General features: G+C 72.1%; 48 protein-coding genes (1 of these 48 running past the window's edge). 21 read left to right on the forward strand and 27 right to left on the reverse strand.

Annotated elements, in window-relative coordinates; genetic code table 11:
- Nucleotides 1-116: 116 nt before the first annotated feature.
- Complete coding sequence (locus ASG04_RS00005) at nt 117-2,606, reverse strand: glycosyltransferase (protein ID WP_056118487.1); 2,490 nt, start codon at nt 2,604-2,606, stop codon at nt 117-119.
- A 149-nt stretch (nt 2,607-2,755) separates the two neighbouring features.
- On the opposite strand from ASG04_RS00005, the gene ASG04_RS00010 reads away from it, so the two are divergent.
- Nucleotides 2,756-4,036, forward strand: a complete 1,281-nt coding sequence (locus tag ASG04_RS00010) for a glycosyltransferase (RefSeq protein WP_056118489.1) — start codon at nt 2,756-2,758, stop codon at nt 4,034-4,036.
- A gap of 68 nt (nt 4,037-4,104) precedes the next feature.
- Here ASG04_RS00010 and ASG04_RS00015 read toward each other — a convergent pair whose 3' ends face one another.
- Together ASG04_RS00015 and ASG04_RS00020 are read right to left on the reverse strand one after the other, a co-directional pair.
- On the reverse strand, nt 4,105-6,555 hold the full coding sequence (locus tag ASG04_RS00015) for a hypothetical protein (protein ID WP_056118491.1): 2,451 nt from the start codon (nt 6,553-6,555) through the stop codon (nt 4,105-4,107).
- Nucleotides 6,552-7,130, reverse strand: a complete 579-nt coding sequence (locus tag ASG04_RS00020; protein ID WP_156463454.1) for a hypothetical protein — start codon at nt 7,128-7,130, stop codon at nt 6,552-6,554. Before ASG04_RS00020 ends, ASG04_RS00015 begins: the two co-directional genes overlap by 4 nt.
- A gap of 186 nt (nt 7,131-7,316) precedes the next feature.
- On the opposite strand from ASG04_RS00020, the gene ASG04_RS00025 reads away from it, so the two are divergent.
- The 5 genes from ASG04_RS00025 to ASG04_RS00045 are packed head-to-tail and all read left to right on the forward strand — an operon-like array spanning nt 7,317 to nt 12,533.
- Nucleotides 7,317-8,219 (forward strand): ABC transporter permease, encoded by a 903-nt coding sequence (locus ASG04_RS00025; protein ID WP_056118498.1) that lies wholly within the window; start codon nt 7,317-7,319, stop codon nt 8,217-8,219.
- A gap of 3 nt (nt 8,220-8,222) precedes the next feature.
- The gene (locus tag ASG04_RS00030) at nt 8,223-9,452 is read left to right on the forward strand and encodes an ABC transporter ATP-binding protein (protein ID WP_056118503.1); all 1,230 of its coding nucleotides are present in this window, start codon (nt 8,223-8,225) and stop codon (nt 9,450-9,452) included.
- A complete protein-coding gene (locus tag ASG04_RS00035; protein ID WP_056118506.1) occupies nt 9,371-10,468 on the forward strand; it encodes a glycosyltransferase family 2 protein in 1,098 nt (365 codons plus the stop codon). The genes ASG04_RS00030 and ASG04_RS00035 overlap by 82 nt, the downstream gene beginning before the upstream one ends.
- A gap of 59 nt (nt 10,469-10,527) precedes the next feature.
- Nucleotides 10,528-11,676, forward strand: coding sequence for a glycosyltransferase family 4 protein (locus ASG04_RS00040; protein WP_056118509.1), 1,149 nt, complete (start codon nt 10,528-10,530; stop codon nt 11,674-11,676).
- On the forward strand, nt 11,673-12,533 hold the full coding sequence (locus ASG04_RS00045; RefSeq protein ID WP_056118512.1) for a glycosyltransferase family 2 protein: 861 nt from the start codon (nt 11,673-11,675) through the stop codon (nt 12,531-12,533). The genes ASG04_RS00040 and ASG04_RS00045 overlap by 4 nt, the downstream gene beginning before the upstream one ends.
- Before the next feature lie 18 nt (nt 12,534-12,551).
- Here the strand turns inward: ASG04_RS00045 and ASG04_RS00050 are convergent, their stop codons facing one another.
- The 3 genes from ASG04_RS00050 to ASG04_RS00060 are packed head-to-tail and all read right to left on the reverse strand — an operon-like array spanning nt 12,552 to nt 15,889.
- Nucleotides 12,552-14,399, reverse strand: coding sequence for a glycosyltransferase family protein (locus ASG04_RS00050; RefSeq protein ID WP_056118515.1), 1,848 nt, complete (start codon nt 14,397-14,399; stop codon nt 12,552-12,554).
- 7 nt (nt 14,400-14,406) lie between these two features.
- Nucleotides 14,407-15,270: a glucose-1-phosphate thymidylyltransferase RfbA gene (gene rfbA / locus ASG04_RS00055; protein ID WP_056118518.1), complete on the reverse strand. Its 864-nt coding sequence runs from the start codon at nt 15,268-15,270 to the stop codon at nt 14,407-14,409.
- 10 nt (nt 15,271-15,280) lie between these two features.
- Nucleotides 15,281-15,889, reverse strand: a complete 609-nt coding sequence (locus tag ASG04_RS00060) for a dTDP-4-dehydrorhamnose 3,5-epimerase family protein (protein ID WP_056118521.1) — start codon at nt 15,887-15,889, stop codon at nt 15,281-15,283.
- 70 nt (nt 15,890-15,959) lie between these two features.
- Here ASG04_RS00060 and ASG04_RS00065 point away from each other — a divergent pair, with 70 nt between their 5' ends.
- Nucleotides 15,960-17,408 carry a DUF2142 domain-containing protein gene (locus ASG04_RS00065; RefSeq protein ID WP_056118523.1) on the forward strand — a complete coding sequence of 483 codons (1,449 nt, stop codon included), beginning with the start codon at nt 15,960-15,962 and terminating at the stop codon, nt 17,406-17,408.
- A gap of 43 nt (nt 17,409-17,451) precedes the next feature.
- On the opposite strand, the gene ASG04_RS00070 is transcribed toward ASG04_RS00065, so the two are convergent.
- Nucleotides 17,452-18,609: a hypothetical protein gene (locus ASG04_RS00070; protein ID WP_056118526.1), complete on the reverse strand. Its 1,158-nt coding sequence runs from the start codon at nt 18,607-18,609 to the stop codon at nt 17,452-17,454.
- 80 nt (nt 18,610-18,689) lie between these two features.
- On the opposite strand from ASG04_RS00070, the gene ASG04_RS00075 reads away from it, so the two are divergent.
- The 4 genes from ASG04_RS00075 (at nt 18,690) to rfbD (ending at nt 23,080) form a co-directional block, all read left to right on the forward strand.
- Nucleotides 18,690-19,631: a glycosyltransferase family 2 protein gene (locus ASG04_RS00075; protein WP_056118530.1), complete on the forward strand. Its 942-nt coding sequence runs from the start codon at nt 18,690-18,692 to the stop codon at nt 19,629-19,631.
- Between the two features lies 1 nt (nt 19,632).
- Complete coding sequence (locus tag ASG04_RS00080; protein WP_056118532.1) at nt 19,633-21,162, forward strand: glycosyltransferase family 39 protein; 1,530 nt, start codon at nt 19,633-19,635, stop codon at nt 21,160-21,162.
- An 86-nt stretch (nt 21,163-21,248) separates the two neighbouring features.
- On the forward strand, nt 21,249-22,235 hold the full coding sequence (gene rfbB / locus ASG04_RS00085) for a dTDP-glucose 4,6-dehydratase (RefSeq protein WP_056118536.1): 987 nt from the start codon (nt 21,249-21,251) through the stop codon (nt 22,233-22,235).
- Complete coding sequence (rfbD, locus tag ASG04_RS00090) at nt 22,232-23,080, forward strand: dTDP-4-dehydrorhamnose reductase (RefSeq protein ID WP_056118539.1); 849 nt, start codon at nt 22,232-22,234, stop codon at nt 23,078-23,080. The genes rfbB and rfbD overlap by 4 nt, the downstream gene beginning before the upstream one ends.
- A 131-nt stretch (nt 23,081-23,211) precedes the next feature.
- Here rfbD and ASG04_RS00095 read toward each other — a convergent pair whose 3' ends face one another.
- Nucleotides 23,212-25,119 (reverse strand): hypothetical protein, encoded by a 1,908-nt coding sequence (locus tag ASG04_RS00095; RefSeq protein WP_056118543.1) that lies wholly within the window; start codon nt 25,117-25,119, stop codon nt 23,212-23,214.
- Nucleotides 25,120-25,204: 85 nt separating this feature from the next.
- On the opposite strand from ASG04_RS00095, the gene ASG04_RS00100 reads away from it, so the two are divergent.
- The 3 genes from ASG04_RS00100 (at nt 25,205) to ASG04_RS00110 (ending at nt 29,052) form a co-directional block, all read left to right on the forward strand.
- Complete coding sequence (locus tag ASG04_RS00100) at nt 25,205-26,737, forward strand: ArnT family glycosyltransferase (protein ID WP_056118546.1); 1,533 nt, start codon at nt 25,205-25,207, stop codon at nt 26,735-26,737.
- Nucleotides 26,738-26,836: 99 nt separating this feature from the next.
- Nucleotides 26,837-27,979, forward strand: coding sequence for a glycosyltransferase family 4 protein (locus ASG04_RS00105; protein WP_056118549.1), 1,143 nt, complete (start codon nt 26,837-26,839; stop codon nt 27,977-27,979).
- A gap of 158 nt (nt 27,980-28,137) precedes the next feature.
- Nucleotides 28,138-29,052, forward strand: a complete 915-nt coding sequence (locus tag ASG04_RS00110) for a GH25 family lysozyme (protein WP_056118552.1) — start codon at nt 28,138-28,140, stop codon at nt 29,050-29,052.
- Between the two features lie 56 nt (nt 29,053-29,108).
- Here ASG04_RS00110 and purE read toward each other — a convergent pair whose 3' ends face one another.
- From purE to ASG04_RS00125, 3 genes are all read right to left on the reverse strand, one after another.
- Nucleotides 29,109-29,621 carry a 5-(carboxyamino)imidazole ribonucleotide mutase gene (purE, locus tag ASG04_RS00115; protein WP_235515376.1) on the reverse strand — a complete coding sequence of 171 codons (513 nt, stop codon included), beginning with the start codon at nt 29,619-29,621 and terminating at the stop codon, nt 29,109-29,111.
- A gap of 47 nt (nt 29,622-29,668) precedes the next feature.
- On the reverse strand, nt 29,669-31,645 hold the full coding sequence (locus ASG04_RS00120; RefSeq protein ID WP_056118556.1) for a glycoside hydrolase family 6 protein: 1,977 nt from the start codon (nt 31,643-31,645) through the stop codon (nt 29,669-29,671).
- A 213-nt stretch (nt 31,646-31,858) separates the two neighbouring features.
- On the reverse strand, nt 31,859-32,995 hold the full coding sequence (locus ASG04_RS00125) for a 5-(carboxyamino)imidazole ribonucleotide synthase (protein ID WP_056118559.1): 1,137 nt from the start codon (nt 32,993-32,995) through the stop codon (nt 31,859-31,861).
- A gap of 133 nt (nt 32,996-33,128) precedes the next feature.
- Here ASG04_RS00125 and ASG04_RS00130 point away from each other — a divergent pair, with 133 nt between their 5' ends.
- A complete protein-coding gene (locus ASG04_RS00130; RefSeq protein ID WP_056118563.1) occupies nt 33,129-33,650 on the forward strand; it encodes a GtrA family protein in 522 nt (173 codons plus the stop codon).
- 9 nt (nt 33,651-33,659) lie between these two features.
- Nucleotides 33,660-35,261 carry an ArnT family glycosyltransferase gene (locus ASG04_RS00135; RefSeq protein WP_056118564.1) on the forward strand — a complete coding sequence of 534 codons (1,602 nt, stop codon included), beginning with the start codon at nt 33,660-33,662 and terminating at the stop codon, nt 35,259-35,261.
- 56 nt (nt 35,262-35,317) lie between these two features.
- On the opposite strand, the gene ASG04_RS00140 is transcribed toward ASG04_RS00135, so the two are convergent.
- Together ASG04_RS00140 and ASG04_RS00145 are read right to left on the reverse strand one after the other, a co-directional pair.
- Complete coding sequence (locus ASG04_RS00140; protein WP_056118567.1) at nt 35,318-36,292, reverse strand: lysylphosphatidylglycerol synthase domain-containing protein; 975 nt, start codon at nt 36,290-36,292, stop codon at nt 35,318-35,320.
- Nucleotides 36,289-37,512 (reverse strand): polysaccharide pyruvyl transferase family protein, encoded by a 1,224-nt coding sequence (locus ASG04_RS00145; RefSeq protein ID WP_056118570.1) that lies wholly within the window; start codon nt 37,510-37,512, stop codon nt 36,289-36,291. The genes ASG04_RS00140 and ASG04_RS00145 overlap by 4 nt, the downstream gene beginning before the upstream one ends.
- A 121-nt stretch (nt 37,513-37,633) precedes the next feature.
- Here ASG04_RS00145 and ASG04_RS00150 point away from each other — a divergent pair, with 121 nt between their 5' ends.
- Nucleotides 37,634-38,812 carry a glycosyltransferase gene (locus tag ASG04_RS00150; protein WP_056118573.1) on the forward strand — a complete coding sequence of 393 codons (1,179 nt, stop codon included), beginning with the start codon at nt 37,634-37,636 and terminating at the stop codon, nt 38,810-38,812.
- Here ASG04_RS00150 and ASG04_RS00155 read toward each other — a convergent pair.
- The 4 genes from ASG04_RS00155 to ASG04_RS00170 are packed head-to-tail and all read right to left on the reverse strand — an operon-like array spanning nt 38,779 to nt 42,977.
- The gene (locus tag ASG04_RS00155; RefSeq protein ID WP_056118576.1) at nt 38,779-40,224 is read right to left on the reverse strand and encodes a hypothetical protein; all 1,446 of its coding nucleotides are present in this window, start codon (nt 40,222-40,224) and stop codon (nt 38,779-38,781) included. The genes ASG04_RS00150 and ASG04_RS00155 overlap by 34 nt on opposite strands.
- A gap of 8 nt (nt 40,225-40,232) precedes the next feature.
- Entirely contained in the window at nt 40,233-41,540 is a 1,308-nt protein-coding gene (locus tag ASG04_RS00160) for a UDP-glucose dehydrogenase family protein (protein ID WP_056118579.1), read from the reverse strand.
- A 47-nt stretch (nt 41,541-41,587) separates the two neighbouring features.
- Nucleotides 41,588-42,142 (reverse strand): PH domain-containing protein, encoded by a 555-nt coding sequence (locus tag ASG04_RS00165; RefSeq protein WP_056118580.1) that lies wholly within the window; start codon nt 42,140-42,142, stop codon nt 41,588-41,590.
- 4 nt (nt 42,143-42,146) lie between these two features.
- A complete protein-coding gene (locus tag ASG04_RS00170) occupies nt 42,147-42,977 on the reverse strand; it encodes a biotin--[acetyl-CoA-carboxylase] ligase (protein WP_056118582.1) in 831 nt (276 codons plus the stop codon).
- A gap of 74 nt (nt 42,978-43,051) precedes the next feature.
- Here ASG04_RS00170 and ASG04_RS00175 point away from each other — a divergent pair, with 74 nt between their 5' ends.
- Nucleotides 43,052-44,647 carry an acyl-CoA carboxylase subunit beta gene (locus tag ASG04_RS00175; protein WP_056118584.1) on the forward strand — a complete coding sequence of 532 codons (1,596 nt, stop codon included), beginning with the start codon at nt 43,052-43,054 and terminating at the stop codon, nt 44,645-44,647.
- Between the two features lie 10 nt (nt 44,648-44,657).
- The gene (locus ASG04_RS00180; protein ID WP_056118585.1) at nt 44,658-44,912 is read left to right on the forward strand and encodes an acyl-CoA carboxylase subunit epsilon; all 255 of its coding nucleotides are present in this window, start codon (nt 44,658-44,660) and stop codon (nt 44,910-44,912) included.
- Between the two features lie 765 nt (nt 44,913-45,677).
- On the opposite strand, the gene ASG04_RS00185 is transcribed toward ASG04_RS00180, so the two are convergent.
- Genes ASG04_RS00185 through ASG04_RS00200 form a run of 4 tightly spaced genes read right to left on the reverse strand, consistent with a single transcriptional unit; the run spans nt 45,678 to nt 50,090 of the window.
- Complete coding sequence (locus tag ASG04_RS00185) at nt 45,678-46,733, reverse strand: hypothetical protein (protein ID WP_056118587.1); 1,056 nt, start codon at nt 46,731-46,733, stop codon at nt 45,678-45,680.
- Nucleotides 46,730-47,947 carry a sensor histidine kinase gene (locus ASG04_RS00190; protein WP_056118589.1) on the reverse strand — a complete coding sequence of 406 codons (1,218 nt, stop codon included), beginning with the start codon at nt 47,945-47,947 and terminating at the stop codon, nt 46,730-46,732. Before ASG04_RS00190 ends, ASG04_RS00185 begins: the two co-directional genes overlap by 4 nt.
- A 59-nt stretch (nt 47,948-48,006) precedes the next feature.
- Entirely contained in the window at nt 48,007-48,771 is a 765-nt protein-coding gene (locus tag ASG04_RS00195; RefSeq protein WP_235515378.1) for a response regulator transcription factor, read from the reverse strand.
- 59 nt (nt 48,772-48,830) lie between these two features.
- Complete coding sequence (locus ASG04_RS00200) at nt 48,831-50,090, reverse strand: class I SAM-dependent RNA methyltransferase (RefSeq protein ID WP_056118594.1); 1,260 nt, start codon at nt 50,088-50,090, stop codon at nt 48,831-48,833.
- A 14-nt stretch (nt 50,091-50,104) separates the two neighbouring features.
- Here ASG04_RS00200 and ASG04_RS00205 point away from each other — a divergent pair, with 14 nt between their 5' ends.
- Both ASG04_RS00205 and ASG04_RS00210 read left to right on the forward strand, forming a co-directional pair.
- The gene (locus tag ASG04_RS00205) at nt 50,105-50,884 is read left to right on the forward strand and encodes a Maf family protein (protein WP_056118596.1); all 780 of its coding nucleotides are present in this window, start codon (nt 50,105-50,107) and stop codon (nt 50,882-50,884) included.
- Nucleotides 50,885-50,963: 79 nt separating this feature from the next.
- On the forward strand, nt 50,964-52,745 hold the full coding sequence (locus ASG04_RS00210) for an acetyl/propionyl/methylcrotonyl-CoA carboxylase subunit alpha (protein WP_056118599.1): 1,782 nt from the start codon (nt 50,964-50,966) through the stop codon (nt 52,743-52,745).
- Nucleotides 52,746-52,873: 128 nt separating this feature from the next.
- On the opposite strand, the gene ASG04_RS00215 is transcribed toward ASG04_RS00210, so the two are convergent.
- The 6 genes from ASG04_RS00215 to ASG04_RS00240 all read right to left on the reverse strand — a co-directional run.
- Entirely contained in the window at nt 52,874-53,443 is a 570-nt protein-coding gene (locus ASG04_RS00215) for a hypothetical protein (RefSeq protein WP_156463459.1), read from the reverse strand.
- Between the two features lie 585 nt (nt 53,444-54,028).
- The gene (locus ASG04_RS00220; RefSeq protein WP_082517758.1) at nt 54,029-55,690 is read right to left on the reverse strand and encodes a phospho-sugar mutase; all 1,662 of its coding nucleotides are present in this window, start codon (nt 55,688-55,690) and stop codon (nt 54,029-54,031) included.
- Nucleotides 55,691-55,734: 44 nt separating this feature from the next.
- Entirely contained in the window at nt 55,735-56,562 is an 828-nt protein-coding gene (locus ASG04_RS00225) for a purine-nucleoside phosphorylase (RefSeq protein ID WP_056118606.1), read from the reverse strand.
- Nucleotides 56,563-56,638: 76 nt separating this feature from the next.
- Nucleotides 56,639-56,926 carry a PTS sugar transporter subunit IIB gene (locus ASG04_RS00230; RefSeq protein WP_056118609.1) on the reverse strand — a complete coding sequence of 96 codons (288 nt, stop codon included), beginning with the start codon at nt 56,924-56,926 and terminating at the stop codon, nt 56,639-56,641.
- Nucleotides 56,923-57,369, reverse strand: a complete 447-nt coding sequence (locus tag ASG04_RS00235; RefSeq protein ID WP_056118610.1) for a PTS sugar transporter subunit IIA — start codon at nt 57,367-57,369, stop codon at nt 56,923-56,925. The genes ASG04_RS00230 and ASG04_RS00235 overlap by 4 nt, the downstream gene beginning before the upstream one ends.
- A gap of 4 nt (nt 57,370-57,373) precedes the next feature.
- On the reverse strand, nt 57,374-57,671 hold the final stretch of the coding sequence (locus ASG04_RS00240; RefSeq protein WP_056118613.1) for an adenosine deaminase. Its footprint extends 818 nt past the window's final position; 298 of the gene's 1,116 nt are visible here — the last part of the coding sequence; the start codon falls outside the window, past its right edge; the stop codon is at nt 57,374-57,376.

The raw sequence follows: 57,671 nt of genomic DNA on the forward strand, positions 1-57,671 counted from the left end.
CCACACCACCACCCACACCCGCGGCAACCCCGACACCCGCGGCACCACCAACGCCGACACCCGCCGCCGCACCGGGGCGAGCCGGGCGGGGCGGGTGGCGGGGTCGTGCACCGATGTCATCGGTTCGTGAGCCGGCGCTTCACCTTGGCGGCGACGCTCCGTGGGCCTTCGGTGCGCAGGTAGTGCACCGCGCGTCCGAGGTCGTACCGGACCCCGTAGAGCTTCTGGCGCTCCGGCACGCGCACGCGCATCTCGTGAGCGGTCGGCAGCCCGGCCTGGGCACGGACCGTCTTGTCGGCGGCGCGGATCGGGTTGCGGCAGAACTCGACGAGCGGCTCGAGCACGTTCTGCCAGGTGAAGTCCTGCCGCACGCGGGTGACGTTCTCGAGGTAGGTCGCGCGGGCGTCGTCGTCGAACAGCACCTTCTCGAGCGCGTCGGCGAGGGCCGTCGTGTCGCGCTCGTGCACGACCTCGCCCAGGCGCTCCTCGGCGACGAGCTCGGCGAACGAGTCGCCGCCCGTCGTCACGATCGGCAGACTGGCCCACAGGTAGTCGAGGATGCGCGTGCGGAACGAGAACGTCGTCTCGAGGTGCTCGTAGTGCGTCGAGACACCGGCATCAGCCTCGGCCAGGTAGGCGCCGCGCTCCTCGTACGGGATCCACGACTCGTTGAAGAAGACGTTCTTGCCGGTGAGCCCGAGCTCGGCCGACGCCTGGCGCACCTTCGCGACGATGTCCATCTCGGGCACGTCGGGGTTCGGGTGCTGGACGCCCATGAAGAACAGGCGCACGTCGGGCCGACGCTCGGCGAGTTCGCCCATCGCACGGACCAGTGTGATCGGGTCGAACCAGTCGTAGATGCCGCCGCCCCAGACGACCAGCTTGTCGTCCACACCGATGCCGGGCACGACGCCCTTGACGACGTTCGTGGTGTGCACGGGCGGGTTCGCCGACAGCCCGAAGGGCACGACGCCGATCAGGCTGCGCAGCTCCGGGTCGCGCGAGTAGGTGCGCGCGTTGATGCGGCCCGACCCGGCGAGCTGCCCGAGCCAGAACAGGCGCTGCCGCTCGGAGGCGCAGATGAAGTAGTCGCCGAGCTCGAGCTGGTGGTTCAGCGTGTCCGAGGCGTCGAGGATCTGCCGGTCCCACTGCTCGACGTCGTCGCTGCGCCCCTGTTCGAGCTGCTCGAGGTGCAGTGGGTCGTAGACGTCGACGACCAGGATCTTCGCCGTCGACTCGAGCACGGGGAACAGCCGGAGTGCGTGACCCTGCACGATGATGACGTCGGCCCAGGCCTCGTGCTCGACCATCTGCCGCGGGTGGCGGTGCGGGACGGTGACGACGTCGTAGTCCGGGTCGATCTGCGTCGACCGGGTCAGGCTCACGACGCGGACGTCGTGCTCGCCGGAGAGCTCCTTCGCCATGTTCGTGGCACGGATCGCGGGGCCGGCCATCTTCTCGCCGATCGCGTCGCCGGTGACGATGAGGATGCGGCGACGCGCGCCGACCTCGAGCACACCGAGCGAGTGCACGATCTTGTCGTAGCCGGCCAGGTAGGACTCGATCGGGTACGCGGGCTCGTCCCGGTTGCCGAACAGGCGCAGCAGCTCGCGGTCGCTCCGGACGCGGGACGCCTGGATCTGGCGGCGCGACTCGGTCATCGAGGGGAGTTCCTCGACGAAGCGGTCGATGCCGAACACGCCGGCCATCGAGGTCTTCGGCACCGGCATCGTCGGCTCGTGGTCGCCACCGGGGCGCCGGATGTCGAGCGCCTCGGAGTCCATGTCGCCACGGCCCACCGCACGACGGACAGCCAGGGCGAGGGCGCCGGGGAGCGCCGTGCGGAGCTGCTCCTCGCCGAGGTTCTTGTAGAGCGTGAACAGCGCGTTGCGTTCGAGCAGGTAGGTCTCGCGGAAGTCGCCGAGCTTGTTCATCGAGGCGTGGTGCTTGTGGAACGCCACGGACTTGGGCTGGTACCGGAAGCGCCACCCGAGCAGGTTGAGCCGCCACCCGAGGTCGACGTCCTCGTAGAACATGAAGTAGCGGTCGTCAAAGCCGTCGAGCTGCTCGAACAGGTCGGCGCGGATGAACATGGCCGCACCGGTGCCGAACAGCACGTCGGTCTCGGTCTCCCAGCGACCCGTGTCCGGGGACCCGGCGAAGGGCTTGTAGCCCATGCCGTACCAGGTCATCGCGGCCTCGGTGAAGTCGACGTTGACGCCCTCCCAGTCGAGGACCTTGCTGGCGACGGCGCCGATGTCGCGCCCGGAGGCGAAGGTGGCCATCGCCTCGCGGATCCAGCCCGGGTCGGGACGCGCGTCGTTGTTGAGGAAGGCGACGTACTCGCCGGTGGTGTTCGCGACGCCGAGGTTGCACCCACCGGTGAACCCGAGGTTGCCGCCGGACTCGACGAGGGTGAAGGGGAGGTCGGACGCCTTGAGCCGGCCGACGTGCTCCGGCCCGGAGTCGTTGTCGACGACGATGATCTCGAGCTTGTCCGCGGGCCAGTCCTGTTCGGTCAGCCCGACGATGCTCGTGAGGGTGTCGTCGGTGCCCTTGTAGTTCACGAGGACGACCGAGACGACCCCCGTCCTGCGCTCGCTCACTCGAACCCTTTCGTCTGCGTGATCCGGCCCTGCAGGCCGTCACGACCCGCGCCGTGCGGTGAACACCCTACAAGGCCGACACCGGACGCCAGCGCCGCCCCACCGCACGGTGCCGACGTCGGGGACGGACGCTGCGGCATGATGGGGCGATGCCCGATCCTCTCTCCCCCGCGGACGACCAGGCCGCCCTCTACCGATCCATCGCCGCCGGCGACCACCGACACGGCGAACTGGGCACCGTCGCCTTCGCCGTCTCGACCGACGACGTCGACGCCGGCGCCGGTGACGTCTACGTCGCCCTCGGACTCGCCAAGTACCTCGAACGGCTCGGCTGGGGGGTGCAGCTGTGGCCGATCGACCGGTGGGACACCCACGTCCCGGACGACGTCGACGTCGTCGTGTCGATGATCGAGTCGTTCGTCCCCGGTCTCCTGCCCCGGCACACCGCTCTGGTCGGCTGGGTGCGCAACTGGACCGACGTCTGGGCGGAGCTGCCCTACCTGGACGAGTTCGACGCCGTCTGGACCTCGTCGACCGCGGCCAGGGACCGCATCGCCGAGCGGTACGACGGCGCCGTGCACCTGCTCCCGATCGGCGTCGACCCCGAGCTCTTCAGCGGGGACGACCAGGGGTCCTCGCCCATCGACGTCGTGACGACGGTCAACTTCTGGGGTGCGGAACGCCTCGGCACGAGCGCGCTCGACGAACTCGCCGAGCAGCGCGACGTCGTCTGGTACGGCGCGAACCAGGAGCACCTGGTGCGCTCGGACCGCATCGACCACCGCGGGCACGCGTCCTTCTTCGACCTGCCCGCCGTGTACGCCGCCGCGCGTGTCGTCGTCGACGACGTGATCCCGCCGGCCCGTGCCTACGCCACGCACAACTCCCGACTGTTCGAGGGCCTCGCATCCGGGTCCCTCGTCGTGACGAACTGCGCCGAGGGCCTCGAGGAGCTCGGGCTCGGCGACCTCCCCACGTACCACGACGGCCCGTCCCTCGTGCTCGCCGCTGCCGACACGGACGCTGCCCTGGTGGAGCGGCTGCGCGCGGTCGTGCTCGAGCGGCACACCTACGCCTCGCGCGCCGCCTCGGCCGACGCCGACCTGCGGCAGGCGGTGGCGCGACGCCGCGGCCTCCCGGGGCCGGACCGCGGACCGTTCCTGATCTGGGCGGCGCACATGCGCGAGCGACTACGTCAGACCGAACAGGAACGCGACGTCCACCTCGCCGGTGTGCACGACATCAACGAGCGGCTCGTCGCATCCATTGCCGACGCGCAGCGGAACGCCGCAGAGACCGCCGCCGCCCGAGCCGAGGCCGACGCACTGCGGGCCGAACGCGACCGCCTGGCCGTCCGGCTCGACCAGGTCACCCGCAGCCGCACCTACCGGCTCGCCGAACGCGTCGCAAAGGCCATGCACCGGCGCTGACCGGGCCACGCCGAGCCGGACACGACGAAGGGGCACCGCCGCGGCGGTGCCCCTTCGTCGTGTGCGGCCTACTTGACGGTGACCGTCGAGCAGACCTGGACGTTCGAGCCGGCGCCGGTGTTGATGGCCCAGGTGCAGACCTGGTGCGTCCCGGCCGTGAACCCGGTGAGGGTCTGGCTGAACTGGTGGGCAGCCCCGTACGCCGTGCCGAAGGCCGTCGCGAGCGAGGCCTTCGTGCCGTTCGCCTGGATGCTCGATCGCCCGATGTCGTCGACGTAGGTGTCGATCCGCACCGGAGCGGTCGTGTCCGGGTCGACGGCCCACCCGCGCATCGTGATCGACCCCGCGGTCCGCGACGACGCCTCGTCGATGTTGAGGCTCGGCGATCCCGACAGCATCGAGACGTTCTGGCAGGACGTCCCGTCCTTCCCACCACCGGCGTTCTTCGCCGTGATGCAGACCGTGTGCTGCCCGGGCCCGACGTTCGGCAGCGTGGCCGTGAAGCCGTGCGCGGAGCCGTACCCGGGGTACCGCGACGCGGCCGCGGCACTGTCCGCCTTGGCGACCGTCGAGCCTGCCGCGGTGCCGTCGACGGTGAAGGAGACCGCCACCGGGGTGACCACGTCCGGGTCCACGGCGAACCCGCTGACGCTCAGGGTCCCGATCGCCGTCGCCTTCGCCTGCTCGATCGTCACGACCGGGTCACCGGTCGGCTGTGCCACGGTCATGCACTGCCAGGTCGCACCGTTCCCGCCCACGGCGTCGAGCGCGGCCAGGCACAGCTCGTGGGGCACCGAGGGCGTGAGCCCCGACACGCTCATGCTGAACTGGTGGTTCGCGCCGTACCCGGGGAACGCGGTCGCGAGCGACGCCTTCGGCATGTCCGCCTTGCGGCCCTTCACGCGGGTACCGTCGACGTACGCGTCGACGCGGACGGACGCCGCGGTGTCCGGGTCGATGGACCACCCGCGGATGGTCATCGTGCCGGGCGACTTCGAGACCGCCTGGTCGACGTTGAGGTTCGGGGACCCCGTCTGCCGGGTGAACGACTGGCAACCGAGCGTCGCGTCCGACCCGCTGCCCGCGGCGTTCGTCGCGACGACGCAGAGCTGGTGGCTCCCCGGAGCGACGCCGGTGATCGTGCCCGAGTACTGGTGGGCGTCACCGAACCCCGGCTTCGCGGCGTTCAGCCCGGTCTTGGTCGCGTTCGCCGTCCACGTCGCCTTCGTGACGCCGTCGATCTGCACCCGCACCGTGACGGCTGCGGTGGTGTCCGGGTCGATCGCCCAGCCCCGCACGCTGACGGTGTCGATCGCGTTGCTCACCTGGTCGATCACGCCGACCGGGTTGCCGCCCTCGATCGTGAAGTCCGCACACTGGAACTGCGCGTTCGACCCGGCCCCGGCGTTGATCCCCCACGCACACACCTGGTGCGACCCGGCGCTCAGCCCCGTGAGCGTGGCGGAGAACCCGTGCCGGGTGTTGTTCGCCCCGAGGGTGTTCGCCAGCGACGACGTCGCGACGTCGGCCATCGTGCTCGCCGCGCCCTTGCCGTCGACGTAGAAGTCGGTGCGGATCGGGTCGGTGGTGTCCGGGTCGACGGCCCAGCCCGTGACGACGGCCTGCCGGTACCCGGTGCTGACACCGGTGATCGCACCGTTCGGCGCGTTCCCCCCGGTCGTCGAGCCGAACCAGTCGGTGTACATGCGCCAGAAGTTCCGGTTGCCGTACGCCGAGCAGCCGTCACCGGTGCCGTACAGGTTGTTCATCGCGGCCTGGTTCGGCACGTACGGCGTGTAGATGTACAGCGCGGCGGTGGCCTGGTTCTGGATGTAGACCTGCTTCGTGCCGCACGACGCGCTCGGGTTGTAGAGGATCGTGTTCGTGCGACCCGCCTGGTAGCCCCACGAGTTCGGCGACGCCTTGTAGCGCTGGAACTGCAGGCCGGCCGCGTAGACCTGGGCGAAGAAGCCGTTGTATGCCGGGTCGCACGGTGCCGTGTCCGGGCAGGCGAAGCCCGTGGCGTGGGTGTACTTGTACGAGCTCGGGGCGCTCGAGGTGATGAGCCCCTGCTCCTTCTCGAGCAGCACGAGCAGCACCTTCTGGCTGATGTTGCACGCGCGGGCGACGCCGTCGATGATCTGCGCCCCCGTCATCGTCCCGCCGCCGATGGCGCTGCACCGGCCGGCGACGGCACCGATGGCGCGGGTGTTCTGCGTGTAGTTCCGCAGGCACGCGGGCCCCGAGCCGGACCGGCAGGTCGGGACCTTCTGGTCGAGGAAGTACTGCACCTGCGCGGCGGTCAACGCGTTCGCGTTGTAGAAGTTCGCGTCGCTGATGATGTTGCCAGGATCGAAGCCGCTCGCGGTCGCCGCACCGGCGGGCTGGTCGTCGGTGACCACGGTGAACGCGCTGAGCGCCGCGGCGACGGCCACGACCGCCGTCAGCATCGCGATCCAGGCGCGCGGCCGACGGCGCGTGGTGGGTGCCGTCGGGCGGATGTCGGACGGGACGTTCACGGGATCTCCACAGTCGTCGTGGTCGAGGTGACGGACTTGCCGCCGAGGGCGTAGCGGAGCGCCACGGTCCAGGTGCCGGTGCCCAGCTGGGTGCGCGGGAACGCGACCTGCGCGCAGTTGACGCTCGTGTTCGCGACGGACGTGTCGCTCTGCTGCGTCCGGGTGGTGCCGCCCATGGTGGCGGTGAACGTGCAGGTGCCCCCGGTGTCGGTCGCGCCGCTGACGATGCCGGACGCCTGCAGGGTCTGCGATCCCGTGTCCCACCCGGCGTACGTCACCAGGGCGGTGGCCGGGAAGTCCGACGGCGGCGCCTCGGACGGGTCGTCGGCGGGCGTCTCGCTCGGGATCGGCACGGTGGTGTCGCCGCCGTCCCCTCCCGACGCGCCGGGTCCGGTCGACGCCGGTGCCGACGGTGCGGCCGTCGTCGACGCCGACGCCGAGGCGCTGGCGGACGCGCTCCGGGTCGGGGACGCGGTGGGACGGTCGCCGCCGTCGCCCGACGAACAGGCGGTGAGCACGAGGACCACCACGGTGCCCAGACCGAGGAGGGAAGAGGTTGCTGCAGTGCGACGCACGGGTGCCGTTCTTGGTGAGGAGCGGTGGACACAGGGCTTCGGGTGTGACCAGTGTGACAAGAGAGAACGCCAGAGGGAAGACGGAAACCGTCCCGGACCGGGTTTGGCCCCCGCACCGGGGGCACGGCTCGTCCGGGTGACGCACGGCTACACTGTCCAGGTCCTGCCCCCGGAACGAAGAGTGTGATGGTCGACAACAACCGCATGCAGCAGCTCGCGGCGGAGCCCCTCGTCGTGGTCGGTGCCCCGTCGAGCGCGATCCGTGGCACCTGGCGTGAACTGCGCGACGTGTTCCACCAGCGCGAGATGCTCGGCATGCTGATCCGCCGTGACCTCAAGGCCCGGTACAAGGACTCCGCACTCGGGTTCGTGTGGACGCTCGTGCGCCCGCTCACCCAGCTCCTCATCTACTACTTCGTCATGGGGCAGATCCTCATGGCCGCGAAGGGCATCGACAACTTCGCGATCTACGTCTTCACCGGGCTGACCGCGTACACGCTCTTCAGCGAGATCGTCGCCGGCTCCACCGGCTCGATCGTCGGCAACAGCGGCCTGATCAAGAAGGTCTACGTCCCGCGCGAGGTCTTCCCGCTCGCCAGCGTCGGCGCCGCCCTGGTCAACTACGCGATCCAGTTCGCGATCCTCATCGTGGCCACCGCGGTGCTCGGGAAGTTCCCGTGGCACGGCGGCTTGGTCTACCTGATCCCGTCGCTGCTCGTGATCCTGGTGTACGGCTCGGCGATCGGGCTGGTCCTCTCCGCGCTCAACGTCTACCTGCGCGACGTCCAGTTCGTCATCGACGTCGGCCTGATGGTGCTGCTCTGGGGATCCCCGATCGTCTACTCGTACTCGATGGTCGTCGACCGCCTCAACGTGGGCTGGCTGCTGGCGATCTACACGAACAACCCGCTGACGCTGTCCGTGCTCGGCCTGCAGAACGCCATCTGGTTGCACAAGCCGGGCATCGTCGACTACCCGGACCACCTGATGCTGCGCCTGCTCATCGCGTTCGTCATCGGGGTGTTCTGCCTCATCGGGGCGCAGCGCGTGTTCTCGCGACTGCAGGGCAACTTCGCGCAGGAGCTCTAGACCATGGCCATCAGCACCCCCGTCGCGCCGTCGACCCAGTCACGCGCCGGTGCGCGCCCCGAGGTCATCGTCATCGACCACGTGCGCAAGCGCTTCATCGTGCGCAAGGACAACACCATCCGCGAGCGCATCGTGACGCTCGGCCGCGCCGGCCGCAAGCACCGTCAGGACTTCTGGGCCCTCGACGACGTCACCGTCTCGATCACCGCCGGCTCGACCGTCGGGCTCATCGGTCAGAACGGCTCCGGCAAGTCGACCCTGCTCAAGGCGATCGGCGGCATCATCCAGCCGACGTCCGGCACCGTGTCCCGTCGCGGGCGGCTGGCCGCACTGCTCGAGCTCGGCGCGGGCTTCCACCCGGACCTGTCCGGCCGCGAGAACGTGTTCCTCAACGCGAGCCTGCTCGGCCTGACGCGCAAGCAGACCGAGGAGCGCTTCGACGACATCCTGGCGTTCTCGGGCATCGGCGACTTCATCGACACCCAGGTGAAGTTCTACTCATCCGGCATGTACGTGCGGCTCGCCTTCGCGGTCGCGGTGCACACCGACCCCGACGTCCTGCTCGTCGACGAGGTGCTGGCCGTCGGCGACGAGGCGTTCCAGCGCAAGTGCCTCGACCGCATCCGCACCTTCCAAGAGGCGGGCAAGACGATCATCATCGTCACGCACTCCCTCAGCCAGGTGCAGGAGATGTGCGACCGCGTCATCCTGCTCAACAAGGGCAAGGTGCTGCACGACGGTGACCCGGTCGCCGCGGTCAGCATGTTCCGCGACGTGCTCGAGGAGCGTCGGCACGGCGAGCTCAGCCAGGACGTCGCCGTCGGTCGTGGCACGGTCCTCGGCGCGACGGTCCACGTGGACGGCAAGCAGCACGGCGAGAGCGTGCGCCCCGGCGACGACCTGATCGTCGACATGGAGTTCGAGCACCTCGACCGCGTCGAGGACTGGGAAGCCGCGGTCCAGGTCAACAACACCGCCGGCCAGGTCGTCTTCGGCACCACCACGGGCATCATGGGCGTCACCCTCGAGCCGTTGCACGGTCGGCGCAAGCTGCGGATCCGCATCGCCGACACCGCGTTCGGCACCGGGAAGTACTTCATCAACGTCTCGATGATGGACTCGGCCGGTCGGCACCTGCACGACCTGCCGGAGTGCGACTCGTTCGAGGTCGCGCCCTTCGGCAACGCGGTCGGCACCGTCTACGCCGAGCCCTCGCTCGAGGACGTCGACTGACCCGCACCGCGGTCGTCGTCGTCAACTGGAACCGCGCCGACCTGACCGTCCGGGCCGTCCGGGCCGTCCTCGCCGACCCCGCGGCCGACCAGGTCGTCGTCGTCGACAACGGCTCCGACGACGACTCCGTGGCCGTCCTGCGCGCCGAGGTCCCGGACGCCACGCTCGTCGTCCGCGACCACAACGGCGGCTTCGCAGCCGGGGCGAACGCCGGCATCCGGGCGACCGGAGCGGACGTCGTCGTGCTCCTCAACAACGACGCCGTCCCCGCACCCGGTTTCGTCGGCGCGCTCCGCGACCACCTGGCCGGCGCCGCGCCCGAGGTCGCCGCCGTGACGGGCCGCATCGTGCTCGCCGGACGCTGGACGCCCCTCCCGTCCGGTGCCGTGGCGCGTCCGGACCAGCGCACGCTGCGCGCCCACGACAGCCGTCTCTGGACCCCGTCGCCGGAGGGCGAGGCCCGCCTCAACTCGACCGGCGTCCGGGTCGACCGGGTCGGCAACGGCGCCGACCGCGACTGGCTCGCGCCGGTGTCGACGGCGGCGGACGTCCGGGTCTTCGGGTTCTCGGGCGGCGCCAGCGCACTGCGTCGCGCGGCCCTGGAGGACGTCGGCCTGCTCGACGAGAGCCTGTTCATGTACTACGAGGACACCGAGCTCGCCTGGCGCCTCGCCCGGCGCGGATGGCGTGTCGAGTACGCGGCCGACGCCGTCGTCGAGCACGACCACTCCGCCTCGTCGGGCGTGCAGAGCGACCTGTTCGTGTCGCGGAACGCCCGCAACCGCCTGGTCGTCGCCCTGTGGCACGCACCGTGGCCAACCGTGGCACGCGCCGCCGTCCGGACGGCCGGCCGCGGCGTGCGGGGAGCGCTGACGCGGTCGAGCCGACGGGAGGCCCGGCTCGTCCTGGGTGCGCTGGTCGACGTCCTGACGCACCTCCCCCACCACCTGCTGCGCCGGCGCACCGAGACGGCGCGCGCCGTCGTCCCCCGCGACCGGGTGGACACGGGGGCATGAGCGACCCGCGATACGCTGGACCGTCATCCGTCGACGGCCCCGGCCGAAAGGAACACCGCGTGCCGCAGCTCACCGTCCTGGTCGACGGGACCGCCGTGCCGCGGGCCCTCGGTGGTGTCGGCCGGTACCTCGAGGGCGTCGTCGCGCACCTGGCCGGGGCCGACCCCGCGGCCGCCGTGCACCTCGTCGTGCGCCGTGAGCACGTCGAGCACTTCCGACGGATCGCTCCCGACGTCACCGTGCACGTCGCACCGACGTGGGTGCGCTCGGTCCCGCTGCGCTTCCTCTGGGAGCAGACGGGCCTGGTGCTGCTGGCCCGTCGACTGCACGTCCGGGTGCTGCACTCGCCGCACTACACGTTCCCGTTCGCCTGGCGCGGCGGCTCCGTCGTCACACTGCACGACGCGACGTTCTTCTCGAACCCCGAGTGGCACTCGCGGCGCAAGCGCACGTTCTTCACCTGGTGGAGCCGCCGTGCGCTGCGCAGTCGCCCGGTGGTGATCGTGCCGAGCGTCGCCACCCGCACCGAGGTCGCCCGTGCCGTCGGGCACGTCCGCGCCGACGTCCGGGTGGCCCACCTCGGTGTCGACCGCGGGGTCTTCCACGAGCCGACACCCGACCAGGTCGCCGACGCCCGCGTCGCCGCCGGCCTGCCGGACGACGCCGAGTGGATCGCGTTCCTCGGAACCATCGAACCGCGCAAGAACGTCGGCGCGCTCCTCGACGCGTACCGCTCCGTCCGCACCGAGCGATCGGCCGCCGGCCGGGACACCCCGTGGCTCGTGCTCTCCGGCGCGCGCGGCTGGGACACCGGGGCGATCGCTGCCCTCGACGCGCTGCGGGACGACGACCGCGTGGTCGAGGCTGGCTACCTGCCGCTCGAGGACCTCGCGGGGTTCCTCGGTGGTGCCGAGGTCGTGGTCTACCCGAGCCTCGGCGAGGGCTTCGGGCTGCCCGTCGTCGAGGCGATGGCCGCCGGGGCCTGCGTGCTGACCACCCCCCGGCTCTCCCTGCCCGAGGTCGGGGGCGACGCCGCGGTCTACACCGAGCCCGACGCGCGGTCGTTGGCCGACGCCCTCGCAGCGCTCCTCGACGACCCCGACCGCCGTGACGACCACCGTGGGCGGGCACTCCGTCGCGCCGACGACTTCAGCTGGGACGCCACCGCCCGCGTCCACGCCGACGTCTACGCCGAGGTCGCACGGTGAGCGTCGCGCGTGTGGTCGTCCTGACGGTCACCTACAACACGGGTGAGACCATCCGGCCGTTCCTCGAGAGCGTCGCGCGGGCGTCCGTCACCCCGCTGCCGGTCGTCATCGCCGACAACGGCTCGGACGACCTCGACGCACTCCGCGCCATCGCGGACACGCACGGCGCGACCGTCGTGTCGTCCGGGGCGAACCGCGGGTACGGCGGCGGGATCGACGCCGCGTTCGCCGCGCTCGACGACGTCCTGCCCGATGCCGTGCCCGAGTTCGTCCTCGTGACGAACCCGGACGTGGTCTTCCACGACGGCGCGGTGGACGAGCTCGTCGCAGCGGCCGACCGGCTCCCCCGTGGCGGCTCCTTCGGACCACAGATCCTCGACGACCAGGGCGACACCTACCCGTCCGCCCGGCAGCTGCCGTCACTGCGGACCGGGCTGGGTCACGCGGCGTTCTCGCGCTTCTGGCCCGCCAACCCGTGGAGCCAGCGGTACTGGTCCACCACCCTGGTCGAGGAACGGACCGCGGGGTGGCTCTCCGGCGCGTGCTTCCTGATCCGCACGTCGGTGTTCCGCGAACTCGACGGGTTCGACGAGTCGTACTTCATGTACTTCGAGGACGTCGACCTCGGGCAGCGCGTCGGCGAGTCCGGGCGGGACAACGTGTACGTCCCGACCGCGACCGTCGTGCACACCGGAGCACACTCGACGTCGTCGAACCGCCGCCGCATGGAGGTCGAGCACCACCGCAGCGCCTACCGCTTCCTGTCGCGCAAGTACCGGTCCTGGTGGCTGTGGCCGCTGCGCCTCGCGCTGCACGCGGGGCTGAGCGCCCGCGCTCGATGGGTCACCCGGAAGTAGCCGGCGTCCCACCGGGTGTCAGACGGGGAAACGCCGCCGCCGCTCGGTGAGCGCCGTGTCGAGCAGCACCCGCGCCCTGGCGTCGAAAGAGTGCTCCGCGGCGATCCGCGCGGCAACGGCCGCGCGCGCATCGGCGCCTGGCCATGCGTGTGCGCCGTCGAGCAGCGCCGCGAGCCGGTCCGGTGTGTCCGCCACGGCGAGTGTCGGGACCTCGAGCACGTCGGCGAGGCCCGCGACGCGGTCGGTGACGACGACCCCACCGGCCGCCAGGACGTCGAAGACCCGGTTCGAGACGAAGCCCCCCGCCGCCATATCCGGCCAGTGGTCGTTGAGCACGACCCGGGCGGATGCGTACGCGGTCGCGACCTCAGCACGGCCCAGGAACGGTTCGCCCAATGTCTCGGCCGGCAGGACGCCCTCCCACCCGGGTCCGTGCACGGTCAGGTCCGCACCGAGCCCGGCGGCCTCGGCGACGAGGGGTCGTGCGGCACCCCGCGTCGACCCGACGAACACCACCCGGTCGGCGTCCGGGCTCGACGACGACCGTACGCCGGGGTGGAACACGCTCGGGTCGGTCGCCTGCAGCAGGGTCCGCACCGGCACGCCGGCTCTCCGGGCGGCGGCGTCCGCCCACACCGGACCGGCCGCGAACGCGGCGTCGAACGAGCGCAGCTCGGTGTCGGGCACGTCGTCCGGATGGCTGATCACCCACAGCAGGTTGACCGACGCCGGGTTCGGCGGCACACGGTCGAGCCCACGGATCACGAGCGTGACGTCGTCGGTGGCGTCGTCGTCGCGCACGTGGGCGTCGCGCCGGTCGATCCGGACGTGCTGTCCGAGCCGCTCGAGTGCCGCGGCCAGCTCGGCCGCGAAGTGCACGTCGCCCCAGCCGTCCCCGTCCGGCCCGGCGGGCGCGGCGGTCTTCAGGGACCATGCGAGCGTCTGCCCGTCGCGACGAGCTCCGCCCGGCGCGACGGTGCGCGCGCCCCACGGCGGCAGCGGTGGACCCGCCGTGACCACGCCGTCACCGTCGACCGGACGGTCGCGCCACGCCGACAGGGCGTCGACGGTCGCGGCGTCGATCGTGCGCCCGGCCTCGGCCGACCGGCCGACGGTCCAGACGACGCGCACGGGCCCGTCGATCCGGTCGGCGGCGGCGCGGGTCCAGGCGGTCAGCGTCATGCGCTCGTCCGGGAGGCCCGGTGCGGGCACCAGCGCAGCCCGCGGCATCGCGATCACCGGCTGGTCCGCCGCGAAGACCTCGTCGGTCGGGATCGTGTCCGCGAACGCGGCACGCTCGGCGAGCGGCCGGTCGACCGGCGGTCCGTCGCGACTGCCGTCGTCGGTCCAGGGCAGGGCACCGGGACGCAGCAGGAGCGCACCGTTCCGCTGTCCGCCGTCCGCCATCCGTACTCGGGCCTGCACCACGCCGGCCGCGCCCGCCTCCGCGAGCACCTGGAGGTCCTGGTCGGTCACGCCGACGGTCGAGTCGACGACCACGAGCACGCGTCCGACGCCGGCGGCGACCCCGGCGTTGATCGCTGACGCGATGCCGTCCACGGGGTCCGGGCGGACCCAGGGCACTCCGCGCTGCTGCTCCCCCACCGGTGAGGCGTCCGCGACGTACGCGACCGCGCGCACGTCGGCGTCGCTGCCGAAGGCCTGCCGCGCGGACGCGACCGCGAGCGGCACCGTCTCGTGCCGGTCCGACCGGCTGACGACCACGACCGTCACACGACGGTCCGGCTGCGGCAGGTCGCCGTCCCAGCCGGCCACCGGAACGGGCGACGCCGCCGTCGCCGACGCTTGACGGGCCTCCTGGTCGGAGCCCGTCGCGTCGTGACGGCGGCGTCGGAACAGGGCCACCTGCGGGTCAGCTCGCGAGCAGCTGCTGCAGGTAGACGCCGTAGCCGCTCTTCGCGAGCGGGGCGGCCAGCGCCGCGAGGGCGTCGTCGTCGATCCAGCCGTTGCGCCAGGCGATCTCCTCGATGCACCCGATCTTGTGCCCCTGGCGGTCCTCGATGACCTTGACGTACTCGGACGCCTGCATCATCGACTCGAAGGTGCCGGTGTCGAGCCAGGCGGTGCCGCGGTCGAGGACCTCGACGCCGAGGGTGCCCGCTTCGAGGTAGCGCTCGTTGACCGTCGAGATCTCGAGCTCGCCGCGGGCACTGGGCTCGATCGTCTTCGCGATCGCGACCACGTCGTTGTCGTAGAAGTACAGGCCGGGGACCGCGTAGTTCGACTTGGGATGGGCGGGCTTCTCCTCGATGGAGACCGCCGTGAAGTCGTCGTCGAACTCGACCACGCCGTAGGCCTTCGGGTCGGCCACGTGGTACGCGAAGATCGTGGCGCCCTGCACCTCGGTGTTCTTCGTCAGGCTCGTGCCGAGGCCGGTGCCGTGGAAGATGTTGTCGCCGAGCACGAGCGCGACGCTGTCGTCGCCGATGAAGTCCTCGCCGATGACGAAGGCCTGGGCGAGTCCGTCGGGGCTCGGCTGCACGGCGTACTGGATGTCCATGCCGAGGGCCGACCCGTCGCCGAGCAGCGCCCGGAACTGGTCGTTGTACTCGGGCGTGGTGATGACCAGGACCTCGTTGATGCCGGCCATCATCAGCGTCGACAGCGGGTAGTAGACCATCGGCTTGTCGTAGATCGGCATGAGCTGCTTGCTGATGCCCTTGGTGATCGGCCACAGGCGTGTGCCGGAACCGCCGGCGAGGATGATGCCCTTCATCGGGTCTCCTTTACTTGTTCGTCCGGAGGGACTCGGTGTAGGCGATGCACTCGTCGTACGTCGGCAGGAGGCCCTGCTCGGCAGCCTGTTCCAGGGTCGGCGCGCTGGTGTCCTTCTCCGACAGGACGGGCTCGCCGATGCCGTCGGGCAGCTGCAGACCGACGGTGGGGTCGAGGATGCTGATCCCCTTCTCGCGCTGGGGGTCGTAGTGAGCGCTGACCAGGTAGTTCACGGTGCTCTGGTCCTCGAGCGCGACGATGGCGTGCCCGAGGCCCTCGGACAGGTACACGGCGCGGCGGTCGACGTCGTCGATGCGCACCGAGTCCCACTGGCCGAAGGTCGGCGAGCCGACACGGATGTCGACGATGTAGTCGATGAACGCACCCCGCACGGCGGTGACGTACTTCGCCTGGCTCGGGGCGACGAGCGCGTAGTGGATCCCGCGCGCGACACCGCGCGCCGAGACCGACATGTTCACCTGCCGGAGGTCGAGTGGGTGTCCCACCGTCGTCTCGAGCACGTCGGCACGGTAGGCCTCGAGGAAGGCTCCTCGTGCGTCGCCGTGCTGGACGGGGGTGAACTCCCACGCGCCTTGGATCTTCAGTTCGCGGATCTGCACCCGGCGATCCTAGCAACGCGCACCGCCGCTACGATGGCGTGGTTTGTGTACTGAACCGGGGGAACCACCTGTGACATCGCTGCTCGCCCATCTCCGTCGTCACGCAGCCGCCTGGGTCTTCGCGGCCATCGCCGGTGCCGCCGTCTCGGTGTTCTGCGCGGTCGTCCCGGTCGGGTGGGGGCTCGACGAGCAGTCGCACGTCGCACGGGCCTACCAGGTGAGCCGCGGGATCCCGCTCCCGTACCAGCGCGACGACGGCAAGACGCTCGGCGCGGCGGTGCCCGAGAAGATCATGGCGCTCGAAGCAGCGGGGTTCAGTGCGTCCAACGGCGTCGACCGGAGCGCACCGTCCTGGGAACGGGCGGACTTCTCGAACCGCGGCGAAGTGCACCGGCTGAACGCCGCCGTGGTCGAACGCGGTGACCCCACCGTCGACTACGACGTCTCGAACGCGTCGGCATCGAGCTTCGTGCCGTACCTGCCGGCTGCCGTCGGGATGCGCATCGGTTCGGTGCTCGGCGCCGACGTCGGCACCACGATGATGCTCGCGAAGCTGTTCAACGGGCTGGTCTTCGTCGCGCTCGGGGCGATCGCCGTCGCGGTCCTGGCGCCGTTCCGGGCACGGTGGCTGTTCTTCGCCGTCGGGCTCCTGCCAGAGACCGTCTTCCAGGCCGCGTACGTCACCGCCGACTCGTACACGGACGGCATCGCACTCCTGTTCGCCGCCGCGGTCACCCGACTCGCGCTCGATCGCAGACCGGCCGGGGCGCTGATGCTCGCCGGCACCGTGGCGGCGGGGCTCGGCATGGCCGCGGCGAAACCCACCTACGTGGTGCTGGTGCTGGCGCTGCTCGCGATACCGGGTGCCCGGATGCTGCCGGCACGGATCGCCGAGCGGGTCGGACGTCCGGCGCTCGTGGGCAAGGCCGTCGCGGCCGGCATGGTCGTCCTGGTCGGAGCCGTCGCGCTCGTCGTGCTGAAGATGACCGGCAACTCGACGACCGCGATCGCCGCGACCTACGACCGCGGCGCCGACAGCGGTGCGCAGATCGAGTACCTGCTGCACCACCCGCTGCAGGTCCCGGTGGTGCTCTGGCGCACGATCGAGGTCTTCGGGCTGTCCTGGACGGAGAGCCTGACGGGCAACTTCGGGTACAACACCGTCCACCAGGTGGAGCCGTTCGTCACGATGTGCATCGTCACGGTCGTGCTCGCCGCGTTCCACGCCGAGCGGCTCCGACGGGTCGTCGGGCTGACGTTCCTGCTCGGCAGCGTCGTCGCGGGCTTCGCGGTGATCGGCGCGCTCTACCTGACGTTCAACGCGGTCGGCGACCCGATGGCGGTCGGCGTGCAGGGCCGGTACTTCATCCCGCTGCTCGCACCGTTCGTCCTCGGGCTCGCCTCACTGGTGCCGGCGCGCCTGGCGCTGCGGGAGCGTCACGCCGCCGTGCTGTTCCCGGCACTGTCCGTCGTCGCGCTGCTCGCGAGCGGCGTGCTCTGGCTGTCGTTCCTGTACTGACCGCCGCTGTCCCGGTCCTGGTCGGTCGCGGTCTCGATCCGGCTCACACCCGCAAGGTGCGCTCCCAGACGTCGTCGGTGCCGATGAGCCGGTGCGCACGGACGTACTCGTCGGCCTGCCGTCGCGAGCCGGTCTGCACCGCGGCGACCACGGCCTCCCGCCAGGCAGCCGTGGTGTTCGGGACGACCGTCGCCAGCTCGGCGTGGCGACGGTACGGGCCGACGTCGGACAGCACGACCGGCAGGCCGAGGAGCGTGTACTCGACGAACTTCAGGTCGCTCTTGGCGTGGTTGAACGGTTCGTCGACGAGCGGAGCGACGGCGGCGTCCCAGCGCGCGGCGTGCCCGCGGAGCCAGCGGACGAAGGCGGGGTAGTGCCCGGCGCTGTCCGGGACGGGGAGATCGTCATACCAGTCCTCGACGTCCTCGCTGACCCCGACGACCTCGAGGCGGACCGGGCGGCCGTCCGGCGCGACCAGCCCGTCGAAGACCGGGCGCAGCAGGGCGAGGTCGGCGCCGTGGGTGCGGGACCCGGCGTAGAGGACGCGGTGCGGCGCGCCCTCGGTGCGGGCGTCTGCCGGTGTGTCTGCCGGCGTGTCTGCCGGCGTGTCTGCCGGTGTGTCTGCCGGTGCATCGTTGCTCGCGGGTGCGTCCGTCGCGATCGGCGAGGTCCACAGTCGCGGGTCGACCTGGTTCTCGACGACGACGGGGGTGCCGCCGACACGCCGGACCGCCTCGGCGAGTGCGGGCGTGCTGACGATCGTGGTGTCGGCGGCGCGCACCACCGCGGTGACCGACGCCAGGCGGCCGGGGTCGTACTCGGCGCGGCTCAGGCGGTCCCGCGCCTCGTCGGTGAAGAAGTCGTCGTCGACCTCGGCGACCAGACGCGTCCCCGTCGTCCGGAGCCGGTCCAGGAAGGCATCGAGGACGGCAGCCGGCAGGGCGTCCCGCTGCACGAGCACGACGTCGTACCGCGTGGAGTCCGCGCCGGCCGCGTAGGCCGCCGGGTCGACCTGGACGACGTCGGCCCGGCCGGACGCGGCAGTCATCTCGACGCGCTGCACCACCCGGACGTGCGCGGAGGGCGCGTGCAGACCGCCGGCGCCGTGCACGACGTAGCCCAGCACCGGACGACGACCGGCAGGACGCCGGAACCGGTCGGTGAGCCGTCGGAGGAAGCGGGGACGGTCGACGGAGGCCATCCCGCCATCATGACAGTGGCTCGCGCCCGTAGGATGGTCGGGTTGCCCGCCACGCCGACCTCCGAGGACCCGTCACCCACGTGAAGCTGTTCGTGCAGATCCCCTGTCTCAACGAGGAGCACACGCTCCCCGCCGTCCTCGAGACGATCCCGACCTCGATCCCGGGCATCGACGAGATCGAGGTGCTCGTCATCGACGACGGGTCGACGGACCGCACCGTCGAGGTCGCGAAGGCCCACGGTGTCCGGCACTTCGTCCGGCACACCACGAACATGGGGCTCGCACGGTCGTTCCGGGACGGGGTCGACTACGCGCTGCTGCACGGCGCGGACATCGTCGTCAACACCGACGGCGACAACCAGTACCCCCAGGCGCACATCACCGAACTCGTGCAGCCGATCATCGCCGGCACCGCCGAGATCGTGATCGGCGACCGGCAGACCCGCACGATCGAGCACTTCTCCGGCTTCAAGAAGGTCATGCAGCGCTTCGGGTCCTGGGTGGCCAGCCGTGCGGCCGGTCTCGACCTTCCCGACGCCGCCAGCGGGTTCCGCGCCTACTCGAAGTACTCGCTGATCCGGTTGAACATCGTGACCCGCTTCAGCTACTGCATGGAGACCATCGTGCAGGCGGGCTACAAGCGCCTGGCGATCGCGAGCATCCCGATCACCACGAACGCGAAGACCCGCGAGTCCCGGCTCTTCAAGAACATCTGGCAGCACATGTTCCAGTCGGGCTCCGCCATCGCCCGCGTCTACCTGATGTACCGCCCGATGGCGCTGTTCCTCTGGGTCGCCCTGGTGCTCGGTGGTCTCGGCGCCTGGCCGCTCGTCCGGTACCTGGTGCTCCTGGCCATGCACTCCGGCGGCAACCACCTGCAGTCGATCATCCTGGGGGTGGTGCTGCTCATCACGGCGGTGCTCGCGATCGTGATCGGCGTCGTCGCGGACCTGACCCGCCTGAACCGCACGCTCGCCGAGGAACAGCTCGACCTGCAGAAGCTCGCACGGTACGGGGACTGAGGTGACGACGGACAGCCGTCCCACCCGATCGACCCTGCTCTGGGCGGCCGCCGTGGCCGTGCTCGGCGTCGTGGTCGGCGCGGCGGGGTCGTGGATCCCGGCCGCGTGGGCCGACGAAGCGGCCACGATGAGCGGCGTCCGGCGGTCGATCCCGGAACTCTGGCACATGGCGCACAACGTCGACGGGGTTCACTCTTTCTACTACCTGCTGCTGCACCTGTGGTTCGAGGTCGTGCCGTACAGCCCGTTCTGGCTACGGCTGCCGAGCGCACTCGCCACCGGGCTCGCCGCCGGGCTGGTCGTGCTCCTGGTCCACCGGCTCGCCGGGATCCGCCCGGCCGTCGCCGCGGGCATCGTGTACTGCATCCTGCCGCGCGTGACCTTCTCGGCGATCGAGGGGCGCTCGAACGCCCTCACCGCCGCCGCCGCGGTCGGGCTCACCCTGCTGCTCGTCGTCGCGGTGGCCGCCACGGTGGAGCGACGTCGCAGCGTCTGGCTGTGGTGGGTGCTCTACGCGGTCGTGGCGATCGCGGGCAGCGTGCTCTTCGTCTACGTCGCGCTCATCCTCGTGGCCCACGCCGTCACCCTCGCGCTCTGGCAGCTGCGCCGCCTCGCGCGTCGCCGGTCACCGTCCATGGTGCGGCCGGCGGTGTTCTGGCTCGGCGCCGCGGTGGTCACCGGTGCCGCCCTGCTGCCGTTCGTCCGGACCGTCTCCGGCCAGACCGCGCAGCTGTACTGGATGGGTCCGCTGACCATCGGCCCGGCCCTGACCAAGCGGGTCTTCGTCGACCAGTGGTTCCTCGGCTTCGGGGCGTGGGCTCCGGTGCCGTTCGTGCTCATGGCGGTCGGAGCCGTGGCGACCCTCGCGGTGCCCCGGCTCCGGACACGCATCCCCGCGCTCGAGGTCGCCGTGCCGGTCGTCGTCATCCCCACCGTCGTGGTCGTGGCCGTGTCGATCCTGATCCGGCCGTTCTACGACCCGCGCTACTTCACCTTCTGCACCCCGTTCGTCGCGGTGTTGCTCGGGCTGGCGCTGACGTGCCTGCCGTGGCGCACCGCGACCGCAGCGGCGCTCGTCGTGGCCGCGGGCCTGGTGGCCCCGATCTACCTGGCGCAGCGCACCCCGACCTCCAAGGACGACTCCACCTGGAACGTCGCGGCGGCGCTCATCACCACCGAGCGCGCGAAGGAGCCGGCCGGCACCGTCGACGCGGTCTACTACGGGCCACTGCCGAGCCACACCAACCGCACGACCGAGTTCGTCGCGTCGTCCTACCCGCAGGCGTTCGCGGGCATGCGGGACCTGACCGAGCGGCGCAGTGCCGTCTCGATCGGTCAGCTCTGGGCCGACCGGACCACGACCGCCGACCCCCTGCCGAGCACCGAGGGCGTCGACCGGGTCTGGTTCGTCGGCGAGGCGACGCCGGACCAGCCTCGCATCCCGGAGGAGCAGCTCGCCGCGCAGGGGTGGCACGTCGAGCGGCAGTGGGCCGAGAGCGCGTTCACGATCATCGTCTTCGCGCGCGACTGACGGCCCTGGACGACGCCGCTAGACTGCCGGGCGACCGTCGTCGGCACATCGAGCCGACCTCCATCGGCCACGAAAAGGAAACCAGCGTGAAGATCCTCGTCACCGGAGGAGCCGGCTTCATCGGCTCGAACTTCGTCCGCCGCACCCTGCAGGACGCCTACCCCGGCCTCGAAGGTGCCGAGGTCGTCGTCTACGACGCCCTGACGTACTCGGGCAACCTCGAGAACCTCGCCCCGGTCGCGGACTCACCGCGGTACTCGTTCGTGCAGGGCGACATCCGCGATGCCGCGAAGCTCGACGAGGTCGTCCCGACGGTCGACGCGATCGTGCACTTCGCGGCCGAGTCGCACGTCGACCGGTCCGTCCGCGACTCCGGCATCTTCGTGGAGACCAACGTCGTCGGCACCCAGCGCCTGCTCGACGCGGCCCTGCGCCACGGCACCGAGCGCTTCGTGCACGTCTCCACCGACGAGGTCTACGGATCGATCAGCGAAGGCTCGTGGGCCGAGGACCGCCCGCTCGAGCCGAACTCGCCGTACTCGGCGTCGAAGGCCGGCAGCGACCTGCTCGCCCGCAGCTACCACCGCACGCACGGCATGAACCTCTCGATCACGCGCTGCTCGAACAACTACGGGCCGTACCACTTCCCCGAGAAGGTCATCCCGCTGTTCGTCACGAACCTCATCGACGACGTGCACGTCCCGCTCTACGGCGAGGGCAACAACATCCGCGACTGGCTGCACGTCGACGACCACACCCGCGGCATCGCGATGGTGCTCGTCGGGGGCCGTGCGGGCGAGATCTACAACATCGGCGGCGGGACCGAGCTCACGAACAAGGAGCTCACCGAGATGCTGCTCGAGGCAACCGGCAAGGACTGGTCCTACGTCGACCGCGTCGCCGACCGCCTCGGCCACGACCTCCGCTACTCGGTGGACATCTCGAAGATCCAGGCCGAGCTCGGCTACGAGCCGCAGGTCCCGTTCGCGCAGGGCCTCGCCGACGTCGTGCAGTGGTACCGCGACAACCGCGCCTGGTGGGAGCCGCTCAAGGAGCGCGCGGCGCTCGCATGACCCGGTACCTCATCACCGGCGCCGCCGGCATGCTCGGCCAGGACCTCCAGCAGGCACTCGCCGGCCGTGACGTCACCGCGCTCTCCCGCGCGGATCTCGACATCACCGACCAGGACGCCGTCTCCGCGGCGGTCACCGGCCACGACGTCGTGATCAACGCGGCGGCGTACACGAAGGTCGACGACGCAGAGTCCGACGAGGCAGCGGCCTTCGCGGTCAACGCCCGCGGCCCGGAGGTCCTGGCCACCGCCGCGGTCGCCGCCGGCGCGAAGCTCGTCCACGTGTCCACCGACTACGTCTTCGACGGCAACGGCACCTCGCCGTACGCCGAGGACGAGCCGACCGACCCGATCGGCGCCTACGGCCGGACGAAGGCGGCCGGCGAAGCAGCGGTGCGCGCGATCGCCCCGGACTCCTCGTACGTCGTGCGGGCCGCGTGGCTCTACGGTGCCGGCGGTCCGAACTTCGCGAAGACGATGATCCGCCTCGCCGGGTCGCACGACACCGTGAGCGTCGTCACCGACCAGATCGGGCAGCCGACGTGGACGGGTGACCTGGCCCGCCAGATCGTCGCGCTCCTCGACGCGGACGCTCCGGCCGGCATCTACCACGGCACGAACGGCGGCCAGGGGTCCTGGCTCGACTTCACGAAGGCGATCTACACCGAGGTCGGCCTCGACCCGGAGCGGGTCCTGCCGACCGACAGCTCGGCCTTCGTGCGTCCGGCGCCGCGCCCCGCCTACAGCGTGCTCGGACACGACGCCTGGCATCGCGCCGGCCTCGAGCCGATGCGCGACTGGCGGGCGGCGTTGCACGCGGCGGTCCAGGCGGGCGTCCTGGCCTAGTCGGTCCCACCACCGACGGTGCGCGGTCCCGACCGGGGCCGCGCACCGTCGTCTACCGGCGTCTGCCGGTCTCGGCTTCCGGCGTCGGCCTCCGGCGGCTTCCGGCGGCTTCCGGCGGCGACGGGAACGCGTCAGGGGTCGAGTCGGACGATGTCCACTCGACAGGGCGTCGCCGAGCCACCCCGGCTGTCGTCCGTACACGGGATCAGCGCCACGAACGACCCCACCCGGGTCCCGACGTCGGCGTAGTCCCGTTCCGGCTGCCCGGCGTCGTCGTACTGCAGGAAGTACTCGATCCCCACCTGCGAGAACAGCTCCCGCTGCTCGGCCGAGTCGATCGCGTAGCCCTGACCGGACCGACCGTAGGCATGCGCGTCGACCAGCAGCGCCAGGCTCGACGTCACGCGGGTGTTCGTGCCGATCACCCGCGCACCCGCGGGCAGGTCGCCGCTCGCCGCGATGTCCTCGGCGAGCTGACGGATCGGGGGCTTCCCCGGGCCGGTCAGCACGGGCACGGCGACACCGCTGGCGGTGGAGGCCACGAAGGGCGCCCGCGTCCCGAGGACGTTCTGGGCGAAGGACGCCAGGGCGAGCGCGAGCACCACGAGCACGACGACGACCCGGCTGACCACGCCCCGGACGGACGCGGCGCGCCACACCCGAGGCAGCATCACCGTCGCGAGCAGCATGGCCACCGGGAACAGCGGCCAGTAGTACCGGACGTTGCCGCCGGCACTCGAGGCCGACGTGATCGCCGCGTACCCGAGGAAGTAGATGAGCCCGACCACCCCGGTCAGGACGACGAACGGCGACCGCCGGAACCGGACCGCCCCGACGACGAGCGCGGCGGCGAACAGCAGCCCGACCGGCAGGGTCGCCACGTTCGCGTCGGAGATCTTCTTCACGTAGAAGGGGAACGCCTGCAGCCGCTGCGACACGTAGTACCGCGCCTTGCCCGCGAGCGACCGGTCCGGGGTCGTCGCCGTGGTCGCGGCGGCGTCGGCGGTCGGGGTCGAGGTCGGGGCCGGTGTGTCGGTCGGCCGGTCGAACGGTCCCTGGCGGTAGACGTCGGGGGTGAAGTCCTCGTTCGGGGTGGTGGCAGCCGGGTTCGGCGGCACGGGCAGGAACGGCCAGCCCTGGTCGTTCGTGGCCGAGCTGAACTTGTTGCCGAAGTTCACCCCGAACGACGATCCGATCATCACCCCGTCGTACTTGACACTGAGCGCCCCCACCCACGGCGCCGCGGTCAGCGCGAACGCGACCGCCACCACCACCGGGGTGAGCCACGGGCGGCGGATCCGCTCCCGGTCTGGGCCCGTGCGCCGCGCCGACCACCACCGCACGAGCAACCACGCCACGACCGACACGACCGCGACGGGCAGGACGTAGAGCTTGGTGCAGTACCCCAGGGTCACGACCAGCCCGAGCACGGCGGCCGACGCCACACGCGTCCGCACGCCGGAACGCAGTGACCGGTCGGCCCAGCGCAACGCCCACAGGAACACGACGACCCAGGCGACCACGAGCAGGTCGGGGGTGCGCGGGGGTGCGGCCTGCATGACCGCCGGCGTCACGACGACCATGTAGACGAGTGCCGGGACGATGCGTCGGGTCTCGCTCCAGACGAGCCACCCGCCGACGCCCACGACGAGGGCGGCGGCGAAGCAGCTGACCACGCCGATCGCGTCCTCGAGGCCGACCCCGGCCGCGATGAGCGCCGCGGACAACCACGACACCATCGGCGACCAGTACGCGTTGACCGCGTCCGACACGTCCCCACGCGCGTACTGCTGCGCGATCGACAGGTACGAGATCCCGTCGCCGGACGTGACCTGCAGCCGCTGCTGGGCGACGACGACGGCGACGAGCACGACCGCGACGACGAGCACCGCACCGAGGACGACCGAGCCCCTGACCATCGCGAGCGGACGCCGACCGACGGACGCCGCAGCCGTCGGGGCGGTCATCGCAGCGGACGCCGCAGCCGTCGGGGCGGTCAGCGCGGCGGGCGACGCAGCCGTCGGCGGTGTTCGGGTCACCCGACCATCGTGCCATCCGTCCACGCGGGCCCCGAACTCCGGCGCGGCGCTCCCGGCGCACCGCGGCGTCTGCCAGGATCGCTCGGTGTCCACCAGGTCGCTGCCCCTCCGCGTCGCCGCGCTCGTGCTCGTGCTCGCCGCCACCGCGTTCGACCTGTTCTGGCGGCTCGGCGCGCAGACGATCATGAATGACGAGCAGGTCTACGTCAGCGTCGGCTGGCAGTACGTGCACGGGGACTTCACCGGCAACACCGAACACCCGCCGCTGGCGAAGTTCCTGTTCGGTGCGGCGCAGCTCGTCTTCGGCCAGGGCGTGTTCGGTCCCCGGCTGGTCGCCGCGACGGCCGTCCTGGCGACCGGCCTGCTCCTCTTCTGGTGGCTCCGACGACCACTCGGCTTCTGGGGAGCGCTCCTGGCTGCCGGACTCTGGTGGCTCACCCCGCGGGCGATCGGCGCCGCGTGGCCGGACCTGGGCTCGGGGATCGGTGCGCGCATCGACCGGTTCGCGCTGCTCGAGCCGGTGATGGTGGTGTTCGCGGTCGCGTCGCTCGCCTGCGCCTGGGCGTGGACCCGCGAGTGGCGCTGGTGGTGGCCGGTCCTCAGCGGGGTGTTCCTCGGGCTCTCCGTCTCCAGCAAGGTGACGACCGCGGTGCTCGTGGTCGCGCTGATCACCGTGCCGATCGTGCACCGGCGGTGGCGTGCGCTGCTGATCGGTGCGCCGCTCAGCGCGGTCGCGTCCGCGGCGGTCGTCGTCCTGGTCTACGTCCCGCTCGGCGTCGTGGCCCCGATCCAGCGGATGATCGCCTTCCAGACGGCGCACAACGGCGGCGGCCACCGCACGACGATCAACGGCGTCGTCTACCTGCACGCCCCGTGGTGGGCCGACTTCGCCTTCATGGCGAACGGCATCGGGTGGGTGATGGTCGCCGTCCTCGGAGTCGGTGTCCTCGCCGCGCTCGTCGTCCGGCCGGACCGGCTGGTGGTCGTGCTCGTGGTCGCCCTCGCGGCGCTGATGCTGTTCTCGACGGTGGTCGCGCACGTGGCGCTCCCGCACTACTACGACGTCTGGATGCCGTTCCTCGTCGCCCTCGCCGCCGTCGGGTACACGCGCCTCGCCCGGGTCGCCGACCCACGACGACCCCGCGCCCCCCGGCGATCGGCCACCGAGGGCCGCGTGCGAGCACGACGCCCCTCCGTCTCGACCGCGGGCGTCGTGATGCGGGTGGTCGCGACGGCGCTCGCCCTCGCCGCCGTCGTCCCCGCAGCGACCCTCGCCTCGACGATCGCAGCCGCGCGGCCCGCCGGGATCGCCTTGCTGGGCGACGCGCTGCGCGCGGAGGGCATGCCCGCCGACCACCGGGTCCTGTTCGTGAAGTACGGCTCGACGTGGGGCGTGTACTTCCGCGGGCACGCATCCGGCAAGCCGGAGGACGGGAAGTTCGGTGCGCTCGCCATCGGACCGGACATCCGGTACCCGGTCACACCCGAGGTCCGGTCGTTCCTGGCGGAGAACCGCAGCCGGCTCGAACACGTCCGGGTCGACTACCTCGACGTGTGGGTGCTGCGGGACGGGGCCGAGTTCGCCCAGCAAGACGGCCGGTTCGTGATCCAGGGCTGACACGCGACCCCGCTCGCCCGGGGTGGCGCCCTCACCGAGTGCCGATCCCCGCCTGCTAGTCTCTGGCAGCCCGTTGCCCGCCACCTCTCGAGGAGCCCCGTGACCACACTCCGAGTGATCGTGGACCAGGTCGTCGCACCGGTCCCCGGCGGCATCGGACGGTACGCGGAAGAACTGACGCGTCAGCTCGTCGCGACCGCGCCGACCGGCTGCGACGTCGAAGCGGTGGTGTCCGCGGTGTCGCCGGCGGACCTGGCCCACATCCGGACCCTCCTGCCCGGACTCGGCGGTGTCGACCGCCTCGCACTCCCCCGACGCGAACTCGCGCTCGCCTGGCAGGGCGGCATGGCACGCGGTGCGTCCCACGGCATGCTGCACGCCCCGAGCGTGATGGCGCCGCTCGTCAAGCACAACCGCTTCCAGGAGCCCGGGCGGCAGACGGTGGTGACCGTGCACGACACCGTGCCGTGGACCCACCCGGAGACGCTCACGTCGCGCGGGGTGCACTTCCACAAGGCGATGGTCAAGCGCGCGTGGAAACACGCGGACGCGGTCGTCGTGCCCACCCACGCGGTGGCGGCGGCGCTCAACGACATCCACCGGTTCGACGACCGGTTGCGGGTAATCGGCGGCGCCCCCTCCGGGCGGCTCCGGGTCCCGGTCGACGCCGACCTCCGTGCCGAGCGGCTCGGGCTGCCCGACCGGTACGTCCTGGCTGTCGGCACGCTCGAGCCGCGCAAGGGCCTGCAGCACCTGATCGAGGCCATGGCGCACCCGGACGCACCGTCCGACGTCCCGCTCGTGATCAGCGGCCCCGACGGCTGGGGCGACGTCGACGTCGTGGGCATCGCCGAACAGGCGGGCCTGCCCCAGGACCGCGTCAAGGTCCTCGGACGCGTCGGCGACACCGACCTCGCCGTCGTCTACGACCGCGCGACGGTCTTCGTCTTCCCGAGCCTCGCCGAGGGGTTCGGGCTCCCCGTCGTCGAGGCGATGAGCCTCGGCACGCCGGTCATCCACTCCGACGACCCCGCAGTGCGCGAAGTGGCCTCCGACGCCGGTGTGACGGTCGCCCTGGAACCCCGGACCGGGTACGCCGAGCGCCTCGCACAGGCGGTCTACCAGGTCGTCAACGACCCGCTGCTCCGCGGCCACCTGGCCATCGCGGGCCCCGACCGGGCGCGGATGTTCGACTGGCGGGACTCCGCCACCGAGACGTGGCAGCTGCACGCCGACCTCTGACCGGGGAACGTGCGGACGGGCATCGTCGACCCGTCAGGACGACACACGTCAGTTAGGCTTCCCCGGAACACGGCCGGGGCACGTCCGTTCCCGGCATCTCTGACAGGGGAGCGAACCGGATGCGTGCGACTGCGCGACGAACCACCACGACGGCGGCGGTGATCACAGCGGGCCTGCTGGTGACCGTCGCGATCTCCGGGCCGGCCGACGCCGCCAGCGGCCCGGCACCGACGACCGCCACGACGAACACCGTCAGTACGACGAACACCACGACCGACGGCGACCCGTCGCTCGCGACGCAGGACGCGACGGGGAACCACACGATGGGCTCGAGCATCGACGCGCACGCGGCCGCGACGGGTGCGGCTGCCGGCACGACGACGCTCGCGGCACCGCAGGCCCGCGCCGCAGCCTCCGGTCCGCCGCCCGGCAAGCTGCAGGGCATGGACGTCAGCGCCTGGCAGCCCGACGCCGACTTCCGGACCGCCTACGCCAACGGTGCGCGCTTCGCGTACATCAAGGCGTCCGAGGGCACGACCTACACGAGCCGGACCTACCAGAAGCAGTACTTCGACGCGGCGCAGGCCGGCATGGTCCGCGGCGGCTACGCCTACGCCCAGCCGAGCCAGGCGAGCGGACGCGCGACCGCGGACTTCTTCTTCGCCTCCGGCGGCGGGTGGAGCGACGACGACATCACGCTGCCACCGCTGCTCGACATCGAGTACGGCAACGCGTCGCAGGGCACCTGCTACGGCCTGAGCTGGGGCGCGATGCGGACCTGGATCCACGACTTCTCGGACCGCGTGTACGAGCGCATCCACCGCTACCCGGCGATCTACACGACCACCGACTGGTGGAAGCGCTGCACGAACAACAGCCGGCAGTTCTCGGACAACCCGCTGTTCGTGGCGATCTACCCCGTGAACGACTTCACCTCGCCCGGCGAGCTCGGCCACAGCTGGACGAAGTGGAAGTTCTGGCAGTGGCGGGCCGAGGGCACGTTCCCCGGCGACCAGGACGTCTACGAGAGCACGATCGGCAACCTGCACCTGTTCGCGCGCAAGCACGAGTAGCCGGCCCGGGAGGATCGGTGGCGAGGGCCGGCACCACACGGTGCCGGCCCTCGGCGTCACTGGAGCTGGGCCCGGAGTGCGGCCGCCTTCTGCTCGACGACCTGCTCGAGGCCCTCGGCGTACTCGGCGAGGCGGGCCGACACGGCCGGGTCGCCCGATCCGATGATGCGTGCGGCGAGCAGCCCGGCGTTCGCCGCGCCGTTGATCGCCATCGTCGCGACCGGGATGCCGGCCGGCATCTGCACGATGGACAGCAGCGAGTCCAGACCGTCCAGGCGTGCCAGCTGTACGGGCACGCCGATCACGGGCAGCGTCGTGAGGGACGCGACCATGCCCGGCAGGTGCGCCGCTCCCCCGGCTCCCGCGATGACCACGCGGACCCCGCGCCCGGCTGCGGCCCTGGCGTAGCGGACCATCTTGTCCGGGGTGCGGTGTGCCGAGACGACGTCGGCCTCGAAGGCGATGCCGAGCTCGGTCAGGATGTCGGCGGCGGCGCGCATCGTCGGCCAGTCCGAGTCGGAGCCCATGACGATGGAGACGAGCGGCGCGGGAGCGGTGGTGTCGGTCACCCGACGAGGCTAGCGGAGCACGACCCTGGCCCACCCGGGTCGCCGTGTCAGGGCACGCGCACCGTCCGGCAGCCCAGCGCCTTGTCCCCGCCGCTCCCCGCCCCGACCGCGGTCACGCAGAACGTGTGCGTCCCGGAGGACGACGGGATCCGCCCGGAGAACCCGTGTGCGGGACCCGATCCCCACGTCGCGTCGACGTCTGGCCGGCTGGCGTCCGCCGTGAGCACGGTCGTGCTCGGCCTGCCGTCGACGGTCACCCGCACGGTCAGCCCCCGGGCGATCGCATCCCGGTCGAACACCCACCCGGTGACGGTCGTCCGGTGGTAGGACAGCGCGGACACGGACTCGAGCGAGCCCCACGGCGCACTCGCCGCGACGGTGAGCGTCGAGCACGTGGACCGCACATCGGCCCCGGCACCCTGGTTCCGCGCGACCGCGCACACGGTGTGCTGCCCGGCCGCCGCGGGCACGACGGTCCGGTACCCGTGCCGGGTGCCGCTCCCGGTCGGAGCGGTGACGTCCGGCCGGTCGATCGTGGTCGTGACGCTCCGGACCCGCTTGCCGTCGACGGTGAGGTCCACCGCGACGGGCGCGGTGCCGGCGTCCGGGTCGGCAGCCCAGCCGGTGACGTCGATGCCGGCGCGCACGACCGTCGCCCGGTCGATCCGGACGACCGGGTCGTCCCCGTAGACGACGACGTCCTCGCAGCCCAGTCGGCGGTCCGCACCGGCGGCCGCTCCGACGGCGGTCACGCACACCGACCGGACACCGGACGCCGGACCGGAGGCAGCGACGGCGACCGTGGCGTCGTAGCCGTGGTCGGCGCCCACCCCGTAGTCGTCGTCGATGTCCTGCCGCGGGCGGTCGGCCGCGAGCGTCGACACCACCGAGCCGTCGACGCTGACCCGCACGTCCACCGTCGCTGCGGTGTCGTGCTGGTCGTACGCCCACCCCTGCACCCGGACCGCGCGGGTCCCGCCGGTGGCGGCGTCGAGCGTGCCCACGGGTGCGCGCACCGCCGGCGGCGCGCCGAGCGCGGCGTTCGCGACCAGGGCCTGTGCGTACGCCGACCACCACTTGCCCGCGGCCGGAGCGCCACCGCAGGTGCCGTCGCTCGCACCGGGCGTCTTCACCCACAGCAGCGCGTCGAGCGCGGTGCCGTCGGTGACCACGCGCGGGGTCGTCCCGAGACCGGCACCGGGGCCGTTGCACCAGGTCCCGCGCCACCCCTGCCCGTTGCGCGACGTGTCGATGACGTAGTGCGAGCCGCCGGTCAGCGACGACACCTTCTGCGCGTAGGCCTGCTCCTGTGCGGTCGGGTAGTAGTTCGCGACGTTCGTGAAGAACCCGCGGGCGCCCTGGACACCGGCGCTGTTCAACCGTGCGGCGATCACGGCAGGCTGTACCCAGTTCGAGTTCCCCGCGTCGAGGTACGCGGGGATCCCGGCCGCGGTGAAGGCCGCGACCTCGCGGGACAGGATCCGGTACCGCTGCTGGTCGAGCACGGTCGTGCAGGCCGCGTTGCTGAGCATCGCCAGTGCGTCCGGCTCGACGACGACCGCGGCGCGCTTGCCCGCCAGTCGGGCGACGATCTGGTCCACCCACGCGTCGTACGACGCCTCGTCGAAGCCCCCGGCGGAGTAGCCGCCGCAGTCCCGCTGCGGGATCGCGTAGGTGACGAAGACCGCGGTGGTGCCGTTCGCCGCCGCACCCGCGGTCGCCTGGTCGAGCGTCCGGGTCAGAGCCGCCCCGGTGGTCCACTCGCCGAGCCAGGTCGCGACCGGGTACTTCGCGATCGTGGCGGCGGCGCGTGCGCCGGCGGGGTCCGTGGTCGCGAGCGCGGTGGCGTTCTTCGCGGCCTCACTCGTGGGTGGGTTGTACTGTCCGTTCCCGTACAGCTGCGCTGACGAGGCCGACCGGATCTGCGCCGCGGTGGTGGCCGCGGACGCCCAGGTCGGGACCGACACGACGCCGGCGACGCTGAGGAGCGCGACGGCGCCCGCGATGAACTGGTGACGGCGCACTGCGCGACTCCCCCTCGGACTCTCGACCCGGACAGCCCAATGGCACCACGCTCGTCCGCGCGCCGACAGTCGCCAGAGCGGGTGCCACCTGGTCGGGTGGCACGCGTCCTGCGGACGGTCGACGGACGGGAGGCCCGGTGCACCGGTACGACGCGACGTGCGTCGTCGAGGTGCTCCGGGCCTCCAGGGTGGTGCGGCCGTCCGACGGTCGCGTCAGTCGTCGAAGTGCGCCGCGGCGGCGCGCGCCCGGTAGACGACGTCGTCGACGTCGTCACCGAGCACCGTGACGTGACCGACCTTGCGGCCGGCGCGCGGTGCCTTGCCGTAGAAGTGGTACTTGGCCTCGGGGAAGGCGGCCAGCGCGTCGGGGTACCGGGCGGCGAGGTCCCCGTCGGCCGGTCCACCGAGCACGTTCACCATGACCGCGGCGGGCGCGTGCATCCCGGTGGCGCCGAGCGGCAGGTCCAGCACGGCTCGCAGGTGCTGCTCGAACTGGCTGGTCGTGGCACCGTCGATGGACCAGTGCCCCGTGTTGTGCGGCCGCATCGCGAGCTCGTTGACCAGGATGCGCTCGTCGCCCGTCTGGAACAGCTCGACGGCGAGGACGCCCGTGACGTCGAGCTCCTCGGCGAGGCGGACCGCGATGGACTCGGCGACGTCCGCGATGCGTCCGGCGCTGTCGGGCGCCGGTGCGACGACCTCGGCGCAGACGCCGTCACGCTGGACGGTCTCGACGAGGGGCCAGGCGACGACCTCGCCGGAGGGCCGCCGAGCGACGGACTGCGCGAGCTCGCGGGTGAACGGCACGAGCTCCTCGACCAGCAGCGCCTGGTCGGCGCCGGTCTCGGCGATCGCGGTGAACCAGTCGTCGACCTCGGCCGGGTCGGACACGACCCGCACGCCCTTGCCGTCGTAGCCGCCCCTGGCCGTCTTGACGACCGCACGACCGCCGTGCTCGGCGATGAAGGCGCGCAGCGCGTCCGCGTCCTGCACCGCGGCCCAGTCCGGCACGGGCAGCCCGAGGTCGGTCAGCCGCTGGCGCATCACGATCTTGTCCTGTGCCACGGCGAGCGCGTCCGGGCCGGGGCGCACCGCGACCCCGGCGTCGACGAGCGTGCGGAGCACGTCCTGCGGCACGTGCTCGTGGTCGAACGTGACGACGTCGACGTCACGGGCGAACGCCAGCACCGTCTCGGCGTCGTGGTAGTCACCCTCGGCGGTGGCGGCGATCGCGGCGGACATGCCGGGTCCCTCGGCCAGCACCCGGATGTCGATCCCCAGTTCGACGGCGGCCGGCACCATCATCCGGGCGAGCTGACCTCCACCGACGACCCCGACGCGCAACGCCATGCTGTGTGTTCCTTCCGGCCTTCCCACCGAGCCGTGAGAAGTGCCTGCCTAGAATCGGTCTCCGGTCAGGAGGTCCCGACCGACGGGGCCGAACCAACGGCCCGCGACAACTCTACGGATCCCGGGAGACACCGTGCGGCGACTCATCGCACAGCTGGCACGCTTCGGTGTGGTCGGCGCCGTCGGCTTCGTCGTCGACTTCAGCATCTTCAACGTGCTGCGGGCAACGGTGCTCTCCCCCGACGAGGTCCACTCCGGCCCGTTCTGGGCCAAGGTCGTCTCCACCGTGGTCGCGATCGGGGTCAACTGGGTCGGCAACCGGTACTGGACCTTCCGGGACCAGCGACGGTCGGTCGCCACGCGCGAGGGCATCGAGTTCGTCGTCGTCTCGCTGGGGGGCATGGTGATCTCGCTCGGCTGCCTCGGGATCTCGCACTACGTCCTCGGCTTCACGTCCGCGCTGGCCGACAACGTCTCCGGCAACGTGATCGGCCTGCTGCTCGGCACGCTCTTCCGCTTCTGGCTGTACAAGGTGTGGGTCTACCACCCGGACCGCGCCGAGCGCGAGGCAGCGCGACGACGCGACGGGGCGCCCGCTGTGGCGACCCGCCAGGACCCCAACGCCCACGCCGGTGCAGGCCCGACCACGACCTAGGATTGTCGGGTGCCGCCGACCGCTCCCGCCGACGTGACCGCCCGCCCGACGACAGCCGTCAGCGCCGTCGCCCGCTGGGAGCGCATCGCGATCGCGGTCCTGACCGCCGCGTTCGGGTGCTGGTTGCTCGCGTGGGCCCTCGTCCTTCCCACGTTCCAGGCGCCCGACGAGACCGCCCACATCGACGCGGCGGTGCACCTGGCGATCGGCGACCCGTGGTCGGCACCCGGCGCGATGCACGTGCTGAACGCCGTGCAGGCCGCCGCGCAGCAACAGGCGACCGAGCCGCAGTCGTCGTGGTCGACGATGACCGAGCTGCTGCGTGAGCACCCCGGCGACTCGGCGACCGTCAACCAGATGACGCAGCACCCGCCGACCGCCTACCTGGTCGGTGCCGCCGTGCTCCGCGCGGCGCACTTCGGGGACCTCCGCTGGGACCACGCCGTGCTGGCGCTGCGGATCGCCGACGTCGTGGCGGTCACCCCGCTCGCGCTGCTGGCGTGGGCGTCCGTCCGTCGGGTCACCCGGTCCCCCCGGGCTGCGGTCCTCGGCGCGCTCGCGCTGTTCGCGACGCCGCAGCTGGCGTCCATCGCGGCGTCGGTGTCGAACGACGCACCGGTGATGCTGCTGACCGGCATCGTCGTCTGGCTCGCCACCCGGATCCTGACGGGCGACCTGCGCTGGCGGACCGTCCTCGGGCTCGGGGTCGCGGTCGGCGCCGCGATCTGGGTGAAGGGCACCGCGCTGCCGGCGATCCCGTTCGTCGCGCTCGTCGTGCTGGTGGCCGGTGCCGGGGTGCTCCCGCTCGCACGACGCCTGGTGCGCACGGTCGCCGCACTCGGGCTGGCCGCGGCGATCGGCGCGTGGTGGTGGCTCCACAACCTCGTCGCATACCACCGCCTGCAGCCGAACGGGTACGCCGCGATGCGCCCGCCGAAGGAGTTCCCACCCGGGGAGCACCCGACGCTGGGCCACTTCCTCGACGTCAGCTGGGGCACGCTCGCACGCACGTTCTGGGGCAGCCCGGGCATCAAGGCGCAGGTCACGATCGGCGACGTCTTCACGGCGGTGCTCACCGCCGTCGCGCTGCTGGTCGTGGTGGTGTTCGCGTTCCGCCGCGGCCCGGAGCTCCGCACCGTCGTCGTGCTGGCGGTGTTCCCCGCGCTGCTCATCGGCATCCAGACGTACACGAGCGCGCACGCGTACCTGACGACCACCGAGGTCGCCGCGACGCAGGGTCGATACTACTTCCCCGCGGTCGTGTGCCTGATCGTGGTGAGCGCCGTCGCATGGCGCCGGATCCCGCGGACCGGGGCGGGGCGACGGGTCCTGGCGGTCGTGCTCGCCGTCGCTGCACCCGTGGTGGGGCTGTACGGGCTGACCGTCGTCACCGCGTGGTTCTGGAACGCCGCTCGCGTCCCGCTGTCCGTCGCGGACGCCGAACGGTACGCGGCACTCGGACCCGTGCCCACCGCGGTGGTCGCCGTGCTGCTGGCCGTCGTCGTGGTCGGCATGGTCGCGGGGATCGTCGCGGTCGCGGTGGCGCCCGGGGACCGTCGCGCGGTCAGCGCGGTGACCGCATCCGGTTCGCCCGGGGTCAGCGCGCGGTGACCTCGTCCGGTTCGCCCGGCTTCAGCGCGCGGTGACCTCGTCCGGTTCGCGCGGGGTCAGCGCGCGGTGACCTCGTCCGGCTCGTCGGCCCGACGCCGCGCGAACCACGTCGGGGCCGAGGCGCAGAGCAGGAAGAGCGCGTCGACGGCCAGGCTCCACACGCGGGTGACCACCACGACCACCAGGGCGATCGGTCCGGGCATCACCAGGCCGAGCAGGAGCGCCTGCACGCCCTCACGGACGCCGAGCCCGCCGGGCGCGAAGACCGCGAGCATGCTGATGGCCGAGGCCATGCTGGCGGCACCGATGACGAACGCCGCGTCCGAGGTCTTCAGCGACGGGTACACGGCGAGCGTGATGAAGTAGTACGCCGTGCCGGAGAACAGCGCCCCGACGACGTACAGCCCGGCACCACCGAGGACCGTCGCGATCCCCGGGGTGACGTCCTCGTCGAGGGGCTGGCGGCGCAGGACCCGCAATGCCGTGCTGACCAGGAACACGAACACCCTCGGCACCAGGCAGACGACGCACCCGACGAACGCCACGATCATCAGCACGACGATCCACGGGTCGAGGGCGTGGGTCCTGGGGTCGACCAGCAGCAGGACGAGGGCCAGCGCCAGCGTGGCGGCGATCTGCAGGCCGCCCTCGAGCAGGCCGCTCACTCCGAGCCGCGCCTTCGAGACGCCGTGTCGTGAGGCGAAGTAGACCTTCCCGATGATCCAGGTGGCGGCTCCCGGGATGTAGCGGCCCATCCACGACTTGGCGTACACGGCGGTCAACGCGACGCCGCTGCCCCGCAGCCCGGTGGCGCCGAGTCGACGCAGCAGGAAGAACCAGATGCCGACGCCCCAGTACCGGAAGCCCAGGCTGATCACGGTCGCGACGGCGACCCACCACCAGTTCCAGCGGATGCCGGCGAGCTGGCTCCAGTCGACGCTGCGCACGTACAGGAACAGGAAGACCGCCAGCAGGACGTAGAACAGGACCGGCACGCCGCGGCGCAGGACCGCCCGTGTCCGCGGACTCATTGCAGGCCCCGGGTGCCCTGTGCGAAGTCGGTGTGCAGGGCGTCGCTCATCCGTGCGACCCCGGCGGCCAGGTCGGCGACGACCCGCTCGCGGTCCCGGTCGAGGGCGTCCAGGGTGGCGAGGACGTCCTCGACGAAGGTCGGGCTGAGTGCGTCCTCGATCGGGCGTGCGAAGCGCTGCATGCCGATCTGCTCGAAGAACAGTCGACCCTTGTCGACGTAGTACAGCACCGTCGCGGGGACCCCGGCGATCGTGGCGACGATGGCGGAGTGCAGGCGGCTCGCGATGAACAGGCGGCTGCGCGACATCAGCCCGGCGTACTCGGCCGGCGAGAATCTGTCGGCCTCGATGACGTGGGCCCGACCGGGCTCGCGCATGCCCGCGATGACCTCGCGCGCGAACGCGGCGTCGCCCTCAGAGGCCTCCATGTGCATCGGGTAGAACACGACGTCGGCGTCCCAGCGCTCGACGACCCGGTCGACCAGCTCCGTCAGGGCCTGCCGGTAGCGCTGCAGCTCGGCGGACTCGGCCTGCTGCCTGCGGAGGGCCTTCGGGATGAACCGGAACGGGATCCAGCCGCTGCGCTTGTAGTGGAACCAGCGGCGCACGCCGATGCCGATCGACCCGTCGAGCCGCTCCGCGGTCAGGCCGGTGGTGCGCTCGAGCCGCTCGAGCACGTGCTGGTCCGGCGCGGTCACGGTGCCGACCACCGCGGGGTCGAACGACGAGATGACCGGGGTCCGCACGCCCCAGGCGCGCAGCTTCTCGCGGGACTCGTCGTCGCGGACCAGGAACACCTCGGTCAGGTCGACCGTCGCCCGGATCAGGCGCTTGCTGATGCCGGCCGTCGTCGGACCGATCCCCTGGAAGGCGCCGACCAGGTGGCGGTTGGCGGCACGCAGCAGCACGAGCTTGAGCAGCCAGTAGACCAGGCCGAGCTTGTTCGTGTAGTCCTTCAAGATCTCGCCGCCGCCCCAGAGCACCACGTCGGCGCTCCGCGCAGCACGCAGGAGTCGGAGCATGTCGCCGACGCCGGTGCTGTACGGCGACACGGGCAGGAACCGGATGCCGAACCACGCGGCGTCGCGCTCGGGGTACTGCGAGAGCGAGACGATCTCCGCGCCGGGCCAGCGGTGCCGGGCGAGTTCGATGTTGCCGGCGAGGATGGCGCGGTCCCCTCGGTTGTGCGGGGAATCGCTATTGTGGATCAGAACTCGCACGGGTCTCCTGCTCGGGGTCCGGTCCGTGTGTCGCCAGCCGTCCGGCGGGCGCCGCGGACCCCCAGCAGGGTACCAACGGCGGTCGTCCGCTCGCGACCGCACACCGCACCGGAGGAACACCATGCCCGCTCCCGACCGTCGTCCGCGCGTGCTCGTGCTGGCGTCCACGTTCCCGGCCCGGGCCGACGACGGGGTGCCCGCCTTCGTCCTCGACCTCGCCCGTCACGAGGCCCAGGAGTTCGACACCGCCGTGCTGACGCCGCGGGTACCGGACGCCGCCCGGTCCGAGGTCGTCGACGGCGTCCGCGTCGTGCGCTTCCCCTACTTCCCCCGGCGCTTCGAGGACCTGGCCGACGGCGCGATCCTCGACAACCTCGCGGAACGCCGCAGCCGCATCGTGCAGGTGCCGGCGTTGATGGCCGCCCAGTACGCGGCCGTCCGCCGCGCGGTCCGCTCGTTCCGCCCCGACGTCATCCACGCGCACTGGGCCATCCCGCAGGCCCTCGTGGCGACGCTCGCCGCGCCGGGTGTCCCGCTCGTCGTGACGACCCACGGCGGCGACGTCTACGCGCTCCGGGCCGCGCCGCTGGTCCGGCTGAAGCGGTGGGTGCTCGGTCGTGCCGCCCACGTCACCACGGTCAACGGCGAGATGCGCGAGCGTCTGACCAGCTGGGGCGTGCCGGAGACCAGGTCGAGCGTCGTCCCGATGGGCGTGGACCTCGAGCCCGCCGCGGCCGCCCGTACCCGCACCGTCCGGCAGCCCGGCCGCGTCGTCGCCGTCGGCCGCCTGGTCGAGAAGAAGGGCTTTGGCACCCTGCTCGAGGCCCTGCGCGGCATCGACGACGTCCCGTGGGAGCTCGTGGTGGTCGGCGACGGCCCGTACCGCACCCGGCTGCAGGACCAGGCAGCCGGCCTGCCCGTGACCTTCCCGGGCCAGCGTGGCAAGACCGAGGTGCTCGACACGCTGGCGTCGGCCGAGGTCGTGGCGCTGCCGTCGGTCCCGGCGGCGAACGGCGACCAGGAGGGGCTGCCCGTCACGCTGCTCGAGGCAGCCGCCGTCGGCGCGGCCGTCGTGGCCAGCGACCTGCCCGGCATCCGGGACGTCGTCGAGCACGACGTCTCCGGTCTGCTCGTGCCCCCGGGCGACGTCGCGTCGCTGCGAGCGGCCCTCCGCCGGGCACTGACCGACGACGAGGCCCGCGCGCGCTGGCAACAGGGCGCGACCGCCGCGGCGGCGGCGTTCTCCGGCGAGCGGATCGGCGAACGCTACCGCGCGGTGCTGCGCGACGCCCTGCGCTGAGCGGGGCCGCCCACCCGGCGTCCGCGACCCCGCCGGAGGTCCGGCACGGCGACGGCCAGCAGCGCCACCGCGAGCGCCACGAGCGACACGACGAACGCCGTGCCCGCCACCAGGTCGGCGCCGGGGACCGACGGCAGCCCACCGAGGACGACGAGCGAGCGGTACGGCACGAGCGCGACGGCGGACCACACGGTCAGGAGCACCCAGGAGGCCCGGCCCCAGGCCGCCAGGCCGCCGGCGACCAGCAGGGCGATCGGCAGCTGCACGGTCAGGACGTAGCGGTTGATGGTGCCACCGCCACCGGCCACGTAACGGATCTCGACGATCGTGAACAGCAGCGTCACGACCGCGAACATGGCGACGACCAGCGCGGCGGGCACGAACCCGTCCGACGACGGTCGGCGCCGGCCACGCAGCACCGCGTGCAGCAGGACGGCGACGGCGGCCAGGAACACGGGCACGAGCAGCAGCAGCCACGGCGTCGCGCTCAGCGGGTCGAGCGCACCGCGGAAGGCGCCGAAGATGCCCCGCCAGTAGTCGGGATCGGTGACGACCTGCAGGTCCGTCCGTTTCTCGCGCGGGACGTGCCCGGTCCAGGTCGTGGGGCGTCCGCTGAACGACCCGGTGAGCTCGTGGTTCCGGACCCAGAACCAGCCCGACGCGGCCCCGGCGGCCACGAGCGGCACGAGTGCGGCGACGACCCGCGCGGCCGCGCCCCGCAGGCGTCCGAGCCGGGTCCGGTGGGCCAGGGCGAACCCGACCACGACGGCCGCCAGCCAGATGCCGAACGACAGGCGCGTGGTCATGCCGGCGGCACCGACGAGCGCCCCGGCGACGAGCAGGCGCGGCCCCACACCGCGGCGGATCGCGGACGCCGCGACCCCGCCCGCGAGTGCGCAGAGCACGGCGTAGAAGGCGTCGTTGTAGATCGACCCGCCCTGGACGACGACGATGCCGGTCAGCGCGGTGACCACCGCGACCGCGGAGGGCAGGCGGCGCATCGCCGGGAAGGCCCGGGACGCCGCCCAGGCGCACGCCAGCACGAGCGCGCCGGCGGCGACGACGCTGACCATGCGCCCGAGCATCGTGGCGAGCACCAGGTGTCCGGCGTCCCAGGCCGGGCCGACCACCGGGGCGAGCACCAGGTAGAACAGCGGCGGGTGCTGTGCGACCCACTGCACCGGCGGATGCGCACCGAACGGCGCCGTGTACCGCAACCCGTCCGCGAACCGGGGCAGGTGTCCGTGCCAGACCTGGAGCGCGTAGTCGATGTGCGCCGGCTCGTCGGCACTGCCGAGCGGGTCGGTCGTGAAGGCGCGCGCGACGGACGCCGCCATCACCACGACGACGGCCAGGAGGACGGTCGGCGTGGCCCAGTCGTGTCGCTGCAGGCGGCTCAGGAAGCGCGGCACCTGGATGCTCAGCGCCCCATGCCGCGCACCGTGAAGCCGGCGGCCGTCCAGGCGTCGCGGTCGAGGCAGTTCCGCCCGTCGACGACCACGGGACGGGCGACGAGTCCGGCGACCCGGGCCGGGTCGAGCGTGCGGAACTCGTTCCACTCGGTCAGCACGAGCACCAGGTCGGCATCGCGGACCGCAGCGTCGGCGGAGTCGACGTAGGTGAGCTCGGGACGGATGCGCGCCGCGGTGCCGTTGGCCTGGGGGTCGTACGCGCTGACCGTGGCGCCGAGTTCGACCAGGCGGGCGGCGATGTCGAGCGCGGGTGAGTCGCGGACGTCGTCGGAGTTCGGCTTGAACGCCAGGCCGAGCACCCCCACGCGCTTGCCCGCGACCGCACCCTCGAGCAGCTCCTGGGCGAGGGTGACCACGTGGGCGCGGCGGCGCAGGTTGATCGCGTCGACGTCGGCCAGGAAGTCGAGCGACTCCCCCACGCCGAGCTCGGTCGCCCGCGCCTGGAACGCGCGGATGTCCTTGGGCAGGCAGCCGCCGCCGAAGCCGAGTCCGGCGTTCAGGAACTTCCGCCCGATGCGCTCGTCGTGCCCGATGGCGTCGGCGAGCGCCGTGACGTCGGCTCCGACGACCTCGGCGATCTCGGCCATCGCGTTGATGAACGAGATCTTCGTGGCGAGGAACGCGTTCGCGCTGACCTTGACGAGTTCGGCGGTCGCCAGGTCGACGACCAGGCGCGGGGTGCCGTCGGCGAGCGTGGTCGCGTAGACCTCGTCGAGTGCGGCGACGGCGGCGTCGCCCGCGGCACCGGACGGCACGCCGTACACGAGCCGGTCGGGTGAGATCGTGTCCTGCACCGCGAAGCCCTCGCGCAGGAACTCCGGGTTCCAGACCAGCGTCGCGCCGGGCACCGACTCGGACACCGACGCCGCGAGTCGCGCGGCGGTCCCAACGGGGACGGTGGACTTGCCGACGACGAAGTCGCCGTCGGACAGGTGCGGCACCAGCCCGGCGACCGCGGCGTCGACGTAGGTCAGGTCGGCGGCACCGGTGGGGCCCTGCGGGGTGCCGACGGCCAGGAAGTGGACACGGGACCCGGCGACCGCGGCCATGTCGGTGGTGAACCGGATGCGGCCGGAGGCGATCGCCTCGGCGAGGATCTCGGGGAGTCCGGGTTCGAAGAACGGTGCGTCGCCCGCGGCGAGCCGTTCGATCTTGACGGGGTCGACGTCGACGGCGACGACGTCGTGTCCGAGCTTGGCCATGGAGGCGGCGTGCACGGCACCGAGGTACCCGCAGCCGATGACGGAGATCTTCACGCCACGACGCTACCGGTTCCTGAACGAACTTCCACCGAGTGCGATGCTCACGACCGGTGGTGGACGTCCCCCCACGGCGGACGGTCCGGACCGCCGACGATCTCGTCCCAGTCGGGCTCCCGGTGCCGGCGACGGGCCTCGTACGTCTCGACCAGGTCGTGCAGGACCGCGACGACCAGGTCGGCGTGCGGCACGTCGGCGAGCACCACGGCCGGGTCGTCGCCCGGGAAAACCAGGACGTCGCCGGAGCGGAACACCCCCTGCAGGCCACGGCGGCGCACCGTGACGTCGTACCCCCGCGAGTGCAGCAGCTCCTGCCGCGTGCGCGTGCCGAGTCCGCGCACGACGACGAGCCGCCGCGTGGTCACCACGTAGCGATGCGTCAGCCACCGCACGAACGGGACGAGTCCGCCGAACAGCACGAGCACGACGACGAGCACCGCGATGACGACGTTCACCCACGCCAGCTGCGCCTGGAACACCCCGAAGCCGAACCCGCCGGCGGCGGCCACAAGCACGACGAACACCGCTGGTCGCACCAGGCTCCGAGCGTGTGGCCGGAGGCGTGCGACCACGCGTTCCGGCAGTGGCTCGGCGGTCATGGCGTCATGCATACCGCAGGTGGGTGACGTCCCCCACGGCGACGCCCCTGGTGGAGCCGTCTCGGTCCCGGATCGTGATGCGGCCGTCGTCGTCGATGCCGACCGCGTCGGCCTCGACGGCGGTGCCGTCGGGCAGTTCCAGCCGCACCCGCGCACCGATCGTGCCGCAGCCGGCCCGGACGTGGGACCGGACCGTCTCGGCGGCCTGACCGCCCGTGACGAGCGCACCCACCGCCTCCTGGAGGCCCCGGAGGAAGTCGGACAGCACCGCGTCGGCCAGCTCCGGCGCTCCGTCCGTCGCGCCGGCGACGCGCAGCGACGTCGAGGACGGCGTCGGCAGCTGCTCGGACGGGATGGTGAGGTTGACGCCGGCGCCGACGACGACGGAACCGTCGGCTGCCACCTGGCAGAGGATGCCGCAGACCTTGCGGCCGTCGACGAGCACGTCGTTGGGCCACTTCACCGCGACCCGGGAGGCTCCCCCCGCCCCCGCGACGGCGGTCCCGTCCGCGGGTGCGGGCTGCAGGGCCGCCTGCACGGCGTCGCGCATCGCGGCCCCGGCGACGAGCGGCAACCAGCCGCGGTCACGATCGTCCAGCGGCGCGCGGACGAGGACGCTGACGGCCAGTGCCCGTCCGGACGGGGCGGACCACGTGCGGTCGAGCCGGCCGCGTCCCGCCGTCTGGTCCAGCGTCACGACGACGCTGCCGTCGGGCAGGTCCGTCGCCGCGGCGAGGAGGTCGGCGTTCGTCGAACCCGTCACGGTCCGCAGGTCGAACGCGGCACCCCGGGACTCGACGACGGCGCGGGAACGCGGCAGGACGGGTGTGGACATGCACGCAAATGTACGGGCAGGAGCCGTGGGGATCCTCCAACCGTGGGCTGTGCGTGCCCCGGTATGGTGAGCGGGTGACTCAAGGCGACACCCCCGATCTCTCCACGACGGCCGGCCGGCTCGCCGACCTCCGCGTGCGCTACCACGAAGCCGTGACCGCCGCTGGCGAAGCCGCCATCGCGAAGCAGCACGCCAAGGGCAAGACCACGGCGCGCGAGCGGATCGAGCAGCTCCTCGACGAGAACTCGTTCGTCGAGCTCGACGAGTTCGTCCGGCACCGCACGCACGCCTTCGGCATGGACGCCAAGCGGCCCTACGGCGACGCCGTCGTCACCGGCTTCGGGACCATCCACGGGCGCCAGGTCGCGGTCTACGCGCAGGACTTCACCGTCTTCGGCGGCTCCCTCGGCGAGGTCGCCGGCGAGAAGATCATCAAGGTCATGCAGCACGCGCTGAAGACCGGCGTGCCGATCATCGGCATCCTCGACTCCGGCGGCGCCCGCATCCAAGAGGGAGTGGTCGCGCTCGGCAAGTACGGCGAGATCTTCCGCCTGAACACCCAGGCCTCCGGGGTCATCCCGCAGATCTCGATCGTGATGGGCCCGGCAGCCGGTGGCGCCGTGTACTCCCCGGCGCTCACCGACTTCGTCATCATGGTCGACAAGACCAGCCACATGTTCGTCACCGGCCCCGACGTCATCAAGACCGTCACGGGCGAGGACGTCGGCTTCGAGGAACTCGGCGGCGCGCAGACGCACAACGCGATCTCCGGCGTCGCGCACTACCTGGCCGAGGACGAGACCGACGCGCTCGACTACGCGCGCTCGCTGATCGGCTTCCTGCCCGACAACAACCTGTCCGACGCCCCCGCGTACGACGTCGCCCCCGAGCTCGAGACCACCGACGCCGACCGTGAGCTCGACCTCGTCATCCCCGACTCCACGAACCAGCCGTACGACGTCACGCAGGTCATCGAGCACGTCGTCGACGACGGCGACTTCCTCGAGGTGCAGCCGCTCTTCGCCCCGAACATCCTGATCGGCTTCGGACGGGTCGAGGGCCGCACCGTCGGCATCATCGCGAACCAGCCGCAGGCGATGGCCGGCACGCTGAACATCGACGCCGGCGAGAAGGCCGCGCGCTTCGTCCGCTTCTGCGACGCCTTCGGCATCCCGATCCTGACGCTCGTCGACGTGCCCGGCTACCTGCCCGGCACCGACCAGGAGTGGACCGGGGTCATCCGCCGCGGCGCCAAGCTGCTGTACGCCTACGCCGAGGCCACCGTGCCGCTCGTCACGGTCATCACGCGCAAGGCCTACGGCGGCGCGTACATCGTGATGGGGTCGAAGCAGCTCGGCGCGGACATCAACCTCGCGTGGCCGACCGCCGAGATCGCGGTCATGGGCGGCCAGGGCGCGGTCAACATCCTGTACCGCTCCGAGATCAAGCGTGCCGAAGAAGCGGGCGAGGACGTCGCCGCCGTGCGCTCCCGCCTGGCGAACGAGTACACGTACAACGTGGCCTCGCCGTACCTGGCAGCCGAGCGCGGCGAACTCGACGGCATCATCCAGCCGCATGCCACCCGCGTGTCCGTGATCAAGGCCCTCCGTGCACTCCGGGGCAAGCGCGCGTCGCTGCCGCCGAAGAAGCACGGCAACATCCCGCTGTGAGCGCGCGCTGATGGCCAAGCACGCAGCAGCCGTCCCCGCGGACGAGCCCGCGTCGGTCGCCGACGTGCGCGTCGTGTCCGGCGAGCCCACGCCGGAAGAGCTGGCGGCGGTCGTCGCCGTCCTGCAGCGCCAGGCCGACGAGGCGGCGGCGGCGGGTCGCGCACGCGTCGAGGCATCGCCGCGTGCGTCGTGGAACGCGTCGGCGCGCGGGCTGCGCGGGACACTCCCGTCGGGGCACGGGGCCTGGTCGCGGTCCCTGCGGTAGTCCGCACCGTCCTCGCCAGCACCCACGGCCCCCTTCCCCGGGATCGGACCAGCGTGCAACGATGTACCCCTCGGGTCCTCCACTCTGCGGGCGTTGCGCGGTGCACTTCCCGGTCCGTCTCCCCTCGGTCGGGGGTCATGATCCCGACGACGGCGTCGAAATGGTCGGAAATGTCCCCCATAATGACGACTGACACACGACGTGCCAGTCGGCATAGTTACTTGTGTTCGGTGTCCTTCTACGAAGAACATCGCCGGACGGTGGCCGACTAGGGTACGACGCCATCGTCCGCTGCGAGCCAGGGCGATATTCGGGTTGTCGCTCTGCCTCGGGTCGTGAACGGGCCGGTCGGGTTCTCCGACCGGCCCGTTCCCCGTTTCCGGCCGGGCGCGCGGTCCGGCGTTGCGCGCGAACGACACCACCGATGTCGTACGACGTCGACTTTGTCGCACCGCGCGCCGCCGTCCCCGCGAACGACACCACCGATGTCGTACGACGTCGACATCGTCGGGCCGTGCGCCGCCCTCCCCACGAACGACACCCCCGATGTCGTACGACATCGACATTGTCGGGCCGTGCGCCGCTGTCCCCACGAACGACACCATCGATGTCGTACGACATCGACATCGTCGGGCCGTACGACGTCGACCCTGTCGCACCATGGGCACGCATGCCGCAACGCGAGCGTCCAGCTGCGGGACGTGCGGGGCAGAGACGCACCGGGCCTCCCGGCCACCCTCTCGCGACTCGGAGCCGGGTCCGCGGTCAGACGGATTCGTGCCGCGGGATCTCGAGCCAGAGCGCGACGGAGTCGTCCTCGTCGCCGTCCTCGTCGTCGTCGTCCAGGTCGGCCCCGAGCGCCGCGGACTCGCTCGCCGCCAGGTCGAGGCGGAGCCCCACGACGCTGACCGCCGCGTCGGAGCCCTCGGGGACGGTCCGGACGATCACGTTGTCGGCGTCGTGGGCCTGGCGGAGCGCGTCAGCCAGGCGGAGGTGGATGCGCCGCAGGTCGTCCACCGGCAGTTCGTCGAGTCCACCGTCGTCGTGCAGCTGGACGACGGCTCCGCGGCGACGGAGGCGCATCACCTCGTCGCGGACGTCGTCCGACAGCAGGGACCGCCCGCGGATCTCGTCACGGATGGCCTGTTCGAGGTGCAGACACTCGGTGCGTTCGTCCTCGGTCAGGTCACCGCACGAGTCGATGATGCGCTGGAGCATCGGCAGCGCCATCCGGGTGGTCTGGCTGAGGCGGAACTGCCGTTCGAACACGTGCGCGTCCTGCGCGGCCTGCCAGTCCGCCGTCTCCTGCTCGGCCCGCATGAAGTCCCGGGTGATGCGGGTCGCGCGGTTCATCGCGACGATGAAGGCCGAGGCGATCGCCACCCAGGACAGACTGCCGATCACGCCGAGCTTGCTGAGGGAACCGGCACCGGCCCACGCGGCGACGAACACGGTGAGGAACAACACGCCGGCCCAGGCGAACGGTGCGCGCTGCCGGACGACGAGGATCACCATCAGCGTTCCGACCGCGGCGACCCACCAGGTGCCGTAGCCGGCCTCGTCGGACGGGTCGACCACGGGCGCGGCCACGACCGGGACGGCGATGGCGGTCGCCAGGGCGAAACACGCGGACCAGACCGGCAGCACCGCCTCCCGCAGGAACAGGACCGTGGCGGTGGCGGCCGCGTAGAGGACCATGCTCGCGATGACCGGTCCCATGTCGCTCGCAGCAGGCAGCGCCGTCAGGGCGAGGACCAGGTGGTAGACGGAGAACAGCGCGGCGAGGCCGGTGGCGATGCCCGCCGGGACGGAGACCTTCACTGCTCCCCCGCTCCTGGCGCTGGCCACGTCAGCACCACGCGGGTGCCGGAGCCCGGCGCGGTGTCGATCCGGGCGGCGCCACCGGCCGATGCCACCCGTTCGAGGATCGACCGACGGACGCCCAGGCGCTCCGCGGGGATCGCGGCCTGGTCGAAGCCCACTCCGTCGTCGCCGACCTCGATGCGGACGACCCCGGCGGTGTGGTCCACGGTCACCCACCTCGAGGCGGTCGGTCCCGCGTGCTGGACGCTGTTGACGGCCGCCTGCAGTGCTGCGGACGCCAGTGCATCGGCCACGGCGGCGGGGACCGTCCTGGAGGAGATCGCACCGAGCCGGACGGTCACGGGGACGGCGAGCTCGTCGACCGCCTGGGCGATCCGCGCGCGGAGCTCCGCCAGGCGCACGGGTGGGACGTCCTCAGGCGTGTCCCCGGCGGCGGCGAGGTGGTCGATCGCGTTGCGGGCCATCCGCGCGGAGAGCATCCGGCCGTCGGGGGTGTCGGCGCGGGCGGCGGACAGCAGCGTGGTGAGGACGCTGTCGTGCACGATGGCGTCCACCTGGATGCGCTCGACCTCGGTGGCGTGCTCGCGGATGGCGTGCGAGTACCGGCGCACCGCGGTCGCCTGCGCCGAGTCGACCGCGGCCGCCGCGCGTCGGAGCATCACGATCAGGGCGAGCGCGGCGCCGCCGAGGATCCCGATGAACACACCGTCGACGACCGCCCGGAGGACGCCCGCGTCACCACCGGCCGGGGTCAGGCGGATGACCGCGTAGACCACCGGCACGACGGCCGTGTAGACCACCGCGCGCCAGGTCGCGAACCCCATCGCCGCGGCGACGGTCCCGACGTTGCAGATGAACCACGGCCACGGCTGCTGTCCGACGAGCGGGCGCTCGACCGTGAACGGCCAGACGACGAGCACGACGAGGAACAGCAGTGCGGTCACGATCTGCGCCGGCTGCACCAGCCGCGGGACGAAGACCGAGACGCCGACCAGCATGAAGGCCGCCGCGAGCGCCACCGGGAGCACGACGCCGCCGGTCACGTCGAGGAACCGCTGCTGGTTCAGGACGGTCGTGACGTTCACCGCCCCGAACCCGATGGCGAAGACCGCGAGCAGGATCGCGAACGCCCGCTCGACGGAGGCCTGGGAGACCGTTGCCCGCACGTTGCGGGACGGGTCCACTCCGAACGGCGCGACCTCGGTCGTCATCGGGTCACCGCCGATCGGGGACGGTCCGTGGGCTGGTCAGTGCCCGCTGCATGACGGCGTCAGCGCCCGTCGCCGTCGGGGTCGAGTCCGGAGTCGAGGCCCGGCAGGATGCCGTCCTCGACCGCACGGCGGAGCAGGTCCACCTTGGTCGGGGCGGGGCGGCCCACCTCGACGTACTTCACGCGGATGCGGTCGAGGTACTCGCGGGCGGTCGAGTACCCGATGCCGAGCTGCTGGGCCGCGAGCTTGAGCGGCAGACCCGACGCGTAGAGGTGCAGGATCTCCCGCTCACGACGACCGAGCTGCGCCTTGGCGAAGTCGCGGTCGGCGTCGATCGCGCTCGCCCACTCGAGGTTGTTGAGCACGTCACCCCGCGCGACGGTGGCGACCGCCGCCATCACGGTCTTCGTGGCCGACGACTTCGGGATCACCCCGGCAGCCCCGGCCGCCAGTGCCTCGCGCACGTTGGCGACGCGGTCCGCGATGCTGTGCACCAGGACGGCCGAACCGGTGCCCTGGACGCCCTTGACGTTCTCGGTGACCGTCGAGCCGTCGCCGAGCGACAGGTCGAGGACGACGACGTCGACTTCGCGCCCGTCGAGGTTCGCGATGTACTCCGGCACGCTCGCCGCGGTGAGCACGACCTCGAAGCCCTCGTTCTGACAGGCCGCCTGGATGCCGAGCCGGACGGACTCGTGGTCGTCGACGATCGCGACGCGGACCGGTCTGGTGGTCAGCCCGGTCGTCCCTGTGGTTGTGGTCGTTTCTGCTGGCACGGTGACCTCTCGTTCCGACGGGCCCGGCCCCTGAAACCGGGTTGCCATCAGCAACCAAGGATACCCAGGTCGGACGGGGTTCTGACCCCCGACGCGACCAGTCTCCGCTAAGCGCTCGGCACGAGTCGAGCCACGGCCTCCATGTGGTGCGTGTGCGGGAACAGGTCGAAGGCCCGGAGTGCCTCGAGCCGGTAGCCGAGGTCGGCGAAGGTGGCGACGTCGCGGGCGAGTGCGACGGGGTCGCAGGCGACGTACACGACCTGCTCCGGCTGGAGAGCGGCGACCTGCACGACGACCTCGCGCCCGGCGCCGGCGCGCGGCGGGTCGAGCACGATCGTGCCCGCGCGGTACCGCTGCCGTTCGGCGGGGGTTGCCGTCGACGCGGTGCGGGCCAGCCAGCGGTCGACCCGGGCGGTCTCGGCACGCGCACCGATCCACTCGGCCAGGTTCTCCTGCGCGTGCTCGGTCGCCCGCGCGGAGCTCTCGACGCTCGTGATCCGCGCCTTCGGACCGATGAGGTCGCCGAGGGCGGCGGCCAGCAGCCCGACCCCGCCGTACAGGTCGAGGTGGGTGCCCTCCGGGTCGAGGCGCCCGCGGTCGACCAGGTCCTGCACGGCCTCGGTGAGCACCGCCGCCGCCGCGTGGTGCACCTGCCAGAAGCCGGTGTCGTCGACCTGGAACGTGCGGTTGCCGACCGTCTCGGTGACGACCGTCGGTGCCTGGTCGTCGATCACGAGGCGCGCGCCGTCGGCGTCGCTCGGCGCGAGGACGTCGACGACCGAGGCACCGGGCATCGCGGCGCGCCCGAGCGGCGCGCTCTGCTGCACCGCGGCGGTCGCCAGCGGCAGCGACGAGACGGGGACCACGTCGTGCGAGCGCGCGGCGAAGGGACCGGCGGTGCCGGCCTCGTCGACGTGCAACCGCACGCGGGTGCGCCATCCGAGACCGTTCGCCGCGTCGTCGCCCGGCGCGGCCTCGACCACGACGTCGTGGCCGAGCACCTCGGCGAGGTCCATGTGGGCGAACCGCGCGAACGAGTCGACGAGGACGTCGTGCTTGAGCGTGCGCTGGTGGTCCAGGGCGATGTGCCCGAACTCGGCGCCACCGGGACGGACGGCGGGGTCGCGGTCGAGCCCGGCCTCGGGCCAGACGTGGTCGACGCGGTGCTCGCTCGGGGTGATGACGCTGACCGTGTCCGCGCGCCAGAACGACTTCTTGCGGTCCTCGGTCACGCGCGCCACGACCCGCTCGCCGGGGATGGCGTCCGAGACGAACACCACGCGCCCCTCGTGTCGTGCCACCGAGATGCCGCCGTGCGCGATCCCGGTGACGTCGAGCTCGAGCAGCGTTCCGACCGATTCACCCATGGTTCGATGGTCCCATGCGTCTGTACCTCGCGAGTACCTCCCCCGCCCGACGTGCCCTGCTGGCGCAGTCCGGCATCGAGCCGGTGCTGGTGTCCCCGGGAGTCGACGAGGACGCCGCGGCCGCCGCCGAGACGGAGCGGCTCGGGCGCGCCCTGACCGGGCCGGAGCTCGTGTCCTTGCTGGCGGTCGCCAAGGCCACCGCCGTCGCGGACGCCGCCGTCGCCGGGTCGCCCGTCGACGGCTTCGTGTTCGGCGGGGACTCCGCGTTCGAGGTCGACGGGCGGCTGTACGGCAAGCCGCACGACCCGGCGGTCGCCCGGGAGCGCTGGCGCCAGATGCTGGCCGCCGGCGGCGGGACGCTGTGGAGCGGGCACTGCGTCGTGGACCGGCGCCGGGACCTGGACCCGGCCAGGGGACGGACGGGAGGCCCGTCACCGGCCCGCACCGAGCCTCCCGTCCGTCCCGGTGCCGGTCCGGGGGCGTGGGTCGGGTCGATCGGCGACGTCGCGCCCGGCGGCTCCGCGCTCGTCGTCGACGGCGACCGCGTCGTCGCGGTCGACAGCGCGGTGCTCACCTTCGCCGACGACGTGTCCGCGGACGAGATCGACGCGTACGTGGCGACCGGTGAACCGCTCGAGGTCGCCGGGGCCTTCACGATCGACGGCCGGGCCGCGGCGTACATCACCCGCATCGACGGCGCACCGTCCGCCGTGGTCGGACTGTCCCTGCCGGTGCTCCGTTCGATGCTGCTGCGGGGCTTCGGTGTGGCCTGGCACGACCTCTGGGCACTGTAGACATCCACACTGCTTCGCGGTCGTTCTTTGTGGATGCCGGTCAATTCCCGCTCCCGCAGCACGAATACGCTGACTTACCATGCCCCGTATCAGCAAGGTCCTCATCGCGAACCGCGGCGAGATCGCCGTCCGCATCATCCGCGCGGCCCGCGATGCTGGCAAGGCCTCGGTCGCCGTCTACGCCGACCAGGACCGCGACGCCCTGCACGCACGCCTCGCTGACGAGGCCTACGCGCTGAACGGCACCACCAGCGCCGACACCTACCTGGTGATCGACAAGATCATCTCCGTCGCACGACGGTCCGGCGCCGACGCCGTGCACCCCGGCTACGGCTTCCTGGCGGAGAACGCCGACTTCGCCCGCGCCGTCCTCGACGCCGGGCTGGTCTGGATCGGTCCGTCGCCCGAGTCCATCGAGCGCCTCGGTGACAAGGTCTCCGCCCGACACGTGGCCGAGAAGGTCGGTGCACCGCTCGCGCCCGGCACGATCGAGCCCGTGCAGGACGTGTCCGAGGTCATCGACTTCGTCGACCAGGTCGGGCTGCCCGTGGCGATCAAGGCCGCGTTCGGTGGGGGCGGTCGTGGGCTGAAGGTCGTCCGCTCGCGCGATGAGGTCGAGGCGCAGTTCGAGTCCGCGACGCGCGAGGCGATCGCCGCCTTCGGCCGCGGCGAGTGCTTCGTCGAGAAGTACCTCGACAAGCCGCGCCACGTCGAGACGCAGTGCCTGGCGGACGAGCACGGCAACGTCGTCGTGGTCTCGACGCGCGACTGCTCGCTGCAGCGCCGCCACCAGAAGCTGGTCGAGGAGGCACCGGCGCCGTACCTCACCCCGGCGCAGGAGTCCCTGCTGTACGAGTCGTCGAAGGCGATCCTGCGCGAGGTCGGCTACGCCGGTGCCGGCACCTGCGAGTTCCTCATCGGCGCCGACGGCACCGTGTCGTTCCTCGAGGTGAACACCCGCCTGCAGGTCGAGCACTGCGTGTCCGAAGAGGTCACCGGCATCGACCTCGTGCGTGAGCAGTTCCGCATCGCCGAGGGCGGCACGCTCGACTACGACGACCCCGCGCCCCGTGGACACTCCTTCGAGTTCCGCATCAACGGCGAGGACGCCGGCCGCAACTTCTTCCCCGCGCCCGGCCCCGTGCACGTGTTCCACGCACCGTCCGGCCCGGGTGTCCGCGTCGACTCGGGTGTCGTGTCCGGTGACGTCGTGTCCGGCTCGTTCGACTCGATGCTCGCCAAGCTCGTCGTCACCGGTGCCACGCGTGCCGAGGCGCTCGAGCGGTCGCGGCGCGCACTCGCCGAGTTCGAGGTCGCGGGGCTGCCCACCGTCATCCCGTTCCACCGCGCCGTGGTGTCCGACCCGGCGTTCGCCACCGACGACGCGACGCCGTTCTCGGTGTACACGCAGTGGATCGAGACCGACTTCGTCAACGAGATCCCGGCATGGAGCGGCTCCCCCGAGGAACTCCCGGTGCCCGCGTCGCGCGACACCGTCGTGGTCGAGGTCCAGGGCAAGCGCATCGAGGTCACCATGCCGTCGATCGTCGGCGGCGGCGCGGGCGCTGCGGCCGGTCGTCGTCCGGCCGGGCCCTCCGCTCCGCCGAAGCGCCGGTCGTCGGCGGTGCGCGGTGGGCTGACGTCGTCGGGCGCCGCGGTGACCTCGCCGATGCAGGCCACCGTGGTGAAGCTCGCGGTCGCCGAGGGTGACACCGTGGTGAAGGGCGACCTGCTCGTGGTGCTCGAGGCCATGAAGATGGAGCAGCCCGTGCAGGCCCACAAGGACGGCGTGGTCACCGGCCTGAACGCCCCCGTCGGCCAGACGATCTCGTCCGGCCACGTCCTGCTCGAGCTCGCGTAGCGCGGCGCGCGCGTCGCGCGCCGAACCGCGCGCCGGGCACCGGGCGCGCGTCCTCGCGTCCCGGAGCCGCGCGTACTTCGCGCCCCGGAGTGAACATCGCGCCCTGGAACCACGGGGCGCGATGTTCGTCAGAGGGAGCGAAGCGTAGCAGCACGCCAAGCACCGGCCCAGTTCGGCCCGAGTGGCACACCGGCATCGTGCAGCCGCCGCGGCAACTGCCCGCCGGGCATGGCGTCGGCCCAGACGACGCGCCCGAAGTGGAAGATCTCGGGCTTGCGCCGAAGCGCGTCCTCGCGCCGCTTCTCCTCGACGACGACCTCGTCCGCTGACCGGCCCTTCCGGAGTCGAGCGTCGTGGTACTTGACGGCGCCGTCGAACTCGATGACCGTGCCCGAGGTCGGGTACCAGAAGTCAACTCGCTCTTGCGTGCCCCATTCGGTGTCGAAGCCGTGCTGCAGGATCGGCTCCGGCGCGCCCAGGACATGCGCACCCCACCGAGTGATGCTCTCGCCGGGCGATTCCGCCGCTGCATCGGCGACCTGGATGAGCTCCGCCGCGCGCCGACGCGCTCGCGCCGCACCCCGGGCGTGGAGTTCTGCGTCCAGAGCCGCTCGCGTGACTCCACGACGGAGAACGGCGTCGAGGACGACGATCGCTCGCCACGGATGCTCAGCGAGCGCGACGTCGACTGCCGTCACGACGAGCGACGTGACGGCGAGGCCCGACAGTATGACCGCCTCCGGAACCCGGCCAGCTGTGCCGACTCGCCGGACGGTGCCCTTGGTCTGCCCTCGGTCGCGCGTGGGATCGGCGATCACCACTCGATCGCCGAACGTACCGATCCACGGGAGACCGTGCATGGCGACGGCCGACCGATGAGACACCACCAGCCCAGACCCGGGAAGGCAGTCCACGGTGCGGATGAGCGCCACGTGTCGATCACGAGCGCTGGCCCCGTTCCACTGCGCAGCGTCCGCGAAGTTCCCGCGGGAAACCCTGACGAGTTCTCCCTTGGCCGCACTCCGACGGACACGGGCGGCCGACGCAGCGTCCACTCCCGCGCCCGTGGAGACCAGATCGATACACACCCGTCGAGCGTCACAGCTCGGACGCGCGCTGGGCTACGAACGAGCGAGTATGTGGACGGGGCCGAGCGGACCACGGCATGTGGAGGACTTCCATCGCCGACCATGCACCCCCGGAACGACATCGCGCCCCGGGAAATCGGGGCGCGATATGCGTGCGGGGGTGCGAACCAGCCCAAGGAGCCACGCCGCGCCGCCCTACGACACGCGGGGGCGGATCGCGTCGGCGAGGGCCTCGACGAGCGACTGCGCCTCGGCAGGCGTCGCCGCCACGGTGTCGATGTAGACCTTCGCCTTCGGCTCCGTGCCGCTCGGGCGGACGATGACGCGCGCCTCGCCGTCGAGGTCGTAGCGCAGGATGTCGGACGGCGGGAAGCCGTCGACCCCGGCGGCGTAGTCGGTCGTGCGCAGCACGGTCAGCGGGCCGAGCGTCGACGGTGGCGACGACCGGAGGTCCTGCATAATCGTGCCGATGCGGGCGAGATCGTCGACACGGGTCGCGACCTGTCCGGACGCGAACGCACCGAACTCCGCCGCGAACGCGTCGAGCTGCCCGGCGATGCTCGATCCCGCAGCGGCGAGCGTCGTGGCCAGATCGAGTAGCACGAGCGCTGCCGAGATGCCGTCCTTGTCGCGGACGACCTCGGGGTCGACCAGGTAGCCGAGCGCCTCTTCGTAGCCGAAGAGCAGGTCGGGCACGCGGGACACCCACTTGAAGCCGGTGAGCGTGTCGCGGTACCCCAGGCCGTGCCGCTCGGCCACGCGGGACAGCGCCGGCGACGACACGATCGACGCGGCGAGCACCCCGGTCTGCCCCGCGGCGACGGCGCGCTGGGCAGCGCGCCAGCCGAGGAGCCACCCCACCTCGTTGCCGGACAGCCGCCGGTACGAGCCGGAGCCGTCCGGGATGGCCAGCGCGAGCCGGTCCGCATCAGGGTCGTTCGCGATGACGAGGTCGGCACCGACGGCCACGCCCCGGGCGATCGCCAGGTCCATCGCACCCGGTTCCTCCGGGTTGGGGAACGACACGGTCGGGAAGGCGCCGTCGGGCTCGATCTGCTCGTGCACCACCGCGGGCTCGGCGAACCCGGCCGCGGCGAAGACGGCGCGGGCGGTGTCCCACCCGACGCCGTGCATGGCCGTGTAGACGACGCTGGGCTGCGCGTCGACCGGGAGGGCCGGGGCCGGCACGATCGCGGCCGTCGCGGACACGTAGGCCCCGACCAGGTCCGCGCTCGCCAGCGTGTAGTCGGTCGCCCGCGGCAGATCACCGAGCGGCGTCGCCGCCACGGCGTCGATCGCCGCGGCGATGGTGGCGTCGACGGGCGGCACGATCTGCGACCCGTCGTCGTCCCCGCCGAGGTACACCTTGTAGCCGTTGTCGCGCGGCGGGTTGTGGCTGGCCGTGACCATGACCCCGGCGCCGACGCCCAGGTGTCGGACGGCGAACGCGAGCACCGGTGTGGGCAGCGCGCTCGGCAGCAGCGTGACGTCGAGCCCCAGCCCGCGCATGACCTCGGCGGAGTCCCGAGCGAAGACGTCGGAGTTCACACGGCCGTCGTACCCGATCACGACGCTGCGGTCACGACCGGTGTCGATGAGGAACCGTGCGAGCCCGGCCGCGGCCTGGGTGACGACCACCCGGTTCATCCGCAGCGGTCCCCACCCGAGCTCGGCGCGGAGCCCGGCGGTGCCGAACTGCAACCGTCCTGCGAAGCGCTCGTGGAGCACGGCGAGGGCCGTCGCGTCCCCGCTGCCCGCCGCGGCGACGACCGCGTCGAGCTCGTCCCGCGTCTCGGGGTCGGGGTCCTGCACCAGCCAGGCCCGTGCTGCATCGAGGGGGGTGGTGTCGGTGACCAGGTCCCCGTCCGCGATGGCCCCGTCGGACGGCCCGGTGTACCCGCTCACAGGGCGGCCACGACCCGGGCGAGCAGGTCGGCGATCACCGGCTCGGCCACACGGCCGGCCTCGAGCACCTCCGTGTGCGACAGCGGGGTCGTCTGGATGCCGGCGGCCAGGTTGGTGATGAGCGAGAAGCCGAGGACCTCCATGCCGGCCTGGCGGGCGGCGATGGCCTCGAGCGCGGTGGACATGCCGACGATGTGCCCGCCGATGGCCTTCGCCATCTGGACCTCGGCCGGGGTCTCGTAGTGCGGCCCGCGGAACTGCGTGTAGACGCCCTCGTCGAGGGACGGGTCGATCTGCTTCGCGACGGCGCGGAGCCGGGCGGAGTACAGGTCGGTGAGGTCGACGAAGGTCGCGCCCTCGAGCGGGCTGTCGGCCGTCAGGTTGATGTGGTCGCTGATGAGCACCGGGGTACCGGGCTTCCAGTGCTCCTTGATGCCGCCGGCCCCGTTCGTCAGGACCATCGTGCCGGCGCCGGTCGCCGCAGCGGTGCGCACGCTGTGCACGACGCGACGCACGCCGTGCCCCTCGTAGTAGTGCGTCCGCGCACCGACGACGAGCGCGTGCCGACCGTCGGACAGCCGGACCGAGCGGATCGTGCCGGAGTGCCCGGGGACCGCCGACGCACTGAAGCCGGGGACGTCGGCGGCGTCGATCGAGGACACGGTCTCGCCGAGCAGGTCGGCCGCCTTGCCCCAGCCGGAGCCGAGCGTCAGTGCGATGTCGTGCCGTTCGATGCCGGACTCCGTGGCGATGACGGCGGCGGCGTCGCGGGCGACGTCGAACGGGTCGACGGAGGGGTCGTTGAGCGGGTTCGTGCTTGCCATGCCGCAATGCTACGGGGCACCCGCGACCCCGCCCGGACGCCGCGCTCGGACACCCGCGACCCCGCCGGACGCCGCGCTACGGAGCCGTCGGGTCCCCCAGCGACCGCTCGACCGCCGCGGCGATCTCGCGCTGGTCGAAGTGGTTGCGGATCACGATGACCTCGGCGTAGGTGTCGCCGATCGCCTCGACGAACTCCTGCGACGTCAGGATCACGTTGGCGTCGTCGGCGACCTCGCGCACCGAGGCGACGTCGGCCGCCACGACCTCGGCGGACAGGCCGAGCGTCGCCAGGGCCTTCTCGGCGTTGACCTTGAGGATGGCGCTCGAGCCGATGCCCGCGCCGCAGATGGTCACGATCTTCATGCGGAGACCCCCATGACGGCGCGCACGTCGGCTGCCGAGGTGGCTGCGGCGAGGCGCGAGGTCACCGACTCGTCGTTGAACAGGTTGGCGATCTCGCCGATGGACTCGAGGTGCGTCCCGATCCCCGCGACGGCGAGCCCGAGCACGACGCTGACGGGGTCGTTGTGCGGGTGCCCGAACGCGACCGGCTCGGCGAGGGTCACGACGGAGAGCCCGTCGCGCACCACCGACGCGCCGGGACGAGCGTGGGCGAAGGCGAGCCCGGGCGAGATGACGATGTACGGCCCGTGTTCCTCGACCATGGCGATCATGGCGTCGGTGTACTCGTCGGTCGCTGCTCCTGACGCGACGAGGGCGCCACCGGCCAGCCGGAGGGCGTCCCGCCACGACGCAGCGGACGCCCCCAGCACGACGGCGTCGTCGGACAGTGACGGCAGGCTCATCGGGTCAGGCCTCCGCGTACTCGGAGGTGATCATCGCGATGATCTCCTCGCGGTCCTCGAGCGGCAGGAACGACCCGAGCGCGGCGTTGATCTGGAACGCCGCGAGGTCGTCGAGGTCGTACCCGAACGTGCCAGCCAGCAGTGCGAGCTCCTTCGTGAGCGTGGTGTTGCTCATCAGGCGGTTGTCGGTGTTCACCGTGACGCGGAAGCCGAGCTGGTAGAGCACGTCGAACGGGTGGTCGGCGAGGTCGTCGCCCCACGCCGCGATCGCCCCGGTCTGCAGGTTCGACGACGGCGAGAGC

This window comes from Curtobacterium sp. Leaf183, from assembly GCF_001424385.1.
In the GTDB taxonomy this organism is placed as follows: domain Bacteria; phylum Actinomycetota; class Actinomycetes; order Actinomycetales; family Microbacteriaceae; genus Curtobacterium.

Coding starts and splice junctions, on each gene's coding strand:
- ASG04_RS00025 (WP_056118498.1), top strand. CDS start 7,317: ATGGTCGACAACAACCGCATGCAGCAGCTCGCGGCGGAGCCCCTCGTC.
- ASG04_RS00210 (WP_056118599.1), top strand. CDS start 50,964: ATGCCCCGTATCAGCAAGGTCCTCATCGCGAACCGCGGCGAGATCGCC.
- ASG04_RS00200 (WP_056118594.1), bottom strand. CDS start 50,090: ATGGGTGAATCGGTCGGAACGCTGCTCGAGCTCGACGTCACCGGGATC.
- ASG04_RS00170 (WP_056118582.1), bottom strand. CDS start 42,977: ATGTCCACACCCGTCCTGCCGCGTTCCCGCGCCGTCGTCGAGTCCCGG.
- rfbD (WP_056118539.1), top strand. CDS start 22,232: ATGACCCGGTACCTCATCACCGGCGCCGCCGGCATGCTCGGCCAGGAC.
- ASG04_RS00070 (WP_056118526.1), bottom strand. CDS start 18,609: ATGGCCTCCGTCGACCGTCCCCGCTTCCTCCGACGGCTCACCGACCGG.
- ASG04_RS00225 (WP_056118606.1), bottom strand. CDS start 56,562: ATGGCAAGCACGAACCCGCTCAACGACCCCTCCGTCGACCCGTTCGAC.
- ASG04_RS00165 (WP_056118580.1), bottom strand. CDS start 42,142: ATGACCGCCGAGCCACTGCCGGAACGCGTGGTCGCACGCCTCCGGCCA.
- ASG04_RS00180 (WP_056118585.1), top strand. CDS start 44,658: ATGGCCAAGCACGCAGCAGCCGTCCCCGCGGACGAGCCCGCGTCGGTC.
- ASG04_RS00125 (WP_056118559.1), bottom strand. CDS start 32,995: ATGGCGTTGCGCGTCGGGGTCGTCGGTGGAGGTCAGCTCGCCCGGATG.
- ASG04_RS00235 (WP_056118610.1), bottom strand. CDS start 57,369: ATGAGCCTGCCGTCACTGTCCGACGACGCCGTCGTGCTGGGGGCGTCC.
- ASG04_RS00030 (WP_056118503.1), top strand. CDS start 8,223: ATGGCCATCAGCACCCCCGTCGCGCCGTCGACCCAGTCACGCGCCGGT.
- ASG04_RS00190 (WP_056118589.1), bottom strand. CDS start 47,947: ATGACGACCGAGGTCGCGCCGTTCGGAGTGGACCCGTCCCGCAACGTG.
- ASG04_RS00195 (WP_235515378.1), bottom strand. CDS start 48,771: ATGGCAACCCGGTTTCAGGGGCCGGGCCCGTCGGAACGAGAGGTCACC.
- ASG04_RS00140 (WP_056118567.1), bottom strand. CDS start 36,292: ATGAGTCCGCGGACACGGGCGGTCCTGCGCCGCGGCGTGCCGGTCCTG.
- ASG04_RS00150 (WP_056118573.1), top strand. CDS start 37,634: ATGCCCGCTCCCGACCGTCGTCCGCGCGTGCTCGTGCTGGCGTCCACG.
- ASG04_RS00010 (WP_056118489.1), top strand. CDS start 2,756: ATGCCCGATCCTCTCTCCCCCGCGGACGACCAGGCCGCCCTCTACCGA.
- ASG04_RS00230 (WP_056118609.1), bottom strand. CDS start 56,926: ATGAAGATCGTGACCATCTGCGGCGCGGGCATCGGCTCGAGCGCCATC.
- ASG04_RS00205 (WP_056118596.1), top strand. CDS start 50,105: ATGCGTCTGTACCTCGCGAGTACCTCCCCCGCCCGACGTGCCCTGCTG.
- rfbA (WP_056118518.1), bottom strand. CDS start 15,270: ATGAAGGGCATCATCCTCGCCGGCGGTTCCGGCACACGCCTGTGGCCG.